We start from the raw sequence: 57454 nt of genomic DNA, 5'->3' as shown, positions 1-57454 counted from the left end.
ATAACAAATGATTGCATGATGGTGTAAACCCGACAGCTGTGGGTGGCAAAACAGCCATTTTTAACGTTTGCCAAATCAGGTTTACCTATATTTGCTAAAATTATAGCATAATGAAAACCCGGATTTTGGCTATAGCCTTATTTTTATGTACCCTTACTGCTTTTGCGCAAACCCAAAAGGAACTTGAAACGCGGCTGGCAGCATGGTGTAGTAATTCGGTTGCAGGAAACCATGAAGCCCTTGCCGAAATGTATTACCCAAAAATATTTGAGGTGGTGCCTAAAGATAAGCTTATTGAGAGCCTTAAGAGTATGGCTAACGGAAATGGCTACAGCCTGTTGTTTTTGCAAACCCCGCTTAATGCAGAATACAGCAAAATAAAAAATATTGATGGTGGCAACTATAGCCTTGTAAAATACGACAGCCAGATGAAAATGATTTTCACGTCTAAACTTACAAAGCAGGAGGGGAATGAAATGGTAGAAACCCTTAAAGCCGGTATGAATACACAGGATGTGATTTTTAATGAGGCAGACAGTTCTATAATCATTAAAAAAAAGGATGAAGTAATTGCGGTTGCAGACAGCCTTACCAATAACAAGTGGACGTTTTTAAGCCGTTCGGGCAGGCCGCTGCTGGTAAAAATATTTACAGAAAAGGTATTAAAAGGATTAGGGCTGTAATTGCATAATAATTTAAAAAAATCTCTCATAATTGAGGGATTTTCTATTTTTAGAAAGTTTAAATTGGGTTTTAAGGGCATTTTTTGATATATTTGTAGCTATACGCTTATAAAAATTATTCGTTCTTACGCCCATGGAATTATACTATTCTTTATCGGTACTCATAGTGCTGGCCAGTTTTTTTGCTTACCTCAATGTCCGTTTTTTAAAGTTGCCGTCTACAATAGGCATCATGGTGCTGGCCATGGCAGTTTCTATATTCCTGGTGGCATTTGGCAATATTTTCCCTAATACGCTGCTGCGTATTTCTACCCTTATACATGGTTTTGACTTTACCGAGCTCCTTATGGGGGCCATGCTAAACTTCCTGCTTTTTGCCGGGGCGGTGCACATTAACCTTAAAGACCTTCGCGAGCAGCGCGGCCCTATCATGACGTTTTCTACCGTAAGTGTGGTAATCTCTACCTTTGTGGTGGGTACGCTGGTGTATTTTATCCCCATAAAAGGCCTTGAAATTCCGTATATATACTGCCTGCTGTTTGGTGCGCTTATATCGCCAACCGACCCGGTAGCGGTGCTCAGTATTCTGAAACAGGCCAAGGTGCGAAAATCACTCGAAACCAAGATTGCAGGCGAATCGTTATTTAACGATGGTGTAGCTGTTGTGGTATTTGCGGTATTATTACAACTGGCACAGGGAGAATCGCAGGATATGAGTGCGCTTAACATAGGCTGGCTCTTTCTTAAAGAGGCCGGTGGCGGTTTTGTGCTGGGGGTAGCTTTAGGGCTAACGGCATCGCGTGCCATGCGCAAGATAGATGATTACAAGGTGTCAGTACTCATAACCCTTTCAGTAGTTATGGGCGGTTATTTAATAGCGCATTCGCTGCATATTTCGGGCCCGCTTACCATGGTTTTTGCAGGGATACTAATAGGCAACCTGCGCAAGCGCTATGCTATGTCTACCCTTACAAAAGACTACCTTGATAAGTTTTGGGAACTGAATGACGAGATACTCAACGCCATATTATTCCTGTTTATAGGCTTCCAGATGCTTATTGTTAAAAATATGGAAAACTACTGGCTGCCTGGCCTGGCCTGTGTGGTGCTGGTGCTTATGTCGCGCTACATATCCATCTGGCTGCCTACCAAGTTTATCCGCTTCCGCGAGAAGTTTAGCAAGGGTACCATTAAAATACTGGTATGGGGAGGCCTGCGCGGCGGTGTTAGTATTGCCCTGGCGCTGTCAATAAAAGACGGCCCGTATACCGATGTTATTGTGGCTATAACCTACTTTGTGGTGGTATTCTCAATAATTGTTCAGGGGCTTACCATTGGCAAATTTGCCACTAAAACCCTGGCGAAAGAAAGCCTTACCAATCAACCTTTATAAAGATAAAGCCTGCAATTTGCAGGCTTTATCTTTATAAATTATCCGGTAGTATCTTACCCGGGTTGAGAATATTATTCGGGTCAAAAAGCTGCTTTATGCCTTTCATAAGTTGCAGGTTGGCATCAGGAAAAGCAATATCCATGTAGTTTTTTTGTACGTAGCCAATGCCGTGCTCGCCACTAAGCGTGCCTTTTAGCGAAACCGTAAGCTCAAATATCTCACGGATGCCCTTGGGTACTTCCACCAGCCAGTTTTCATCGGTCATGTTGCCTTTTATAATGTTTACGTGCAGGTTGCCGTCGCCCGCATGGCCGTAGCACACCGACTGGAAACCATATTTGCTGCCAATACGTTTAATCCCGTCCAGCAGCGTAGGCAACTCATAGCGTGGCACCACAGTATCTTCTTCTTTATAAATTGAGTTTGATTTTACAGCCTCGGCAACCGTGCGACGCAGTTTCCAAAGGGCATTCTTCTGGTCTTCGGTATCGGCGAATAAAATTTCGTCAATTTCAAACTGCTCTACCACGCCCATAATTTTTTCAGCTTCGGCAAACAGTACATCTGGGTAATTACCGTCTACTTCTACCAGCAGGTGTGCCTGTACTTCGGGTTTAATATTCAGGCTGGTGTTGTCCAGGTATTTTAAGCCCCAGTCTATGGCATCGCGCTCCATAAACTCAAGCGCGCTGGGCACAATCCCGGCGCGGAAAATTTCGGCAACAGCCTCGCACGCCTGCCCGGCCTTAAAGAAAGGGATAAGCATGAGCACATTGTGGCTGGTTTTAGGGATTAGCTTCAGCACAATTTTAGTAATGATGCCCAGGGTACCCTCGCTGCCAACCATAAGCTGTGTAAGGTTGTACCCGGTAGAATTTTTAAGGGTGTTGGCTCCCGTCCAGATAATGTCGCCGTTAGGCAGCACCACCTCAAGGTTAAGTACATAATCTTTAGTAACGCCATATTTTACGGCACGTGCCCCGCCGCTGTTCTCGGCAATGTTACCGCCTATTGAGCAACTACCCTGGCTGCTGGGGTCTGGCGGGTAAAACAGGCCTTTCTCAAAGGCTGCCTCCCGAAGCACCTGTGTTATGACTGATGGTTCAGCTATTGCCTGCAGGTTTTTTTCGTCAATTTCCAGTTTGGTAAAACGCTCCATACTCAGGCCAATGCCACCGTATATGCTCAGTGCACCACCACTAAGCCCGGTCCGTGCACCTATGGGTACCACGGGAATTTTATATTCGTTAGCCAGCTGCATAATAGCAGAGATTTCCTGTGGCGTACCTGGTTTTACCACTACATTAGGTGGGAAGCTGAAATCTTCAGTCTCATCATGGCCGTAGCGGGTGCGGGTTTCATCATCGGTAAAAACAAAATCTGGGCCGGTTATGGCGTGGAGATGGGGTAATAATGCCGTTATATTGAAGTCGCTCATAGTGCTAAGTTATGGCCTCAAAAATACTATTTATATCCGGATTGCATTTTCTATATTTGAAATATGGCAAAAATGAAACCCAAAGTCATCAATAGTTTGCAGGATAACTGTGCAGATTTTACAAAATTAAAAGAAGCCACTGAGAGGTATTGGCTAAAAGCGGGATATACCAAGTGCTGGGGTGTTCAGGTTCAGGAAGGTTCTAAATGGAAGAAAGGGCTTACTGATGCCGAATTAGATGCTTTTGAAGCAGCCATGGGAATTACCTTTCCTGATGTGTTGCGTGGCTTTTATAAAACCATGAATGGGCTCGACAGGCCGGGCGTAGACTTTAAAGGTGATGTAAAGGCTGAACCAGGACTTAAGCCAGCGTTTTATTCTTATCCTGATGATTTGCCAAGCATTAACCAACAAATTGACCGGATATGCGAAGATAACAACATTACCCGCCAGGATATGCTTGCCGGTAAAGTTCCATTTATTATACCGGTTTACGGGCACCGATGCCTGGTGTTTGACGGTACAGGGCGTATGCTTTCTATGGTAGGCAGGGATATTATTATTTATGCAGATAATATAGCCCGGGCAATTGCAAAAGACGTTTTTGAATATGTAAGTAACGAGGTTATTCCCGCCAATTTGCAACCGGTGCCTTTTTGGCTGGAGAACCCTGACGGATACTAATAATACCCCCTCTTTTTATTCTTTTTGCCTATAAGCCCGTCTATAGAATATTTACCACCACCGGTAATAAGCAGCAGCACGTAAATTATAAGATACAGTCCGCCTACTTCTTTGTTGCCAAAAGGGTCGGCACTGTGCACTATAAATACGGCAACAATCATGGTTATAAGTAGTGGCACAACGGCTATTCTTGTAGCAAAGCCAATAATAAGCAGGGCAGAACACACCAGCTCGGCAAAAACAGCCAGCCATAATGAGGCCGATGAGCCAATGCCAATAGGGTCGGCAAATTCGCCTCCATCCATCAGCGTTTTGTATTTTGCAACACCGTGGGTTAGCATAAAGCATCCCACTACAATACGGAGCAGTAACAGCGCAAAGCTGTTCATTTTTTTATCTATCGAACTGTCAAAAATCCACATAAAATTAGGCGTTTAGGTAATAGTGGCCTAAAGTTAAGAAATTAATTACAGAAATCGTGTTAATTAGCCTTTGCTTTCTTTTTAAGATTTGGTAAAAACACGGCTATAACGCCTATAAGCGGCAGGTAGGCACATAGGGTGTATACATATTCAATACCCTCGTGGTCGGCCAGGTTGCCCAGTAATGCCGAGCCGAGCCCACCCATACCAAAGGCAAAGCCGTAGAACAACCCGCTTACCATACCCAGTTTTTTAGGGAGCAGTTCCTGTGCATAAACCAATATGGCAGGAAATGCCGAAGCCAGTAACAGGCCAATAATTACTGAAAGCACGCTTGTCCAGAACAGGTTGGCATAAGGCAGTAGCAACGCAAACGGCGCCACACCCAGCACACTAAGCCATATTACATACTTACGGCCGAATTTATCGCCCAGCGGCCCGCCAAGCAGTGTGCCCAGGGCTAATGCTGCAAGGAAAACAAACAGGTAAAACTGAGAATCTTCAACCGAAAGGCTAAATTTTGCCATAAGGTAAAACGTAAAGTAGCTGGTAAGGCTGGCAATGTAAAAGTATTTTGAGAAGATAAGCACGAGCAGTATTACTACTGAAATGGCCACACGTGCGGGTGATAAATCAGGCAGTACAATAACCGGTTTCTTTTTGGCACTAAGCGCCAGGTGGCTTTGGTACCATTGTGCAATGCGGAAAAGTACTCCCATAGCCACTATGGCAAACAATGTAAACCACATTATATTGCCCTGGCCGTGCGGCACTACAATCCACGCTATAAGTAGTGGGCCAAGAGCCGTACCGGTATTACCGCCAATCTGGAAGATGGACTGCGCCAGGCCGCGTTTTCCGCCTGATGCAAGGTAGGATACCCTTGATGATTCCGGGTGGAATATTGATGAACCTATACCTACCAATATAACCGAAAGGAGTATAAGCTCAAAATTATCGGCATAGCTTAAAAGGGCAATACCCACTATGGTAAATACCATACCTATAATTTGTGAATAAGGTTTGGGGTTCTTATCGGTATAAAAACCAACAAACGGCTGTAGCAATGATGCGGCCATCTGGTAGCTGAAGGTTATAAGCCCCACCTGGCTAAAAGTCAGGCCGTATTTGTCTTTCAGTATAGGGTATGCCGCGGGTATAACCGCCTGCAAAAGGTCGTTAAGCAGGTGGGCAAAAGCTATTGAGAAAAGTATAGAATAAACGGTTTTTTGCGTATTGTCGGTTTGCAGGGCAGTGTCTGTAGTTTGCATGTACAAAAATTAATGTTGCAAAAGTAAGCACTGAACGCCGAAAAGCAGGGATTTATCTTCTTAAAAAATGGTCAGGATATAATACCACGCTGCCAAACTGATGAATGATAGGGGGATGCCAATACCTATCATCATGCCGGCCAGCTTGGGTTTTAGCCCGTTTGCCGATGCTAAAATAGCGGCGGTTATCATGGGTGCCATGGCGGCTTCCATAACGCTTACGGTGGTTATAAGGGTTTTTTCGCCCAAAATAACGCGGTAGAGTATCAGGAAAAACAACGGCATGAGTACCAGTTTGTACAACAGCCCAAGCGAAAGGAAACCCCAATATTTGCTTTTTCGCTCAAATTTAAGTTGCAGGCCTACGGCTACCAATGCAATAGGGGTAACGGTACCACCCAGCCGTAGCAGCATTTTTTGCATGGCATCTGTAAAGTCGGTGCCAAAAACATTGAGTAGCAGTCCCACAATAAAGGCAATAAAAGGGGGGAAGAGGGCTATTTTTCGGGCAATATCGCGCGAACTCCCCGAGCCTTTTGAGTAAGCCACCGCCACCAGTACGCCTATGGTAGAAACGGCTACAAATGTGCCGGGCTGGTCTACAATTATGGCTATTTCAAGGCCGGCTTTGCCATACAGTGCTTCAATAACCGGGAAACCTATGAATGAGGTATTGGCAAAACCGCCTGTGATAATCAGGCAGCCTGTTAGCCGCCTGGGCCACCTGAGTGCCCTGCCCAGGCCCGCAAAAAATAACCATGACAAAAAAAAGCCTACCCAACCCATACCCAGGGCATATATAAGGCTTGCACTGATTTCTATTTTTGGGATGTAGTATAACGAAAGGGCAGGCAGCGATATGTAAATGGCAAACTGGTTGAGCGCCACATGGGCATTGGCCGGTACATTTTTAATAAAGCGCAGGCCAAAACCCGCCAGCAGGCATATAAAGATGAGTATGATGCTGTCCATCCTCGTAATGTTAATTTTTGTAAAGATAGGCAGCACCTGGCACAGATTATAAAGAAAATGCATCTAAAAATAAGTGCAGTTTAAAAAAACTTTTTAATTTCGTGCATTCTTTATTAGTATAATGATTTCAGGAAAGTTTGCCATTACATTACACATTCTCACGCTGATGACTAAATTCCCAGATGAATTTTTGTCATCTGAGTTTATTGCCGGCAGCCTGAACATAAACCCGGTGCTGGTGCGCAAAGAAATTGGCAACCTTAAAAAGCACGGTATTGTAGAGAGCCGCGAAGGTAAATTTGGCGGTACACGCCTTGCCAAACGCGCTGAAGAAATTACGCTGGAACATATTTTTAACCTTACGTTTGACTGTGTATCGTTAGGTTATGCCAAGAACGACCCTAACCCGGCGTGTCCTGTAGGCAAAAAGATAAACGAAGCGCTCGATGAGTTGTACCAGAACATTAATAAATGCATTTGTGGCGAGCTTAAGGATATTAACCTTGTAAGCTTTAGCGACAAGTTCTAAATTTTTTTACACAAAACTGTAACTTTTTTTATAACATATAAAATTTTAAAAGTATGAAAGTAGCAATTATAGGCGCCACCGGATTTTTAGGCACCTCACTGGTAAAAGAGTTCGCAAGCCGTGGCCACCAGGTAACGGCCATTTCGCGTAAAGCGGAAGGCGAAACTACAGAGAATGTAACCTACACTAAGGCTGACGTGCTTGATACAGATGGCCTTGCCGAAGTGCTTAAAGGCCATGATGCTGTGGTAAGCGCTTACAACAGCGGGTGGACGAATCCTAATATTTATGAAGACTTTATTGCGGGTTCTGTTGCCATTGTTGAAGCCGTGAAAAAAGCGGGTGTTAGCCGCTACATTACCATAGGTGGTGCGGGTAGCCTGTATATTGCGCCGGGGCTTCAGCTTATTGATACACCTGAATTTCCTGAAGAGTACAAGCCGGGTGCAGGTGCAGCGCGCGAGTTTCTTGAGGTTATCAAAAACGAAAAAGAGCTTGACTGGGTGTTTTTTAGCCCCGCTATAGAAATGCACCAGGGTATTACCACAGGCCGCACGGGCAAGTACCGCCTGGGCCTTGACAACCCTGTGTTTGACGAAAACAACCGCAGTTACATGAGCGGCGAAGACGTAGCCGTTGTACTGGCCGATGAGGTTGAAAACCCCAAGCACCACCAGCAAAGGTTTACGGCAGCTTACTAAGAGCGGGCAGTAATCAGATAGCAGATAGCAGTAGAGACGGATTGAATCCGTCTCTTTCATTTGTGATAATTTGTGAAATTCGTGGCTTATAAAATAAGTTAAATTCGCGCCTATACCGTAACTTTACCCTAAATACCACAACCTTTGGACAACCCAAAACCGCATAGCGCCCTTAGCGAAATACACGGTGTGCACCAGCCGGAAGCCATTAGCCCGCAGGCGATGGCCCACATTGCCCTGCGCAGGAAACAGCCTACGGCAGATGAACTTGTGTCGGCTATTCTTAAAGGAGATAAAACCGCGTTGAGCCGTGCTATTACGCTGATTGAAAGCACTAACCCCACGCACAGCCAAAAGGCGGCCGATGTTATTGCGCAGTGCCTGCCGCATGCTAACAGGTCGGTGCGGATAGGTATTACAGGTGTGCCGGGTGTGGGCAAGAGTACGTTTATTGAAGCGTTTGGTAAATACCTTACTGGCCTGGGTAAAAAGGTGGCGGTACTGGCGGTTGACCCCAGTAGTTCGTTGAGTCACGGCAGTATTTTGGGCGATAAGACCCGTATGGAAGAGCTGGTTAAGGATGAAAATGCCTATATACGCCCCTCGGCTTCCGGCGAGGCATTAGGGGGGGTAGCGCGCAAAAGCCGTGAGGCCATTATTTTGTGTGAGGCCTGCGGTTTTGATACCATTATAATCGAAACAGTAGGTGTAGGGCAAAGCGAAACTGCCGTTCACAGTATGGCCGATTTCTTTTTGCTGCTACAGATTGCCGGTGCGGGCGATGAACTCCAGGGCATTAAGCGTGGCATTATGGAAATGGCCGACCTGGTAGTAATTAACAAAGCCGATGGCGATAACATAAAACGTGCCCGCCTGGCTAAAACCGAGTACAACCGTGCATTGCATCTTTTTCCTGTAAAGGTATCAGGATGGCAACCCAAAGTGGCTACATGCAGTGCGTTGGAGAAAGAAGGTATTGCTGAGGTTTGGCAGGAAATAAGCAGTTATTTTGAAGCGGTAACAGCCAACGGATTTTTTGATGCCAAGCGCCATGAGCAAAATGCCTATTGGCTTACCGAAACCATCAACAGCCAGCTATTGGAACGTTTTTACAGCAACCCGGATATGGCATCCCTGTTAGAACAAACAAAAAATGCGGTGCAAAACAGCGAGTTGTCGCCATTTGCAGCCGCACAGGTTTTGTTGGGTCAATATTTCAAGTAGAAGCTACTGAGCTCCTTAGCTTCTAAGCCGCTTAGCGATTATAGTGATAAGCCCACCCCGGCTTCGCCACCCCTCCGAAGGAGGGGAATAGCTTCACTCATACCTTTTAAAAGCTAAAGAGTTGCTTAGTAGCTAAGTAGCTCAGCGGCTAAGAAGCTTTTTTACTCCTGCTCGTAGCGTTCCATTTCACGGTCGTAAAACTCGTTGGCCGCAACTATTAGCCCTTCCATTTCTTCGTTAAGTTCATTTTCATCAAGGTCTTCGGGCTCTTCCAGCATTTCTACCTCGTCGTCTTTCAGGTTAATGATAAAACGCGGGTAATCAAGGTGGATGATAAAGATATCTTCAGGAAAATCAGTATTATCGGCAAGTAAAAATTTTGGTAATTCCATTTCAGTCAAAAGTTTGAAAGTTGTAAAGTCTTAAAGTTCGCCATCCTTATGGATAAGTTTGTTTGTTAAATAATTAAAGCGAAGGTACAAAAATAATGCAGCGGCTGTTAGCCCTGCCAGCAATCCTATCCAGATGCCTATGGCGCCCAGCCCGGTATGTACCCCAAGGAAATAACACAGCGGGAAACCTACTACCCAGTAAGCGATAAAGGTAATAAGCGTTGGGATTTTTACATCCTGCAGGCCGCGTAGTGTGCCCAGTACCACTACCTGCAACCCGTCTGACAGCTGGAAAACGGCTGCGATAATCAGTAGTTTAGAAGCTATGGCAATTACCTCGCCGGTATCGGCTACGTGGGCTACGTTCTCGGCATTTATAAACAAGTAGGGCAAAACATTGTGCAGGGCCACAAACAGTAATGCAAAGACGGCTTCAACCACAATAGCCATTAGTATAATAGAACGTGCTATACGGCGTAGGTTAACGTAGTCTTTTAATCCTTTTTGGTTGCCAATGCGAATCATGGCCGTAACGCTTAATCCCATGGCAAACATAAAGGTAAGGCTGGCAAGGCTCAGGGCTATTTGGTTGGCAGCCTGGCTGGTTTTGCCTAAAAAACCACTTAGCCATACCGCGCTGGTAAACAGTGCCACTTCAAACAGCATTTGCATACTGCTTAGCACGCCAAGCCCTGCAATTTTTTTAAACATGGCCATTTTAAACTCCCCAAGGCTGAAACCTTTAAAGTAGGGTTTAAGTATTTTGTCGTTGGTCAGGGCAAAGTGCATATACAGCACCAGTGCAATGCGCGATATTACCGTACCCAGTGCGGCACCCATAATACCCAGTTTCGGCAATCCCCACACACCATAAATAAGCAGGTAGTTAAGGCCAATGTGTATTACGTTGCTAAAGATTACGGCATACATATCATACTTGGTCTGGCTCATGCCATCGGCAAACTGCTTGTATCCCTGGAATATCATGGCGGGCAGTATAGAAAAACCCACCCAGCCTATAAAAGGGCGTGCCATTTCAATAACCTCCCTTGGCTGGCCCATGGCATCCATAAGCGGTGTGGCAAAATATACTATGGTGAATAGAAATAAGCCTATAAGCGTGCACAGCAGCAACCCATGGTGCAGTGCGGCACGGATACCGGCGGTGTCTTTAGCGGCATCGCCCTGTGCTACTATAGGGGTAAGGGCTGTAGAAAACCCAATACCAGCCGACATGGCTATAAACACAAAGCTGTTGCCTAACGATACAGCAGCGAGCTCTGTTGTGCCCAGGCGGCCTACCATTATATTATCTACCAGGCCTATAAGTGTATGCCCCAGCATGCCCAGTATTACAGGGTATGCCAGGCGGAAATTTGCCGAAAACTCTTTGGTATAGGCCGATAGGTTCATAACAATCACAAAATAATTAAGCAGGCAAAGGTAGCAAGAAGGTTTGGTGGTATAAATGGAATTTCTTAAATAATTATCAATCAGCTAAATATCTATGTGTAATCTTAATTTTATTATTTCTTTGATAATATATTAACAGGAAATTACAAATATCCATAATCAGGTTGTAGTAATTTTACTTCACTAACTTAAATGGATGAAACTATGAAAAGGATGTTCAATTTAAAAAGCCTGCTGCTATCCGGCTTGATGCTGGCAGGTATAACGGCAACCGCACAGGAAACCGATGTTATAAGAAACGATGGTTATGACGGAGGCTTCCGCCTTGGTTTTGCAGTTAACGGTGGTGTTACTACCGGAGACTATTTTAACTGGGCACTGGGTGGCGATGTAAGGCTGCAATATGATATGACAAAGCGTACATCGTTAACGCTTACTACCGGTTTTACCAACCTTTTTGGAGATGGTGAAATTCGCGACCTTGGTTTTATTCCCGCCAAGGCAGGTTTTAAAGCCTTTGTTTGGGAAGACCAGTTCTACGTGCTGGGCGAAGTGGGTGCGGGTTTTGCCGTGACCAACGATTATGATGAAACCACGTTTTTATGGGCGCCGGGCATAGGTTATGCTACCGATGTTATTGATATAAGCGTGCGCTATGAGGGTATGAATGATTTTCATGCCGACCAGATTGCGCTGCGTATTGCCTATGGTTTCAAGCTGTAAGGAAACTCCTTCAATAGTATATACACCTAAATTTCAAAAAACTAACCTTGAAGAACCTGCGGCATTTTGTTGCAGGTTTTTTATTTTTGTAGAACCAACATCTGTTACTAAAATGAAATTATTTGTTATTGACTGGACCAAAGACAGCACCACCCCGCTGCTGGATGCCTGCACCACCTGTGGGCACGAGGTTGTGGGCCGTGAGCTTACTGATGGCGCTGAGGCCTACCGCAAAACCGGCACTACAAAGCCCGATGCCATTGTGGTAAACTATGCCGTAAAACCATCGCACGGGCGTATGACGGCGCAAAGCATACGCGGGCGCAAGGGCACTTCGCAAATACCGATTTATTTTATAGACGGTGAAGAAGACGAGAACGAAAAAGTAGCTAACATAGGGCTGTGCCTTTCCGGCGAGGAACTGCGCGACCTTTTAACAACAGAATTATAATGGCACACGTAAAAGTATACACAGGCAGCGAAATTTTTGCCAAAGCCGCCGCCGCAAAGCTGGAAGAGGCAAATATTGAATTTATAGAAAAAGACGTTACCAAGGGCGGTGCGGTTATAGGCTCGCTGGACAGTACGTTTGAAATTCACGTTGAAGAAGTAGACAAGGCAAGGGCCGAAGCTGTTTTGGCAGGGTTGGCTGAATAATGGAAAGCCGTAGTTTTACTATTTTTTACCCGATAAAGAAGTTTTACCTAACACCTGAAAAGGTGTATTATCTGTTATGGATTATATTTGGTATAACCGCAATAAGCATAGCAGTTTTTGACAAAGAAAACAGTGCAGTTTCGCGTTTTTGGGCGGCATATTTTATTGTTTTACTGGCTATTCATATAGTGTTTTTGCTAACCAGGTCAAAAAGGTATGTGGTGTTAAAAGGCAGGCTTGACGGTAAGATTGTTTTTTATGAAAACCGTATAGCCATTAATGGCGAAAGTATTTACCTTGATGAAATAGAGGGCCTTGATTTTGTATTTAATGATTATAAAGACAAACCTATTGAGGTTGATTATTCTAAAGAATCGGATTTGTTATATGATATAAAAGCAAAAAGGTTACAAGGGGTTGACAATTGTGTGGAGATTATACTAACGTCCGGTAAAAAGGTTGTATGCCTTTTTCAGCGGCATTACCCCAACGAAAAATACTTTATGGCAGATATTTTCAGGGCTTACTACCGCCAGGGTAAAATAGGTGCAGGGCTGGCAATGGAATTGTTAGGGCTTGAAAATGAGGGGGAACTAAAAGCGGTGTAAAGCAACGCTTTATTTTGCTACATTTATAGCATGCCGCAACTGCCACTACACATACCCATACTTTTTATTAGCACAGTGCTGCTAACGCTATATTTTTTCTACAGGGCGGCGTGGGGTAATAAATTCTTTCTCCCCATAGCCTGTATGTGGCTGCTGTTGCAGGCAGGACTTGCATACAGCGGTTTTTATGAGGCTGTAACGGCTATTCCACCTCGTTTTCCATTGCTTATTGTGCCGGTTTTATTGGGTATAATAGTGTTGTTTAGCCTTAAAACAGGCAGGCGGTTTATAGACGGGCTTAGCCTTACACAGCTTACACTATTGCATGTGGTGCGTATTCCGGTAGAGATAGTGCTGTACCTGCTGTTTGTGCATAAAGCCGTTCCGCAAATTATGACATTTGAGGGGCTTAACTTTGATGTCCTCAGCGGCATAACAGCACCGGTTGTGTTGTATATTTATCATAAGAAAATCATTGGCAACCAATTCCTGCTTGTGTGGAACATACTCTGCCTGCTGCTGCTTATAAATATTGTTGCCATAGCCATACTTAGTGCGCCTACGCCATTCCAAAAGTTTGGATTTGAACAGCCCAATGTGTCGGTAACGCATTTTCCTTATGTATGGCTGCCGTGCTGTGTGGTGCCGCTGGTACTACTGAGTCACCTTGCGGCCATTCGTCAACTAACCAAAACACATTCCTCATGAAACGTTTAGAATCAGAACGCCTGTATTACCGCGAATTTCAGCTTAAAGACGCTTTGCTTATCTTCGAGCTCGACTCTAACCCGCTTGTTCATCGTTATCTTGGCAACAAACCTTATACACAAATGAGCCAGGCGCAGGACTATGTTGCGTTTGTAATGCAACAATATGAGCAAAACGGTGTAGGGCGTATGGCAACTTTCCTTAAAGAAACAGACGAATTTATAGGATGGGCAGGCTTGAAGCTGGTGGAAAACCTGAATGGCCGCGACCGCTTTTATGATGTGGGCTACCGCCTGCTGCCACAGTTTTGGGGTAAGGGTTATGCAACGGAGTCAGCAAAATTTTTTGTGGATTACGGTTTTACAGTCCTGAACATTCCGGTAATAATAGGTATGGCAGATAGTGCTAATACAGCCTCACGCAGGGCATTGGAAAAAACAGGCCTGGTGCAAACCGAAACCTTTGATTATGATGGCGAAACCGTGTGGCTTGAAATAACCAATCCTGCAATATAACTTAAAATTTTCCTCATGAAACGATTAGAATCTGAAAATCTGTATTACCGCGAGTTCCAGCCTGAAGACGCATTGTTATTATTTCACCTGGACAGCGACCCAGATGTGCATACCTACCTGTATGACGGCGTAGTGCCCGATATGGAGCATAGCCGCCAAACGGTGGCTTATGTGCGCAAACAATATAAGGAAGTGGGTGTGGGGCGTATGGCGGCCTTTGTAAAAACCACGGGCGAGTTTATTGGCTGGGTGGGCCTAAAGATAGAGCACACCCCGGTAAACGGGCACAGCGGCTTTATAGACATAGGTTATCGCCTGCTGCAAGTACACTGGGGTAAGGGCTATGCCACTGAGGCTACCGAATTTTTCCTGGAGTATGCCTTTAAGGAGCTTAACGCCGAGAAAGTATGCGCCTATGCGTTTGAAAGCAATGCAGCATCGCGCCGTGTACTGGAAAAATGCGGGCTAAAGCATATAAAGACGTTTGAACATAATGGTATACAGTCGGTTTGGTATGAAATTGAGCGCTGATGAAAAAGGCTAAAAAAATTATTGTGCGGCTGGCTGTAATAGTATTGGCGCTTTATGCCTTGGTACTGGTACTGCTGTATTTTTACCAGGAAAAACTGTTGTTTCATCCGGAGGTAATAGGAAAAGATACAGCGTTGATGCTACCTAAAGGTGTGAGCGAAGAATACATAGCCATGGCCGACGGCGTAAAGCTAAACGGGCTGTTGTTGCGAAACAAAAATGCCAAAGGCTTGGTATTCTATCTGCATGGTAATGGTGGTAATGCTGCAGGGTGGGGTGAAAGTATTTTGTATGCCTTTCCGGAAGCGTATGACCTGTTTGTATTAGACTATCGTGGTTACGGAAAAAGCGAAGGCACTATACAAAGCGAGGCGCAGTTAATTATTGATGTTACCACGGCTTTTGATTATATAGTTAAGAAATATGACTATAAGAGTGTGGTAGTAGACGGCTATTCTATAGGAACCGGCCCGGCCACGCAACTCGCTGCCAAAAGAGATGTAAAAGCGCTTATATTACAAGCACCGTACTACTCGCTTAGCGAACTGATAGATACCAAAGTGCCGCTGGTGCCTGATTTTGTAAAGCGCTATAAGCTGGAAACCTGTAATTATATAACCAAAGTAAAAGCCCCTGTATACATTTTTCACGGTACCGAAGATAAACTGATACCCTACAGCAATTGCCAGCGGTTAAAACAAGCCGCACCGGATATAACGGTAATCCCCATACGAGGCGTTGGCCACAATGGTATTAACGAAAGCCAGGTATTCAGGGGGAAAGTAGAAGAGATACTGAGATAAGTTACAGTACCCTCATTTTAAAGTAATACACATCTTTTTCCTGTGGTTCGCCATTTACTTTGTTAAAGTTAGCTACCGTAACCGCCCTGAAAATAAGGGTGCGGTTGTCTACCCAATACACCTCAAGCGGAATCCATTCCTGCTGGTCTATTACCTTAATTTTAGATAGCGTGGCATTGCCGTTATTGTTGGCTACTTTCCAGATTTGTATGCCGTTTGGGTCGCCTTCCAGCCCGTAAGCGGGAGACAGGTTTACAATCAGGTTTTTATCAGGAGAAAATACCGGGTCTGACCACAGGGTATCTTTTTTACCGGTGTATTGGTTAATCATGTAGTAATCGTTCCATTCCCAAAAATCACCCTGAACAAGATAAAAAGCCGGGTTGTCAATACGTCCTTTGTAGTGGTATTGCTCAATGTTTTCGTCATATTTTGGCTGAAGGGAGTCCTTAAAAACAACCGGCGGCCTGTTACCTTTTATGGGTAGCGTTATTTCCCCGTTTATTTTAGATATGGTATGGGTGGTATCTATAGCTTCAACATATTCCTTTTTGGTCTTTAAAAATTCCTGCCGGGTCGTAGTTACGGGTACAAACAGGCCTGTAGTATCAACAGCTTTTGTGGTTGTAGGTTGTGCTTCCTGAACCGGTGCATTAGTTGGTTCTGTAGTTTTTTCCTTCCCGCAGGAAATGCAAAACGCCATTACGCCTATAGCGAGGAGTTTAAAATTCATAAGCCGGTTTTATGGTTTAGCCGTTTTCTTTTTCGTGCTTTTGCTTTTGCCTTTTTTGTCAAACAGGTAGCCTATTACAAGGCCCACCACAATCCATAACGGAATGCCCATCAATAATTTTTCGACAGAAAAATTTTCATGGTCAAACAGCGGAAAAAGCACCATGGTAATTACATATAATATGCCGGCCCACACAAGGCCGGAGCGTACCCATTTTTTCATGGCAGTAAAGTATTCATTATGTTCATTAAAGATACGTAATTTTTGGCAAAAAGGCAACATGGCTACCCGTTGTGCAATAGGCTAATTATCTTATCTTTGCGGCTCTTAAAAATAGCTGTAATGATTACTGTAGATGCCATTTCGGTACAATTTGGCGGTACCACGCTTTTTAGCGATGTTTCTTTTTCCATAAATGAGAATGATAAGATAGCCCTTATGGGTAAGAACGGGGCAGGAAAAAGTACGCTGCTTAAAATTATTGCCGGGGCCAGCAAGCCGTCTACCGGGGCAATATCGGCACCAAAAGGCACTGTGATTGCCTATCTGCCGCAGCACCTGCTTACCGAAGACAACGCTACTGTAATGGAAGAAACCAGCAAGGCGTTTGCAGGCATCTTTAAAATGAAGGCCGAGATTGACGACCTTAATGAGCAGCTTACCATTCGCACCGACTATGAAAGCGACGACTACTACAAGCTTATTGAGCGCGTTAGCGAACTGAGCGAGAAGTTTTATGCGATTGAAGAAATAAACTATGAGGCTGAGGTTGAGAAGGTACTGAAAGGTATGGGCTTTACCGCGGCTGATTTTAACCGCCCAACGTCTGAATTTAGCGGGGGGTGGAGGATGCGTATTGAGCTTGCCAAGATACTGCTTCAAAAACCGGACCTAATATTGCTGGATGAGCCTACCAACCACATGGATATTGAAAGTATACAGTGGCTGGAAGACTTTTTGGTAAACAGCGCCAAGGCCGTTATAGTAATTAGCCACGACCGTGCGTTTGTAGATAATATTACCACCCGTACCATAGAGGTTACCATGGGCCGTATTTATGACTATAAAGCCAAGTACTCGCATTACCTGGAGCTGCGCAAAGACCGCCGCGTACACCAGCAAAAGGCCTACGAAGAGCAGCAGAAATTTATTGCCGAAAACCAGGCATTTATTGAGCGTTTCAGGGGGACTTTCTCTAAAACCGAGCAGGTACAGTCGCGCGTACGCATGCTGGAGAAACTGGTTCCTGTTGAGGTTGATGAGGTAGATACTTCGGCGCTGAGGCTTAAGTTTCCGCCGTCGCCACGCTCAGGGCAATATCCTGTGGTGGTAAGCGAACTGGGTAAGAACTATGATAACCACGTGGTGTTTAAAGATGCATCGATGGTTATTGAGCGTGGCCAGAAAGTAGCATTCCTTGGTAAAAACGGCGAGGGTAAGTCTACCATGGTTAAAGCGCTAATGGACGAAATTAAAGCTGATAGCGGTAAGGTAGAGATAGGCCACAACGTTAAAATAGGCTACTTCGCCCAAAACCAGGCTGCCATGCTTGATGGTGAGCTTACTATATTTGAAACCATAGACCGCATTGCTGAGGGCGACATCCGCACGCAAATCAAGACTATACTGGGTGCGTTTATGTTTAGCGGCGATGATACTACCAAAAAGGTAAAAGTACTTTCTGGAGGGGAGAAGACCCGCCTTGCCATGATAAAGTTGCTGCTGGAGCCGGTTAACCTGCTTATTCTGGATGAGCCTACCAACCACCTTGATATGAAAACCAAGGATATTATTAAAGATGCCCTTAAGAGTTTTGACGGCACACTGATACTGGTGAGCCACGACAGGGATTTTCTTGATGGGCTGGCTGAGAAGGTGTTTGAGTTTGGCAACAAGCGCGTTAAAGAGCACTTTGAAGATATTAAAGGATTCCTGGAGCATAAAAAGATGGAAAACCTTCGTGAAATTGAGAAATAGATTATTCGATAGTTGGATTTTTGGATGGTTCGATAGTTCGATTTTTCGACTGAATGGATAGAGGCCCTGTTATGCAGGGCTTTTTTTGTGGATATAATTTATTAGAGGCTTTCGACAGGCTCAGGCTGACAACTAAAATCAATAGGATTATTAACCACCCCGCCTTCGGCACCCCTCCGGAGGAGGGGAATAGCTTCACTCATGCTTTTAATGCCATGATGTTGCAAACAAAAACCCCGTCCTGAAAAGAACGGGGTTTGTTTATTTGCATTCAGTCGAAAAATCGAATAATCCAAAAATCGAACTATCGAATAATCTATTTCGCAATGTTCACCGCCCTGGTTTCACGGATTACCGTGATTTTAACCTGGCCCGGGTAGGTCATTTCAGTTTGTATTTTGTGCGATATTTCAAACGAAAGGTTGGCTGCCATATCGTCGGTTACTTTTTCGCTTTCTACAATTACACGCAGCTCACGGCCTGCCTGTATGGCGTAGGCGCTCTTAACACCCTGGAAGCCGTATGCAATATCTTCAAGGTCTTTAAGCCTTTGTATGTAGCTGTCCAGCACCTGGCGGCGTGCACCCGGCCTTGCGCCGCTAATGGCGTCACACACCTGAACGATAGGCGCCAGCATGGTTTTCATTTCAATTTCGTCGTGGTGGGCACCAATGGCGTTGCACACCTCTTCTTTTTCACCGTATTTCTCAGCCCACTGCATACCCAGTAGCGCGTGTGGCAAGTCGCTCTCGGCATCGGGCACCTTACCTATATCGTGCAGTAGGCCGGCACGCTTGGCAAGTTTTACGTTAAGGCCAAGCTCAGCAGCCATAATACCACATAGTTTTGCAACTTCGCGGCTGTGCTGCAGCAGGTTTTGCCCGTAAGACGAACGGTATTTCATACGGCCTACCACCTTGATAAGCTCAGGGTGAAGCCCGTGTATGCCCAGGTCAATAACGGTACGTTTACCAACCTCTATAATTTCTTCTTCAATTTGTTTTGTAGTCTTAGCCACCACCTCTTCAATACGTGCCGGGTGAATACGCCCGTCCGTTACCAGTTTGTGTAGTGAAAGGCGTGCCACCTCACGGCGCACCGGGTCAAAACAGCTAAGTATAATAGCCTCCGGGGTATCGTCTACAATAATTTCAACGCCGGTTGCAGCTTCAATAGCACGTATGTTACGGCCCTCACGGCCAATGATACGGCCCTTAACATCATCGCTTTCAATGTTAAATACCGATACGCAGTTTTCAACCGCTTCTTCAGTACCCACACGCTGAATGGTGTTCAATATAATCTTTTTAGCCTCCTGCTGTGCAGTAAGCTTGGCTTCTTCAATAGTGTCCTGTATGTGGCTCATGGCAGTGGTTTTGGCCTCTGCCTTAAGGCTTTCCACAAGCTGGTCTTTGGCCTCTTCGGCGCTAAGCCCGCTTATAACCTCAAGCTGCTCTACCTGGCTTTTGTGCAGGCGCTCAATTTCGTGCTGCTTTTTGTCAAGGTATTCAATACGGGTGTTGTAGTCGGTAATTTTAGCATCGGCCTCATCGGCCGATTTTTTAGCGCGGGCAAGCTCGCTGCTCACCTGGCTTTCTTTATCGCGGGTACGCTTTTCTGCTTCGGCAATTTTTTTGTCTTTGCCTAAAATAACCTGCTCGTGCTCTGCTTTCAGCTCCAAGAATTTTTCCTTGGCCCTAAGCTCTTTTTCTTTTTTAAGGTTGTCGCCCTGTATGTTGGCTTCCTTTACAATATTAGCGGCTTCGCGCTTTGCATCGGCCAGGAGGCTGCCGGCGCTTTTCTTTTCGAACATCTTTGCAATGCCGAACCCGCCTGCCAAACCGGCTATAATGCCCACGATTATGTATACTATTTCCATGTGTGTTTTTTGTTGTTGTATGTATATAAAAAAAGCCTGCATCAGGAGTATTGTATAAACTCGTAAAGACAAGTTTTGGGCTAACCCGCTGTTCAAGGATCTGCGACGAGGCAGCGTGCTATAGAAGCGGCGATTCGCTCATTTTAAAGAATTGGCGTTGAGTTTATCAAATATGTGCTAATGCAGGCAGTATTTTGCGTATGTATAAGAACGTTTTTATATTAGAGGAGTTTACCCAGCTTTTCATCAAGCTGCTGCAATCTAATTACTGTTTCTTCGGCTTCGGCAGATGTTGTTATCTGCTTTTGCTCTGCCTGTGCTGCAAATTGCAATGCGCACATGGCCAGTACATCCTGCTTATCCCTTACGGCATAGTTTTCTTCAAACTGCTTTATCATGGCATCAATTTTTTTAGAAGCGGCGCGCAGGCCTTCTTCCTGAGACGGGTCTACCGTTAGCGGGTATACCCTGTCGGCAATTGATATCTTTATTTTCAGTTTATCCATGCGTCCTGTATATTAGTCGGCAAGTTGTGCTATGCAATAATCAATTTCGCGGATCAATGAATTTATTTTGAGCTTGGCCTCCCTCTTGTTATCATCACTGCCCAATAACGAATTTGCCATTCTAAGCGACTCATTTTGCTGTTTTAAATCAGCAATTTCCTGTGCCTGCCCGTTTATAGCCCCGGCCTGTTGCGCCACTCTTGCCCCCAGCTCCTGCTTTTCCTGCTCCAGGATGGCCATTTTTTGTGCCAATACCTGCAGCTTAGATTCAAGAGCATCAACAATTTCGGTGAGTGCGCCCATGTTTTCCGGTTTTCGTTACACGATTTTACAAAGTTAGCATTACTTTACATACTTACAATAGGTGTGCCCATTTTTTGCGGTATTTTTTCATTTTGGCGTAATATAATGGGTTCAAAATAGTTATAAGATTAAGCTAAAGAAGCGTGTATTTTTAAGTGTTTTTTTTATTTTAGCCCTATGAGATTTCACCTGCTAACCCTTTTCTTTACCGCATCGCTGCTGGCGCAAAGTCCTTACCCCAAGGATTACTTCCGTTCGCCTATGGATTTGCCCCTTAACACATCGGGCACGTTTGGCGAACTGCGCTCTAACCATTTTCATGCCGGGCTTGATTACCGCACTAACCAGCAGGAGGGTTTTCCTGTGTATGCTGCCGCAGATGGCTATATAAGCCGTATAAAAGTAAGCAGCTACGGTTATGGCACATCATTATACATAGACCACCCAAATGGGTTTACAACGCTCTACGGGCACCTTTCTGCCTATGGGCCGGGTATTGAAGAATATGTGCGCAAGCTGCAATATGAAAAGAAAAGCTTTGAGGTAGAAGTGTTCCCCAAACCGGGCGAACTGGTGGTTAAGCAGGGGCAAATTGTGGCCTATAGCGGCAACACGGGCGGCAGCGGTGGCCCGCACCTGCATTTTGAGTTTAGGGATACCAAGACCGAAATGATTATAAACCCCCTAAACTTTGGCCTGGATAAGAAAATGAAGGACACAAGTGTGCCTACAATATATGGTGTTATGGCCTATCCGCTGAGTGATGACGCAGTTGTAAACGGCAGCACGTCTCCCATACTCATACTCATAAAAAAACAGGCAGACGGCTCTTATACTGCCGGCAACATACAGGCTAAGGGCACCATTGGCTTTGGCCTTAATGCCACCGATAAGTCTACCGGGAGCACACCAAACAATGGTATTTATAAGGTAGAGACGTTTTTTGGCGGTAGCCCGTACTTTAGCTATACGTTTGACACCTTTGCGTTTGACGAAAGCCGTTACATCAACAATTTTATAGACTACCCGCGCTACTACAAAACAGGACAACGCTACCAGAAATTGTTTGTGCGCACGCCCTATGAGCTTTCGCTGCTAAAGCACAATAAAGGCAACGGTCAATATGCCGTTAAGGAGGGTAAAACCGAAGATTACCGCATTGTGGTGGCCGACTACCACGGCAATAACGTAACTATAAATGGCAACATTGCCTACAGTGATACCGCAGGAAAAGCAGCCGAGCCCAAGCATACTACACCTTACCTTGTTAAGGCGGCTAATGATAATAACTACACCAAGAACAACATATCGGTCTACATACCTGCGCATGCGTTTTATGAGGATTTTTACATGGATTTTGATGTAAAAGACTCGGTGCTGTACCTGCACGATGCCAGTATGCCGGTGCACAGCCCCATAACGGTGAGTTTTGATGTGAGCCACCTGGATAAGGCCACGCTGCAAAAAACGTTTATTGGCGGCAATACCGGCAACCATTTTAGTTATAACAGCAGTTTGTTAGAAGGCGGCCGGCTGAGTGCGAAAGTCAAGAACCTGGGTACTTTTAAGCTGATGCAGGACAACAACCCGCCAAAAATTTTTAGCCCCAGCTTTGCGGCAGGTAAATGGCTGAGTGCCAATAAAACCTTTAGCCTTAAGATAAGCGACGACATGAGTGGTATTGCCACCTATGATGCCTACCTTAACGGAAAATGGATTTTAATGCACTATGATTACAAAACCCGCGTTATATACCATAATTTTAGCGATGGGGTAGTGGCCGACGGCCGCAACGATTTAAAAGTTGTGGTAACCGATAATGTAGGAAATAGTACTACCTTTGAATCGCATTTTTTCAGAACACAAAATACAACCCCTGTTGAAAACAATAAATAAGCTCCTATTACTTACGGTTTTACTCTTTGGCATAACAACATACGCGCAGGCGCAGCAGGAACCGCCAATTATATATGGCGTAATGGTAGACGAAGATGTTAAGCCTATTGTGGGCGTAAGTATTTATTATGACTATAAAGGCAAACGCGAAACGGCTACCACCAATAAAAATGGCGTTTACCGTTTAGAACTTCCGGCTAATGAAGCTGTAGATGTTTATTTTGCGCACCATGATTTTAAATTATCGGTTATTGAGGGAGTACAACTTAAATATGGCGATAAATTCAGGTTTGACTCCCAGATGTTTAGTACGCTTGATGTGTTGGTTATAGATAATACAAACAAGCGTGAGGCAGAGGGACTTGTAGCCATACAGCCGGATATGGTAGCCCACATAGCTGCCGCGACCAATGATATCAGCGCGATTCTTAAGACTTTTGGTAGTACAAACAATAATAACGAGCTGAGTACCGGCTACAACGTGCGCGGGGGCAACTATGATGAAAACCTGGTGTATGTTAACGATATTGAGGTATACCGCCCGTTCCTTATACGCAGTGGGCAGCAGGAAGGGCTTAGCTTTACCAATACTGCCATGGTTAAAAACATAGCGTTTTCAGCGGGTGGTTTCCAGAGCCGTTTTGGCGATAAGCTGTCATCTGTACTTGATATTACCTACCGCAAGCCTACTGATTTTGGCGCAGCGCTTGAGGCTACGTTTCTCGGCGGAAGCCTTACCCTTGAGGGGGCCAGCAAAAACAAAAAATGGACCGGTATTGTGGGCGCGCGCTACCGCGATAACAGCCTGCTGGTAAACAGCCAGGATACCGAAACCAACTTTAAACCCACCTTTGCCGATATACAAAGCTATGTAACCTTTACCCCTAATGATAAGTGGGAGTTTAGCTTCCTTGGCAATGTATCGCAAAATAAATACCACTACCAGCCACTGTACCGCCAAACCAATTTTGGTACGGTAGACGACCCCCAGGCGCTGATTATTTATTATGACGGCCAGGAAAAAGACGAATACAAAACCTATTTTGGCGCACTAACATCTGAATACAAGGTGAGCCCTGATTTCAGGCTAAAGCTTATAGGCTCGCTGTACCACACGCAGGAGCAGGAACATTTTGATATACTGGGCCAGTACCTGCTGGGCGAGGTAGACAACAACCTGGGCAGCGAAACCGCCGGGCAGGTGCAGTTTCCGCGCGGGGTGGGCTCCCAGCTTAACCACGCCCGAAACAACCTTGATGCGCTGATTGCCAACGTTGAACTGAAAGGCTATTATGAAATTGCCAAAAACGCCTTTGAGGGCGGCATTAAATTTACCCGCGAAGACTTCCGCGACAGGCTGTATGAGTGGGAAGTGATCGATTCGGCCGGATTCTCTATCAACCCGCCGTTTATTGATGCGCCAAACGACCAGCCTTATTCGCCTTACAACGGCCCGCTTGTGCCTTTCCAAAATGTAAGGGCGCTTAACTATGTAACCATAAACCGCCTTTCGGGCTACCTGCAATGGAGCAGGAGGGATGCCCTTAGTAGCGGAGATACCTTATACTACAACCTGGGTGTGCGTGCCCACCAGTGGCAGGTACAGCAGGAAACCGGCCCTGACGGCAAGAGCCAGGTGGTGTTTAGCCCGCGTGCCCAGTTTGCCGTAAAACCCAACTGGAACAGTAATATGCTGTTTCGCCTTTCGGGAGGGTTTTACTACCAGCCGCCGTTTTACCGCGAACTGCGTGACCAGAATGGTGTGGTGCAGCCCGATGTTAAGGCACAGCGCTCTATACACCTTGTGGCAGCCCATGAATATGGCTTTACCCTTGGCGGCAATGAAAACGCAAACGGAAAGGTATCGCCAAGCAAAAAGTTTAAGCTGGTTACCGAGCTGTATTATAAAGATATGGACGACGTAAACACCTATACGCTCGAAAACGTGCGCATTCGCTACCGTGCCAATAACGATGCTACTGCCTATGCCTATGGCCTTGATATGCGCCTTAACGGGGAGTTTGTGCCGGGTACCGACTCGTGGATTAGCTTTGGCTACATGAAAACCGAGGAGAATATTAATAACCGCGGTTACATTGCCCGCCCTACCGACCAGAGGCTTAAATTTGGCCTGCTGTTCCAGGATTATATGCCGGCTATAGAAAACCTTAAAATGTACCTTAACCTGGTGTACAACACCGGCCTGCCGGGTGGTAGCCCATCGTATGCCGATAGCTATGCCTACCAGAGCCGCCTTAACGATTACCGCCGCGCCGATGCCGGCTTTAGCTATGTGTTTGCCGGGCCGCAGGTAACAAAATCAGATGCCAAATGGCTACAGCCGTTTAAGGAGCTATCGGTTGGCCTTGAGATATTTAACCTGTTTAACAACCTGAACTCGATTACCAATACCTGGGTGCGCGATGTGTACACCAAGAACCAGTATGGCATACCCAACTACCTTACCACCCGCGTTTTCAGTCTTAAGCTGTTAGCCAGGATTTAATAATGTAAAACTTTTTGCTTATTTTTGGTACTCTATCCAAGTAAGAATATGAAAAAAGCCACCCTTATAGCCCTTGCCTTTGCCGCGGTTTTTGCCGTGGGATGTAAAGATAAAGAGCAGCCCAAGCCTAAAGTAATCTATACCGATAACAAGGACAACAAAGGGCCTGAGCCTAAAAAGGACAGCACACAAATTAAGGTGGCCGACCTGCCGGTGCACATGCCGGGCACTAAATACCTTATGTATCCCGTGGGCGATATTCGTATTTATGATGACAGCAAGGCATCTTATGGCACCAGCCGCACCAGCGGGCAGGTAAGCTATGCCATTTCTAACTACGACCGTTTTGAAATTACAGGCTATTTTGAAAACCTTAAATTTCAGCATGTAGACAGCACGGCCATACGCCCGCTGAGCAATAAGCCTTTGCAGATACAAACGGCCACTTACCTGGGTACCTACCCTAAGCGTCAGGTTATTGTGTACACGCTTGTAGACAGCGATACCAACCAGGACAGCAAGATTGACAGCAACGACATTCGCTCGTTATACATTAGCGAAATGGGCGGCGCAGGCTTTAAAAAGCTAAGCGAAAACGTGCAGGAGCTGGTTGACTGGAACCTTATTGAGGCGCAGGGCAGGGTGTACTTCCGTACGCTTGAAGACTTCAACAAAAATGGCGCTTTTGATAAAGACGACCGTATGCACTACTACTATGTAGACCTTAACACAACTGATTGGACGGTTACGGCTTATGAGCCAGTAGCGCAGTAATCAGATGGCAGATAGCAGGTTGCAGGTGGCAGTTATGCAGAGTTTGTTGGCCACAGATTGAAATGATTTACACAGATTTTTTAACCGATACTGAAAGTGTGGGGGGATATACACACGGATATTTCACGGGTAATAAGTAAGATATGTTTAGTTTCCTCAGTTTTTTAATCTTTATGACTACTCCTCAAACAAAGTACAAGCTTGATTTTTACAGCTCGCATAACCAGTTTTATATTTTTGATAAAAATTGTAATTATGATACTGGATCTGCTGATTTTTGGACAGAAGAGGCATTTGTGCAGCAAATGGCTGTTTCACCTTGTGGTGTTGGTGTGGGTACATATAGCTATGGATATGTAAGAGGAGAAGTTGAACTCTTTAATGCAGCGCAACCAATACGCGATTTGGCCGGATTTGACCATGTGGTAGAGGCCGGCTTTACCATAACATCAGGAGCGTTAGAGGTTATGGGATGTATGAATTTTGACGATACGGTTTCTATTGAAATACCTAATAATACCTATCGTGTTAGGGTGTATGGCAGCAATTTTTCCAGCGTTATAGAAACCGACCTTGACCATAACACCGATAATGATTTTTACCGTGTTGAAATATGGCCGGATACTAATACAGAACGTAAGGTTTTTAAGCAACATGACGGCGGTTATTAACTCATAATTTATCCCACGGCGGTGCCGTGGGCTATGGAAGGTCTGACCCTTACAGGGTCTATAGCTGTGGCTTGATGCCTGGTAAAGATTACTTCGTCGTTCCTCCTCGTAATGACGGAACCTGAAAATTACAGTAAAATCCGTGGAAATCCGCTTAATCCGTGTCATCCGCGTTCCATTTTCCAAGACTGCAAACCGATATCTGCTGCCTGCTATCTAAATCAAAATATCACTCTCTAAATCTGATTTTTCAATCTCAAACGGAAAGCCCAGCTGTTCCATGAGCTGGAACACGAGGTTTTTGTACCAGTTTTCGCTCTTGGGGTGAATGTACACCTTTTCAATCAGGCGGTTAATGTCTACATTGGCCTTAACTCCCTCGTTAATGTTTACATGGTGGGGTGACAGGTCAGACACAATACGCACTTCACGCTCATACTGAAAGCTCTTGCGCTTAAACAGGAACGGGAAGAAATTGTTGTCAAACGGTATCTTTTCCTTCTTATAGTCAATATACTTTACTTCGCCAATGTGTTGCTCATAGCGGTTTTCGGGGCCCAGGGCCTGTTGCAGGCGGCCTATGGTGCTTTGTATGGCAAGCCCCTCGTTGTTTTTGGTAAAAATCTGCCACATGGCATAGCTCTCATATTCGTTTATATGCCAGCTGCTTATTACCACATTTTTGCGGTGCTGCTTGTACTTATCCAGAAACTCGGGGTTATCGCCCGATATTTTCTTGAGCTCCTCAAAAGTGGGTTCGCTAAAGGTGCCCTCATACTGGTCTTCAAACTTATCTGACCGCGACATAAACAATTGCTTACACAGCAGGAGGTCCAGAAATTTAGACAGGTCGAGGTATTTCCACACAATGGTGTCTTCTGCCGGAAGGGTTATGTCTTCGTTTTGAACAAACATCTGGTTGTTGGTTGTGGTTTATTGTTTAAGGTTACCACAAGGTAAATTAAAGTTACGCGAAATGATTGGTATATAATTTATATTTTCGTTATAAAATATGCTACAGCCTATGAACAGGGAGGTTACGTTTTTTGGGTACCGTTTTAGTTTGCTGCAATACCTGGGCATTTGCCTGGTGTGGACGTTTTTTATAGCCTTTATATGGCCCATGATAATTGGGTCGTACTGGTTTGTATCGGTATTTGCGTGTGCAGGGGCGGTGCTGCTAACGGCAGTGGTAACAGGCAAACTTATTTTAGGGCTGCTGGCGCTGTTTTTGGTAAACAAAAAGGCGGTTGTGGTGTACCAGTATGTAATGCTGCTGCTTAGCACGCTGCTGGTTACCTGGGTTATGGGCTTGTTTGTAGATATGGCCGATTTTAAGTTTATTGACCACCTGATGGTAAACGCCGTTACTGTATACCTGTACTACCGCCTGGTTTTAGAAACCGAACTCGACTAACCTAAACCTTGTACAATAGCGGCCAGCTGGCTGTAATGCTTAATGTGGTAAGTGGCCTCATTTGGGCTAAAGTTACCGGCAGGGTCATACAGCACGGTAGCGATGTTGAGGGCTTTGGCAGCGGCAATTTCGCTCTCAGGGTCGTCGCCAATTACCAGTACTTCGTTTGGTGCATAGCCATAGCGCTCTAAAATGCCAGCAAATACCTCTTTCTTGCTGCTTAGGGTGGGGTTTACCACATGGATTTCCTTAAACTCGCCCTCAATGCCCAGCTGGCGTATCTTGCTACGCTGCATTTTATCGAAACCTGTAGTAACAAGAAAACGCTCGCCCGGCAGGGAGTGGGTTAAGGGGTAGTCTTCAAACGGGGCAATGGGCTGGTGGTACTCCAGGGTTTCCTGCAGGTTGATGCCCGCCTGTGTCAGCTCTTGGCTAAAACCGTGGCGTTGCGCCACCAGGCGGAACGGCGTGCGCATAATGGCATACTTTATGGCCTCCATATCATGGTTGTGCTGCCCGGTTTGGGCAATGAGGTCAAAAACCGGCCCGAAAAGCACATTGCCAATAGCCGGCACGGGGAAGATGGTATTATCGAGGTCGTAAATTATGGCGCGAATCATTTTGTTGATTTTTGTTTCAGGTTTAAAGTTTCAGGTTCCAAGTTAACCTTGCGGATGTAATTTTCACGATATATCGTGAATTTTTTTTAAGGCCGTAATTCGAAATCTCAAAATAAGGTTGCTTTGGTCAATTTGTGAATTTAAAAATTATAGAGGAATCAAAAATGAAAATATAGTGATTTTTGAAGTTCATTCTAATTTCTAAAATCTGATTTCTGATTTTCAATTTCAAACTCCAAAAGTGAAGAATTAACCACTTTATGTAAAATAGAAGGCCGGATTTTTAACCCGGCCCTATCTAAAATTCTAACTATCTTATAATCGAACAATCTTACTCAAAAGACTGCATCATTACCAGTTTTTTGTAGGTGCCATCTTTTGCAATCAGTTCATCGTGAGTGCCTTGCTCTACAATACGGCCTTTTTGCATTACTACAATCTTATCGGCTTTTTGTATGGTGCTCAGCCTGTGGGCAATAACTACCGATGTGCGGTTTTGCATCATATTTTCAAGGGCTTCCTGTACAAGTCGCTCACTTTCAGTGTCTAACGCCGATGTAGCCTCGTCAAGAATCATGATTGGCGGGTTTTTAAGTACCGCACGGGCTATGCTAAGGCGCTGTTTCTGGCCACCTGACAACTTGTTACCGCTGTCGCCTATGTTGGTGTCAAGCCCTTCAGGCAGCCCCATTACAAACTCATAAGCATTAGCTATTTTAAGGGCTTCAATTACTTCATCTTCAGTAGCTTGTGGTTTTCCAAGCGACACGTTATTACGTACACTGTCGTTAAACAAGATGCTGTCCTGTGTTACAAGGCCCATCATGCCGCGTAGTGAATTCAGGGTTAAGTCCTTGATATCCAAACCATCTACCTTGATAGCGCCCTGCTGTACATCATAAAAACGGGTAAGCAGGTTGGCTATGGTACTCTTACCACTGCCCGACTGCCCCACAAGGGCTACAGTCTGGCCTTTGGGTATGGTTAACGAGAAGTCAGTCAGTACGTTATGGTCTTCATAGCGGAAGTTAACTGCTTCAATACTAATGCTTTGGTCAAAACTGTTTTTTACAATAGCACCCTGTTTACTTGTTATAGGGTTCTCCTGCTCAAGTACTTCCATAAGCCTGTCGGCAGCGGCATTACCCTTTTTGATATCATAAGATGATTTAGATATAGCCTTAGCCGGGGTAAGTATGTTGTAAGCAAATCCCATGTAACCTATGAAGGCTGAGCCAATTAAGGTTTTTTCAACCAATACCATGTGGCCGCCATACCACAATAAAATAGCAATAACCATAATGCCTAAAAATTCGCTTAGGGGCGATGCCAGGTTTTGACGGTTAAGTATTTTATTAGATATGAGGTAGTGCCTGTTGGTAGACAATTCAAATTTTTTAGTGAAGTAACCCTCTGATGTAAAGCTTTTTATGACTTTAAGCCCGCCTAATGTTTCTTCAATAATTGATAGGAACATGCCCTGTTCATTTTGCGCGCGCGATGAGCTCTTTCGTAATGACTTGCCCACTTTAGAGATAACAAATCCTGAAAGCGGAATAAACACAAATACAAAAGTTGTAAGTTTAACGCTTATTGTCAGCATTACTGCTATAGAGAATACTATTGTAAGTGGTTCTTTTACAATAAGTTCAAGTATTGATAGGTAAGAGCTTTGTACCTCGTTTACATCAGAAGAAATACGCGCCATCACATCGCCTTTCCTTTTTTCTGAATAAAATGACAGGGGCAAGTGTACTATCTTATCATACATGGCATTGCGCATATCTTTTAGCACACCATTTCTGATAAAGGTTGCAAAGTACAGTGCAAGGTAATTAAAAAGGTTTTTAAGCAGGAAAATGCTTATAATTACCACCACCATGGTACCAAGGGTAAATTCTACACCCTTGGTATCGTTAGTGGTTGTAACATAGTAATTTAAATAATCAGTTAAAAATGTTTTTATCTCAGCAAGGCCTTTATATTCAGGCTTAATCCTCACTTTTTCAGTGTCTCCGAAGATAACAGACAGCATAGGGATAAGAGCTAAAAACGACAGCGTGCTGAACAAAGCATACAATACATTGAAAAAAATGTTCAGGAACGCATATTTTTTGTAGGGTTTCGCAAAGCGAAGTATTTTCTTAAAATTGCTCATTTACTAATTGAGGCCCATCTCCTCTACAATATTCTTAATTTTCTGGTCGAGCCTTGTTTCAACTTCTTTAAAGTTTTTAACGTCGTCAAGTGGCTCATTTACACTAAAGTAAAACTTAATTTTCGGCTCTGTACCACTTGGGCGGGCGCATATTTTGCTACCGTCTTCAAGATAGTATATAAGCACGTCTCCTTTAGGGAAGTTTAGTTGCTCAACTTCGCCCGTAAGTATGTTCTTAGCGGTGCCTGCCTCATAATCTTCAAGCATTATAACACGCTGGCCGTTAATCTCTTTCAGAGGGTTTTCGCGGAAGTTATACATCATTTGCTTGATTTCTTCGGCACCTTCTTTACCCTTTTTGGTAAGTGAGATCAGGTACTCTTTGTAGAAACCGTATTTTACATACAGCTTAAGCAGTTCCTGGAATAGTGAGCTGGCATTTGCCTTAGCCTGGGCAGCTATCTCGCACAGCAGCAGGGTAGAGGTAACCGCATCTTTATCGCGCACGGCATCGCCCACCATGTAGCCAAAGCTTTCTTCGCCACCACCAATAAACTCCTGCTCAGGGAAGTCTACAATCATTTTTGCAATCCACTTAAAGCCTGTAAGGCCCACTTTGCACTCAATACCGTAAGCTTCAGCCAGTTCGTGCATCATTGGGGTAGATACAATGGTAGAACCTATAAACTGCTTACCGTTTATCTTGCCCTGTTTTTGCCATTCCTGTAACAAAAACTCAGTCATAAGTATCATGGTCTGATTGCCGTTAAGCAGCGTCATAACGCCATTTCCGTTGCGTACTGCCACACCCAGGCGGTCTGCATCAGGGTCAGTACCTACAACAATATCGGCATCTGTTTGGTTAGCAAGCTCAATGGCCATGCTAAGTGCTTCAGGTTCTTCAGGGTTTGGCGATTTTACAGTAGGGAAGTTACCGTTTGGTACTGCCTGTTCAGCCACAATTTGCATGTTGCTATAGCCTGCATTTTCAAGCAAATCAGGGATTAGTTTAACCGATGTGCCGTGTAGCGGGGTATATACAATTTTAAGGGCTTCCTTGGCCTCCGGTGCTGTGTTGAACGTAGCGTTAACTAAAGAAGACTGTATAAACGCCTTATCAAGCTCGGCACCAATATATTCTATAAGTTCCGGATTTGAATTGAAGTTAACAGCTTCATATTCAAGTGCCTCAATAACATTTATAAGGGCTTTGTCATGCGGCGGAACCAGCTGCCCGCCATCTTGCCAGTATACTTTATAACCGTTATATTCCGGTGGGTTGTGCGATGCTGTAAGTACTATACCACCCTGGCAGCCAAGGTGTTTTACGGCAAAAGACAATTCCGGCGTAGGGCGAAGCTCTTCAAAAAGGTATACTTTAATGCCGTTTGCCGAAAGTACATCGGCCACTACTTTAGCCAGAGTGTCGCTGTTATTGCGGCAGTCATAAGCTATAGCTACTTTTAGTTCCTCACCGGGAAATTGTTCTTTCAGGTAATTGCTAAGGCCTTGTGTAGCCTTGCCCAGCGTATATTTATTAATTCGGTTTGTGCCCGGGCCCATAACGCCCCTCATGCCGCCGGTACCAAACTCAAGGTTTCGGTAAAAGCTGTCTTCCAGGTCTTTAGGTGCATTTGCCTGCATATGCTTAATGGCATCCTGCGTTTCGGCATCAAAAACAGGGGTTAACCACACATTAACTTTGTCTAAAATTGTTTTGTCGATTTCCATGAGGACTCTGAGTTTTTTATGTTGTTGATAGCTAAGTTGATGGCTTAAATTTATAAAGTTTCGCTGATTTTGTAGCGCTCCTCATTGTTTTTTGTACGCAATATTATTTCGCCTAAAAAGCCTGCCAGGAACATTTGTGTGCCTATTATCATGGTGGCCAGGGCTATATAAAACCAAGGGTTATCGGTAACCAGCATGGCCTTTTCATGAGAGTACAGTTTGAAAAGCTTACTAATGCCTATGTATGCAGCTGATGCAAAGCCTATTAGAAACATTAATACGCCAAGTGCCCCAAAAAAGTGCATGGGCCTTTTGCCAAAACGCGACAGGAACCAAATGGTAATAAGGTCAAGCAGCCCGTTTATAAAGCGGCTCATACCAAATTTGCTGGTGCCATACTTGCGTGCCTGGTGTATAACCACCTTTTCGCCAATTTTTGAAAAGCCTGCATTTTTAGCCAAAACAGGTATATAGCGGTGCATTTCGCCCGAAACCTCTATGTTTTTAACTACTATGTTTTTATAGGCTTTCAGGCCGCAGTTAAAATCGTGCAGGGTAACACCCGATGTTTTTCGTGCAGCCCAGTTAAACAACTTGCTGGGTGTATTTTTAAATACTACCGAGTCATAACGTTTTTTCTTCCAGCCACTTACAAGGTCGAGGCCGCCGGTGGTAACCATTTCATATAGTTCAGGTATTTCGTCGGGGCTGTCCTGCAGGTCGGCATCCATGGTTATAATAACATCACCTTCGGCACGTGCAAAACCGGCATGCAACGCCTGGCTTTTGCCATAATTTCGCATAAAACGTATGCCCTTTACAGCCGGGTTTTGAGAGGCAAGCCCTTGTATTACAGCCCATGAGCTATCGGTACTGCCGTCATCTATAAAGATAACCTCATAGCTGTAGTTGTTTTGGGTCATTACCTTTACTATCCAGTTGTGCAGTTCGGGTAACGACTCAGCCTCATTAAGAAGCGGTATTATTATAGATAAGTTCATGTATTATTTGTAGGCCTCGTTGTTCTTTTTCATTGCAGCGGCTACTATAAGGCCTATTACTGTATAGGTAAGTAGTGACCAGATGTATCCAAAAAGCTGGTTTTTAATTGAATAACTGTCATTTTCTTTAATAGCATCTATTGTTTTCTTAATTTCTGATGCAGGGGCATTTGTCTTGGCCATCATGTTTGCACTAAAATCTATCAAGTGCTCTTTAATAGCTTCTGCCGCCGCAGGGTCAATAAAATTAAATAGTATTATGCTGAATATGGTTGTTATAGCTACGCCAATTGCAAATACAATAAAAAAAGTTGTAAATGCTTCTTTAAAAGAGATATAACCACCAAGATCTTTCTTTGTTTTAGCAACAGCAAAAATACCCACCCCCAGGTTTACTAAAAACAGTATTATACCTATCCAGAAATTAACAAACAGTTCAAGATCAACAATATAATAAAGTGTGTATATAAATATAGATAATAACCCTATTGCTATTCCAAAAGTAATTCCGTTCTTTTTTACAAGTGTGTTCATGGTGATTTTTTTCTTTGTTGTTTGTTTTAACAGGCAAATATACTAATTATGACTGTATGTGTCGTTAAAAAAGTGTTGTTGTTACAGGTAAAAAACTTTAAATTATCTTTGCAGATATAAAAAATATTGTACTTTTGCAGCCTGAAATAAAATAATTTAAACAAAAAGCCTTCAAGCGTTTACACCTTCTGCAAAAAGAAGCTTCAAAACAAATGGCGGCCAAACAATAAAAATTTATCAAGATGAAAAAAGGTGTTCACCCGGAAAATTACAGGTTAGTTGCTTTTAAAGATATGTCTAACGACGACGTATTTATCACTAAATCAACTGCAGATACTAAAGAAACAATCATTCACGAAGGTGTTGAGTACCCGGTTGTGAAAATGGAGATCTCTCGTACTTCTCACCCTTTCTACACTGGTAAATCTAAACTTATCGATACTGCTGGCCGTATTGACAAGTTCAAAAACAAATATGCCAAATTCCAAAAGTAATCTTTGGTTTTTGCAAACATACAAAGCCTCTCAGCAATGGGGGGCTTTTTCTTTTTTAGGTATTGAGATGCTTAGGTTCTGAGGTTTGTATTGCGAAAACTAAGTGCCTCAGAACCTCAGAACCTAAGCGCCTTTTTGCTAACTTTGACACTTTGCTACTTAGTAACTTTGCAACTCTCTAAGAAATGAACTACATATTGTTTGATGGCCCTGTGCGCACCGCACTGTTGCCGTTTACCTTTACCCGCCCCGTGGCCGATATCCGTATAGGCATACTTACAATCCGCGAAAAGTGGGAAAAATACCTGGGCTATACCACTACTACCATTACCGAGGAGTACCTTATGGACAAATTCCCCATGGTAGAGATGGAAGCTAACGTGCTGATTAATGCGGCCTACCTGCCCAACGAGGTGCTGGCCGAAATGGTAAGTGCACTTGAGGAGAACCAGGCTATTTTAGCGGGAGATGATATTGTGGCGTTTTATACCAAAGACACACAGGAAGAGGTTGATTTTGATAGCTATGAAATTATTGAATATACTGACGAGGTTATAAAAGTTGAGCACGTGTGGGATATCTTCCAAAAGAATGATATTGCCATTCGTGAGGATTTTGAACTGCTTACCGAAGGACGCAAATCATTACCCATACCTGCCAGCGTAAATACCATAGCACCCGAAAATATATTTATTGAAGAAGGGGCTAAGCTTGAGTTTGTTACGCTAAACGCTTCAACCGGACCTATTTATATTGGTAAAAATACCGAGATTATGGAAGGCTCTATAATCCGTGGGCCGTTTGCATTGTGCGAAGGCGCAGTGGTTAAGCTTGCCGCTAAGGTATATGGCGCTACTACTGTGGGGCCTGAGTGCCGTATAGGGGGTGAGGTAAGTAATTCGGTATTATTTGGCTATAGCAATAAGGGGCACGATGGTTTCCTGGGTAACTCAGTGCTTGGAGAATGGTGTAACCTTGGGGCTGATACTAACAACTCTAACCTAAAGAATAACTACGAAGAAGTAAAACTGTGGAGTTATGAAAAAGGTGGTTTTGTAAAGACCGGGCTTCAGTTTTGCGGCCTTATGATGGGCGACCACAGCAAAAGCGGCATCAACACCATGTTTAATACCGGTACAGTTGTAGGGGTTTGCGCCAATATTTTTGGCAGTGGTTTCCCTCGTAATTTTATACCGAGCTTTTCATGGGGTGGTGCAGCAGGCATGGTTACCTACGATGTTAAGAAGGCCTTTGAAACCGCCGGTATTGTTATGAGTCGCCGCAATGTGGCCTTTACCGAACAGGATGAAACCATACTTGCTGAAGTCTATCAACAAACCGAAAAGCTAAGGAACAGTAACTAATGGCGCGTTCCAAAAAAGGTAAATCAGGCGGGTTAGGTGTAATGGGTGTTTTTATACTGGTTGCACTTGTGGCCTTTTATAAGGTATACAAGCCCGGAGCGTCTGTTAGACCTACCGAATATGGCCAGCCACAGCCTAAAAGCCGGCCGGCTACTGAAATAACTAAGAAGAAAAAAGAGGTAAGGGCGCTTAAAACCTTTACCGGAAAGGTAACCGCTATTAAAGACGGTGATACGTTTGAAGTACTGTATGATGGTGAGCCAGAACGCGTGCGCCTTGCCGAGATTGACTGCCCGGAAAGTGCCCAGCCGTATGGCAAAAAGGCCAAACAGTTTGCATCTGACCTGTGTTTTGGTAAAACCGTAACCGTTGCCAGCGGCAGCAAGCGCGACCGCTACGGCAGGGTAGTGGGTACCGTTACCACAGAAGATGGTGTAAATGTAAACGAAGCCCTGGTAAAAGCGGGCTATGCCTGGCATTATAAAGACTACAGCGATAACGCCCAGATAGGAGTTTTTGAAGAAGAAGCCCGCCAAAAAGGTCTTGGCCTGTGGGCTGATAGTAAACCCACCCCGCCGTGGGAATGGCGCAAAAACAAGAGAAAGAAAAAATAGCTGTCAGCAATCAGCTGACAGCTATTAGCTTTAATCGTCTATCCTTAAAAATTTACCGGCGTTGTCAAACTCAAGTTCAATGTCATTGGTAAATTCTACTTTATAGCCCCAGTGTTTGTGTTCTATTTTCTCAACATTCTGGCCTTTATAGTTTTGGTCAACATAAGCGGCAACAGCCTTGGGTAAAACACTTTTAGGCATTATGCTGTGGTTGGCATCTACCTCTTTCCAGTTGCCTTTGCCGTCAAATTCTACTTCGGCACCACCGGTAAAGTGTACTACATATTCGGTTTCATGAATATCCTTATCTTCAATAATGTAAGATGTAGCCTGGTTAGGGAAGTTGGTTTTAATAAACTCCTGCGCTATTTTAGGCAGTTCGGTTACAGCTATATTCCTTTTTTGTGCATTGCAGCCCATAACGGTAAGCGCTGCCAGTGCAATAAACATTGTTTTCATAATCGTTTGATTTTTAATTATGATACAAGTGTATAACTGCAATCTGGAAACAATTAGGAATCTGAATTATTTTCCGGAAATGCCAGAGAAAAAATGTGATTGCCATTAAAAGAGTAGCCAAGTGTAATGTGGTTGCTGTCGGCAATTGATTTTACCAGTGCCAGCCCCAGCCCGGTAGACTGCTCATTACTCCCCTCACGGTAAAAACGCTTAAAAATCATCTCTTTATAAAGCGTTTTAGTGCTGCCGGTATTTTCTATGGTAAAAAGGCCTTTACTGCTATTAATACTTATTGTACCGCCCTCATAATTATGAATAATGGCATTTTTAATCAGGTTGCTAAGTAATGCAACGGCCAGCCCCTTGTTAATTTTATAGGCAATGTTGCCCTGTACCACCATACTGATTTTTATATTGCGGTGTTCGGCCAGGGGCTCAAAGTCTTCTAACAGCTGGCTGGTTAGTATGGTAATGTTTACTTCCTCGGTTTCGTCATACTGGTGGTTGTCTATTTTAGACAGCATTAGTAACGATTTGTTTAGCCGTACCAACCTGTGTAGGGTATCGCTTATTTTGCCCAGTTCGGCCATTTGTTCTTCCGGCAGGGTGTTGTTTTCGGCAAAAAGCTCCAGCTTATTAAGGCTTATGGCCAATGGGGTTTGTAGCTCATGGCTGGCATTTTCTATAAATTGTTTCTGGCTTTCAAAAGTAGCCTCGTTGCGCTGTAGCATTTCCCGTAGCTCGTTAGCTAATGTCTTAAATTCAGCTACTTTGCTGTCCGGATTTTCAAAAACCTGGCCCTTACCGGGTTTGTATAGGCGTAGCTTTTCAAGCAACCCATAGAAAGGCTTCCAGGCACGCTTAAGTACAACGCGGTTTAAGATGGCTATACTCATCACAAGCATTATGTAGAGGCCAATGAGCGCCAGTAGCAGGTCTTCCAAAAGCTCATCTTCCTCAATAAGGCTGGCGCGTATGGTAAGGCGGTGCGGGTTGCCCTGAGCATCGTTAAAAACGGTTTGCAGCAGGCGCACGGGCTCATCATCATCGTCATATTCCATAAACTCAAAGGTGCTTATAAACTTGTCTGAAAAGTCATAGCTGCCCTTGGGTAACGGTTCTATTTTGTATTGGTTAATACCATATTCAGGCGCGTTGAGCAGCTCAGGGTGTGCATAAGTTTCACGGATAATCAGCAGCTTAGAGTTCTTGAGTCCGTCGTCTATATTATCATATACCTCTTCGGTAATTACCGCATAAAAAAGGCCTGCCCAAATGGCTATAACCGGTAGCAGCGCCACCAGCAGGTAGCGCAATGTATAGTTTTGCAGCGATATGCCTTTTTTTTGCATAAACATAGTTCTTTCGTTGAGTGTGCTTTCCCCCTCTGGGGGTCAGGGGGCTTTTAGGGGGCTATCATTTTGTAGCCCATGCCATATACGGCCTGAATATCGGCCTCAGCCCCGGCATCTTTAAGCTTTTTGCGCAGGTTTTTAATTTGCGAATATACAAAATCAAGGCTGTCTGACTGGTCTATATAATCACCCCAGACCGATTCTGCCAGCGCGGGTTTGTTAACCAGCCGGTTGGGGTTTATCATAAAATAATACAGCAGGTCAAATTCTTTTCGGTTCAGTACCATTTCGTTATTGTTGATGGAAACCGTGCGCAGTTCGGGTGAAAGCCTTATGTTAGCCACTTCTACAAAACTATCGCCATTGTGGTTTTTGCGGCGTATGGCCGATTTAATTCGGGCATGCAGTTCTGCTAAATGAAAGGGTTTTGCCAGGTAATCATCGGCACCCAGGTCAAGGCCTTTAACCTTATCGTCTACGCTGTCTTTAGCTGAAATTATAATAATGGCCTCCTTTTTTTGCAGCGATTTAAGTTCTTCCAGAAGGGCAAGGCCACTACCACCGGGCAGCATAATGTCTATCAGTACACAATCATAATCATAGCTGCCTATTTTGTCGATGCCCGTGGGATAATCGTGGGCGGTTTCCACAATGTATTGTTCCTTTTCCAGTGATTCCTTAATCACCTCCCTTAACCCGGGTTCGTCTTCCACAACCAATATTTTCATGCCTTTTTTACTTAGCGGATATCAAATATACCAATTAACGCGGCAAGGTAAAATCCAATTTTGGAAAGATTTGGGAATGGTTGGCCACGAATTTCACGAATTCACACAAATTAATTCGGTGCAAAATCAATGTTTTTGCACCCGTTTCAATACCAACGCATTCAAAGGATTAATACCTAATCCTGTTACATTCTTCTGCGTAAACCGCGATGCCTTGTCATAAAACAGCGGTATAACCGGGGCTTCATCCATTACCAGGGCATCCATTTGTTTGTACAGTTCAAAACGTTTGGCATCATCCGTTTCAAGGAATGCGGCTTCATACAATTTGTCGAAAACGTCGCTCTTAAAGTGTGTATAATTGGGCCCTCCCGGCGAAAAGTTTTTGCTGTAGAAAAGCGACAGGTAATTTTCAGCATCGGGGTAATCGGCAATCCAGGTAGCCTTAAAAAATGCAGCTTTTCCTGTTGATATACTTTGGGTTAGGGTAGTGGGCGGGTTAACGTCAACTTCAACATTCAGGCCTATTTTCTGCCATTCGCGTTGAAGGTATTCGGCAATGTCAAGGTAGCTGGCCGTGGTGCTCATTTGTATTTTGGGGCTGTTGTTGCCCGTTTGCTTTTTATATTCAGCCACCAGCTCACGGGCGCGTTGCGGATTGTATGCATAGCCCTTGGCGCCATAGCCCCCTAATCCTTCAGGAATAATGCCGTGCACCGCACCCGTACCCATGCCGTTGCGCAGATACAGTATCATTTTATTGCGGTCAAAGCCATAGTTAAGCGCCTGCCTCAGCTTTTTATCCTTCAGCGCTTCGTTGTCTCCATCCATACGGAAACCCATGTATTCGGTATTCAGGTACGGGCCGGTAATCATGGTTACCCTGTCGCGGTACTTGGGTTGTAGTTCGCCTTTTGGGGTAAGTATCTCGTCTTTGTAGCTGGGGTCAAGTCCTGAAACAAAATCAAGCTTGCCCTGCACAAACTGTAGGAAGCCACTCTGCTTATCGGGTAAAAACGTAATGGCAACGGCCTCAAGGTAGGGCAGCTGCACGCCTTTGGCATCGTGCTCAAAGTATAGCGGGTTTTTGCGCAGTACAAGTTTTACATTCTCCTCCCATATTTTGAACTGGAACGGCCCGGTGCCAATGGGGTTCGACCTGAAGTCATAACCGGGCTTGTCGAAGGCCTCATGTGGCACTACCGATGCATAACGCATGGTAAGCAGCCCTAAAAATGCCGGGAAGGTCTTGGTGAGTTCTATCTGGAAAACCGAGTCGTTAACGGCCTTAAAATCCTTTACATTTTGCAAGATCCATCCGCCGGGCGCGGCAATTTTATCATCACGCAGGCGGTTAAGGCTGTAGGTAAAATCGTGTGCGGTAACGGTGCGGGTGCTGTCTTTACCAAACAACGCGCTTTTGTGGAAGTACACATCATTTCGCAGGGTAAACGTATAGGTAAGCCCATCTTCAGAAATGGTCCAGGATTTTGCAATATCCGGCTGTATGCGCAGGCTGTCGTCAAGCTGTACCAGGCCGTTATACAGCTGGTTACACACCCATATACTGGGGCGTATCTTGGCAAAAGCCGGGTCGAGCGAGTTTATTGCAGCGTTTTCGTTGTAACGGAACACAAGGTTGTCGCGGCTGTCATCGGCCTTTTTTGAGCACGATGCAAAAATTAACAAAAACGCGGTTGAGTACAGATATTTAAAAAATTGGCGCATCTAAAGTGGGTAATATAACGATTAGGGTGCTTTTGTGATTTTATTTTGATAATTATTTAAAACAATTCTGTTTTACGTGAATTTAATGTCGGTTTTACGGCTTTTTTATAATTAAGATGATGTGGTATTAACAAATAATATATAAAATTTTCATAATTTAACCGCCCCGTTTTTTAATAGGACACAGCGCCATAAAGATAGACGGATTTTGCATAATTACAGAGAGAAATGGATTTTTTAATGGAGAACGAACAAAAAGGGCTTTACCGCCCCGAGTATGAGCATGATGCCTGTGGTATTGGTTTTGTGGCCGATATAAGCGGCCGTAAATCGCACCAGCATATTAGCGATGCGCTTACCATACTGGAAAATTTAGAGCACCGTGGTGCCTGTGGCTGCGAAGACAACACCGGCGACGGCGCAGGTATATCTTTCCAGGTGCCGCACGCTTTTTTAATCAGCGAATGCGTAAAGCTGGGTATTAAACTGCCCGAAGCCGGCCACTATGGCGTGGGTATGGTGTTTTTCCCGAAAGGCCTTGTAGAAGATTGCAAGGTGCTTTTTGCCGAAGCCGCTTCACAACTTGGCCTTGACATTTTAGGCTACCGTAGTGTGCCCGTAAACCGTAACGGCATAGGCGACACTGCCCTGAGCGTAGAGCCCGAAATTGAGCAGGTGTTTATAAAACGCCCGGAAAACCTTACGGTTGATACCGACTTTGAGCGCAAGTTGTTTGTACTGCGCAACTATGCCTCGCACACCATAAACGGCACGATTCGCAAAAATGAGTCGGGTTTTTATATTGCCTCGCTTTCGGCGCAGACCATTATATACAAAGGCCAGCTGACCAGCAACCAGGTGCGCCGTTACTTCCCTGACCTGCAAAATAGCAGGCTTGTAAGCGCTTATGCGTTAGTGCACTCGCGTTTTGCAACTAATACATTCCCGTCCTGGGCGCTGGCACAGCCGTTTCGTTACATTGCCCACAACGGTGAGATAAACACATTGCAGGGTAACCTGAACTGGCTGCGTACCAATGAAAAAAACTTTGCATCGCCCTACTTCACACCTGAGGAGATAAATATGGTGCTGCCGCTGGTTCCGGGCAGGCAGAGCGACTCCGCCAGCCTTGACAACATGGTAGAGATGCTTATGCTTAGCGGACGTTCACTACCGCACGTACTCATGATGCTGATACCCGAAGCGTGGGACGAAAACGAAGCGCTCGACCCGGTACAGAAAGCCTTTTACGAATACCATTCATGCCTTATGGAACCGTGGGATGGCCCTGCCGCCGTGTGTTTTAGCGATGGCAAGATGATAGGCGCCACACTCGACCGCAACGGCCTGCGCCCAATCCGCTACAGCATTACCAAAGACGGCCGTATGATACTGGCTTCAGAAAGTGGTGTGCTTGGCCTGCACGCCAGCCAGGTGGTTAAAAAAGGCCGCCTGCGCCCCGGCAAGATGCTGGTGGTTGACCTTGAGAAAGGCGAGATTATTTTTAACGACCCGCTTAAAAAGAGCATCTGCGCGCAAAAGCCGTATGGCGAATGGCTTGAAAAATACAAGATTACCATGGGCAAAATTGCGGAGCCGCGTATTACGTTTACGCCCCTCGCGCATGCCCAGGTGTTTAAATACCAAAAGGCTTTTGGCTATACTACCGAAGCCATTGAAGACCTTATTGTGCCCATGGCGCTTACCGGCAAAGAACCCGTGGGCTCTATGGGTACCGATACTCCGCTTGCCGTACTGAGCAAAGAACCCCAGCACCTGGCTAACTACTTTAAGCAGCTGTTTGCACAGGTTACCAACCCGCCTATCGACCCTATTCGTGAGAAGTTGGTAATGTCTTTGGCGAGTTTTGCGGGTACAAGTGGCAATATACTAGCGGAAGACCCACTGGCGGCGCACAGCATCATCCTGCGCCACCCGATATTGGATAATTACTATTTGGAGAAAATCCGCAGTATTGATACCGGAACATTCCAGAGCAAGACCATACAGGGCTATTTCCGCGCAGATGGCAGCCCCGGCGAACTTAAAAAAGCGCTCGACCGCGTGTGCCGCTATGCCGTTGATGCTGTTGAAGACGGTTACCGCATGATCATACTCCAGGACAGGGCCATTGACAGTCGCCACGCACCCATACCGTCGCTGCTGCTGGTTTCGGCGGTGCACCACCACCTTATCCGTAAAGGCATAAGGGGCGAAGTGGGCATTATTGTCGAAGCGGGCGATGTTTGGGAAGTGCACCACGCTGCATGCCTTATTGCTTTTGGCGCTACGGCAATCAACCCCTATATGGCCTTTGCAAGCATCCGCGACAGGCAGGCTGAGGGGTTGATGGATACTGCTTTATCTTTCGAAGAGCTGAAAAACAACTACATAGAAGCCCTTAAAGGCGGTTTGCTGAAAGTGTTCTCTAAAATGGGAATCTCAACATTCCAGTCGTACCAGGGAGCGCAGATATTTGAAATCCTGGGCCTAAGCCGCGATGTGGTAGATACGTATTTTACGGGTTCGGTGTCTAATATTGAAGGGCTTCAGCTGGACGATATTGCCGAAGAAGCGCTAATAAAACACCGTTTTGCCTTTACTAACCGCCAGATCCCTGCCGACAGGCTGCCTGTGGGTGGCGAACTGCAATGGAAGCGTAAGGGTGAATTTCACCTCTTTAACCCGCAAACCATTCACCTGCTGCAGTTAAGCACACGGTCGGGCGATTACAACCTGTTTAAGAAATACTCCAAGCTGGTTAACGAGCAGGGCGAAAAAGCCTGTACGCTCCGCAGCCTGATGGCGTTTAACAAGCAACGCAAGTCCATCTCCATAGACGAGGTAGAACCTGCCGAGAACATTTACAAACGCTTCTCAACCGGGGCCATGAGCTTTGGCTCCATTTCGTGGGAAGCCCATACTACACTGGCTTTAGCCATGAACCAGCTGGGCGCGCGTAGCAACACCGGCGAGGGCGGAGAAGACGAAGCCCGTTATGACCCGCTTACAGATGGCGGCAGTATGCGTTCGTCTATCAAGCAGGTAGCCAGCGGGCGTTTTGGCGTTACCAGCCGCTACCTTACCGAGGCCGATGAGCTACAGATAAAGATGGCACAGGGCGCAAAACCCGGCGAAGGCGGGCAGCTGCCGGGCGAAAAAGTAGACGAATGGATAGGCCGCACACGCCATGCCACACCGGGGGTGGGATTGATTTCGCCTCCACCGCACCACGATATTTATTCAATAGAAGACCTTGCGCAATTGATATTCGACCTTAAGAATGCCAACCGTGCCGCCCGCATCAGCGTAAAGCTGGTAAGCAAGGCCGGGGTGGGTACCATAGCGTCGGGCGTTACAAAGGCCAAGGCTGATGTGGTGCTGGTTTCAGGGTTTGACGGGGGCACGGGAGCATCGCCGTTGAGTTCCATTAAGCATGCCGGGCTTCCGTGGGAGCTTGGTCTCGCCGAAACCCATCAGACACTGATTAAGAACAAGCTGCGCGCGCGCGTTACCGTTCAGGCAGACGGCCAGATGAAAACCGGCCGTGATATTGCCATTGCCGCCCTGCTGGGTGCCGAAGAATGGGGTGTTGCCACCGCTGCCCTTGTGGTAGAAGGCTGTGTGCTGATGCGCAAATGCCACCTCAATACCTGTCCTGTAGGCGTTGCCACGCAAGATAAGGAACTGCGCAGCCGCTTTAGCGGGGAGGTGGAGCACGTAGTAAACCTGTTTAAATTTATTACCGAAGAACTGCGCGAAATCATGGCAGAGCTGGGTTTCCGTACGGTTAATGAAATGATAGGCCAGGTGGATAACCTGAAACAACGTGAGGAAATTGACTACTGGAAGCACAGGAATATAGACCTATCGCGTATACTGTATAAAGAACCAAACCCCGATAACATCAGCCTTTACAAGACGGAAGAGCAAGATCATGGACTGAGTGAAATACTCGACTGGCAACTGCTGGAAACCGCACAGCCTGCATTGGCTAAAGCCGAAAAAGTTACCGGCGACTTCAAAATCAAAAATACCGACAGGGCTGTCGGTACGGTGCTGAGCAATGAGATTACTAAAGTCTACAAAAGCGAAGGCCTGCCCGAAGATACCATCAGCTACAAGTTTTATGGCGCTGCGGGCCAGAGTTTTGGCGCGTTTGCCGCCAAGGGCCTGACCCTGCAAATAGAGGGTGATGCCAACGATTATTTTGGCAAGGGCCTCAGCGGCGCGAAGCTTATTATCGCTCCGCCTAAAGATGCCGGCTTTAAACCCGAGGCCAACAGCGTGGTGGGCAACGTGGTGCTGTATGGCGCTACAAGCGGTGAGGCCTATATTTATGGCCGTGCGGGTGAGCGTTTTGGTGTGCGAAATAGTGGCGCTACCGTTGTGGTAGAGGGCATTGGCGACCACGGCTGCGAATACATGACCGGTGGCAGGGTAGTGGTGCTGGGCAAGATAGGCCGCAACTTTGGCGCTGGTATGAGCGGCGGTATTGCCTATATATATGACACCAGGAAAGATTTTGCCGAACGCTGTAACCCCGAAATGATAGACCTTGAGCAATGCAACGATGCCGACCGCGAGGAACTGTTCGGGTTGCTGCAAAAACACTATGATTATACGGGCAGTGCCACGGCCAATTTTATACTGAAAGATTTTGATAACCAGGCCGCAAGCTTTGTAAAGGTGTTCCCTAAAGAGTACAAAAGGGCGCTGCAAAAACAGGCTGAGGCCAAGGCAATTAAATAGAGAAAGACGATGAAGCAGGAAAAAGCAACAGGATTTAAAGAATACCACCGCGAACTGCCACAGGCTGAGCCTGTAGCAAAGCGTATAAAGCATTACAAAGAATTTACGGCTACCTATAATTCGGAACAGCTGAAACAGCAATCGTCGCGCTGTATGGACTGTGGCGTGCCGTTTTGCCACAGTGGCTGCCCGCTGGGTAACGTGATTCCTGAGTTTAACGATGCCGTGTATAACGAGCAGTGGCAGGAGGCCTATGAGATCCTGGCTTCCACCAATAACTTCCCGGAGTTTACCGGCAGGATATGCCCCGCACCGTGCGAATCGTCGTGCGTGCTGAACATCAACCGCCCGGCAGTAGCTATTGAGGCCATTGAAAAGCACATTATAGAGATTGCCTTTGCCCGCGGACTGGTGAAGCCGTTTTTACCCGAGAGCCGCAGCGGTAAAAGGGTGGCGGTTATAGGCAGCGGCCCGGCAGGAATGGCTGCCGCTGAGCAGCTTAACGCGGCTGGGCACAGCGTAACTATTTACGAAAAAGACGATGCAGCAGGTGGCCTTTTACGCTACGGCATCCCTGATTTTAAGTTGGAAAAGAACGTTATAGACCGCCGCGTGACCCTTATGGAGCAGGCCGGTATTACCTTTAAATACCATGCCCATGTGGGGGTAAACGTATTCCTGTCTGACATTTTGCATGAGTATGAAGCTGTGGTTATGGCCGGAGGCGCTATGGTTCCGCGTAAGCTGGACATCCCCGGAAGGGAACTGAACGGCATCCATTACGCCATGGAATTCCTGAAACAGCAAAACAAGCGTGTGGCAGGTAAAGACCCGTTGGCGCATGCCGAAACGGAAAGCAATATTGTTGATGTTGAGTTAAATGCTAAAGGAAAGCATGTGGTAATCATTGGTAGTGGCGATACAGGCAGCGACTGTGTAGGCACGAGCATCCGCCAGGGGGCTAAGAGCGTTACACAGTTGGCGTTGATGCATCAGCCGGGAACCGACAGGCCATTGTACACCCCATGGCCGGAATATCCGGATGTGTACCGCACGTCATCATCGCAGGAAGAAGGCTGTGAGAGGCTTTTCGCTACGGTGAGCAAAGAGTTTATTGGCGATGAAGACGGCAACATTACAGGGCTTAAGGTGGCTGATTTACACTGGGTTTTCTCGCCGGATGGCAAGAGGCTGAGGTCGGTAGAGAAAGAGGGAACCGAACGTATCATTCCGTGTGATATGGCGCTGATATCGATTGGTTTCACCGGACCGGAACAACTGCTCATTGACCGATATGATATAGCTAAAGATGCCCGCGGTAACATTGTGGCCGATGAGGTAACCTATAAAACGTCTTATCCCAAAGTATTTGCCTGCGGCGATATTCGCCGTGGGCAAAGCCTTGTGGTGTGGGCCATTAGCGAGGGCCGTGAGTGCGCCCGCAGTGTAGATGAGTTTTTGACTAAAGAAACATCGGTGCTGGAAAGTAAAGATATTAGCCTTGAAACACAGGCTTTTGGAAAATAAAAAACCGCTGCTTCCCCCAAGGAGCAGCGGTTTTTCTTAACTAAAAAACAAAACTTTATCTTAATACGGATAACCGTTTTCGTCAACAATTTTAGCCGCAATAGTTTCGCGTAGTGCTACCACATTGGGCAGGTTGGCATACTTGGTAAAGCGTTTAAGGCCCATAAGCATCATGCGCTGCTCATCACCTTCGGCAAAAGAGGCAATACCTTCTTTACCCTTAGTGTTTACAAGGTCTACCGCGTGGTACAGGTACAGCTGCGCCATGGCAATCTGTTCTTTAACAGCATCAGCACCTTTAGATTTAGCCAGTTTCTCGGTACGTAAAATAACCGATTCGGCCATGTAAATCTCAATCAGTATATCGGCGGCTGCCATAAGCAGTTGCTGGTGTTCGTCAAGCGCAGGGCCATATTTTTGAACGGCGCTGCCTGCCACCATCAGGAATGCTTTCTTAAGCTTGCCTATGATTTCCTTTTCTTCTGCGAAAAGTTCGCTGTAATCAGGCGTATCGAAAGACGGAATGCCCATCAGTTCCTCAGCCACTTTCATGGCAGGGCCCAGCAGGTCAACGTGGCCTTTCATGGCTTTTTTAATCAGCATACCTACAGATAGCATGCGGTTTATCTCGTTGGTGCCTTCGTAAATACGTGCAATACGTGCATCCCTCCAGGCGCTTTCCATAGGGGTATCTTCGCTAAAGCCCATACCGCCAAATATCTGAATGCCCTCGTCACTACAATTCTGGATGTCCTCGCTCACGGCTACCTTAAGGATAGAACATTCTATGGCAAATTCCTCAACGCCTTTCAGCTCGGCATCCTGGTGGCTTTCGCCCGCGGCCACGCGTGCATTAATACGGTCTTCAATGCTTTTAGCGGCCCTGTAAGCGGCGCTTTCACCGGCGTAGCAGCTTGCAGCCATCTCAGCCAGTTTGGCCCTTATAGCGCCAAAATTTGCGATTGGGGTTTTAAACTGTACGCGCTCGTTGGCATACTTAACAGCACCGGATATCGTGCGGCGCTGTGCGTCAAGGCAGGCAGCGGCCAACTTGATACGGCCCACGTTAAGGGCGTTCATGGCAATCTTAAAGCCGTTGCCGCGCTCGCTCAGCATGTTTTCTACCGGAACTTTGGTCTCGTTAAAGAACACCTGGCGGGTAGATGAGGCGCGGATGCCCAGTTTGTGTTCTTCCTCGCCAAGGGTAATGCCGTTATCAGCATGGTTTTCAACGATGAAGCCGGTAATATTTTTATCATCTTCAATACGGGCAAATACAATGAATACACTACAGAATCCTGCATTAGATATCCACATTTTCTGCCCGGTAATCTTGTAATGCGTACCGTCTTCGCTCAGTACCGCCTTGGTTTTACCGGAGTTGGCATCGCTGCCCGCGCCCGGTTCGGTAAGGCAGTAGGCGCCAAACCACTCGCCTGAGGCCAGTTTGGGTACGTATTTTAGCTTTTGCTCTTCGGTTCCGTAAAGGGTAATCGGCATAGTGCCAATACCTGTATGTGCACCAAAAGCTGTTGAAAACGAGCCTGTTGCCCCGCTGATGTAGTCGCAAACCAACATGGTGCTCACAAAGCCCATACCCAGCCCGCCGTATTCTTCAGGCACGGCCACACCAAGGAAACCAAGCTCCCCGGCCTTGCGCATGCTTTCTTCAGTAAAAGCATAGTCTTTCTTTTCAAAGCGGTCTTTATTAGGCCATATCTCACGGTCAATGAACTCTTTAACCGAGTCGCGCATCATTTCCTGTTCTTCCGAAAAGTCTTCGGGAGTAAAAATATCGTCAGATTTGGTTTCTTTTATTAAGAATTGCCCTCCACGAACTATTTCTTTTTCAGTTACTTCAGACATAATAAGCCCCCTAACCCCCAAAGGGGGAATGCCTATCAGGGGTCAATAGGTGTTTGGTTATACTTCTAATAATTTCAATACTTACGTTGTCGTCAAACTCCCCCTTCGGGGGTTGGGGGGCTTTATAGAATTTCGAATACGCCTGCGGCGCCCTGGCCCGTACCCACACACATGGTTACCATACCATACTTATTGCCACGGCGTTTGGCTTCATCAAAAAGCTGAACCGACAGCTTAGCGCCCGTACAACCCAGCGGGTGGCCCAGTGCAATAGCGCCGCCGTTTACGTTTACAATATCTTTGTTAAGGCCCAACTCACGTATCACGGCAAGCGACTGCGATGCAAAGGCTTCGTTAAGCTCAATTAGCTCAATATCTTCCAGTTCCAGCCCCGCCATTTTAACGGCTTTCGGGATGGCTTTTACAGGGCCAATACCCATAATGCGGGGTTCTACACCGGCTGCGGCATAGCTTACCAGGCGGGCAATAGGCTCAAGACCAAGCTCATTCACCATGTCTTCGCTCATCACCATTACAAAGGCGGCACCGTCGCTCATTTGCGATGACGTACCTGCCGTAACACTACCATCGGCTGCAAAAACGGGCTTCAGCCTGCCCAATGCCTCAACAGATGTATCGGCACGCGGGCCTTCGTCTTTGGTTACCGTATAGTTACGGATGGCCTTCTTGCCGTTGCCGTCAACGTACACTTCTTCAACGGTTATGGGTACAATCTGGCGGTCAAATTTGCCTTCAGCCTGGGCTTTAAGGGCTTTTTGGTGCGACAGGTAACCAAACTCATCCTGGTCTTCGCGGCTTACTTTAAACTGTTTAGCAACAGCTTCGGCGGTGAGCCCCATGCCCCAGTAATAGTCTTCATGGCCGGCTTTGGCATATTTATAATCCGGCACCGGCTTGTAACCGCCCATGGGTATGTAGCTCATACTTTCAGAACCGCCGGCTATAATGCATTTGGCCATACCGCTCTGTATCTTGGCGGTTGCCATGGCAATGGTTTCTAACCCGCTGGCACAGTAACGGTTAACGGTAACGCCCGGAACATCGTCTACACTAAGCCCCATAAGCGATATGAGGCGTGCAAAGTTGAGCCCCTGCTCGGCTTCGGGCATGGCGTTGCCCACCATAACGTCGTCTATACGCGTTTTGTCAAATTCAGGTAGCTCATTCATCATGAACTGTATGGTTTCGGCGGCCAGCTCGTCAGGTCGCTTAAACCTAAAGACTCCCTTGGGAGCTTTTCCTACCGCAGTGCGGTAAGCCTTAACTATATATGCGGTTTTCATTTCAGATTTCAGATTTTAGATTGAAGATTCCACGCAAACCCTTAATTTCTAAGTGGTTTTCCTTTCGTTAACATGAATTGAATCCTTTCGAGGGTTTTACGTTCTCCGGTTAATGAAAGGAATGCTTCCCTCTCTAAATCAAGTAAGTACTGCTCGCTAACCAGCGTTGCCTCACTCAAATCGCCACCGGCCATAACATAGGCCAGCTTGTTGGCAATCTTCTTGTCGTGCTCGCTAATGTAGTGGCCGGCCTCCATACTGTCTGTCCCTACAAGGAACATACCCAGCGCCTGCTTGCCCAGTACTTTAACGTCCTTACGGCGAATAGGTGCTGTATAGCCCGCTTCGGCCAGTAGTTTGGCGTGCTTTTTGGCTTCGGCAATCTGGCGGTCTTTGTTAACCACCACCACGTCTTTACCTTTTTGCAGGATGCCCAAATCATACGCCTCATAGGCTGAGGTTGAGACTTTTGCAGTACCAATGGTAAGGAAGTATTCGCGCAATACGTTCAGCTCCACGTCGTCTTTATGCCAAAGGTCAGAGGCCCTGAGAGCCATCTCTTTAGAGCCGCCGCCGCCGGGGATGACGCCTACGCCAAATTCCACAAGGCCAATGTAGGTTTCTGCGGCAGCCACCACTTTATCGGCGTGCATACTCATTTCGCAGCCACCGCCCAGGGTCATGCCGTGCGGTGCAACTACCACAGGAATAGACGAGTAGCGCACGCGCATCATGGTGTCTTGGAACAGTTTGATGGCCATGTTAAGCTCATCATATTCCTGCTCTACGGCCATCATGAAGATCATGCCTATGTTAGCGCCCACCGAGAAGTTAGCTGCCTGGTTACCAATAACAAGGCCGTCATATTCTTTCTCGGCAAGGTCTATGGCCTTGTTAATGCCCTGAAGCACATCGCCGCCTATGGTGTTCATTTTACTCTGGAACTCAAGGTTGATGATGCCATCGCCCAGGTCCTGGATTATAGCACCGCTGTTGCTCCATATTTTCTTGCTTTCGCGGATGTTGTTCAGTATAATGAAGGCATCCTGTCCCGGCACCTTTTTGTGCGATTTCGAGGCCAAATCGTAGTAATAGGTAGCGCCTTCTTTAATGGTGTAAAAGCTTTTTACACCACTGGCTATCATGTCGTTAACCCACTGTGCCGCTTCAAGTCCTTCGGCTTTTATAAGCTCAAGCCCTTTTTCAACGCCCACGGCATCCCATATTTCAAAGGGGCCGTTTTCCCAGCCGAAACCGGCTTTCATGGCATCGTCTATCTTGTACAGGTCGTCGGTAATCTCCGGTACTCTGTGACTTACATAAGCAAAGGTGCCTGCAAAGTTCTTGCGGTAAAACTCGCCGGCCTTGTCCTGCCCGCCAACCAGTACTTTAAACCTATCTATCGGTTTATCAATGGTTTTGGTAAGTTCAAGGGTGGCGAATGATGCTTTTTTCTGCGCACGGTATTCAAGTGTATCAAGGTCTAAGGCCAGTATGTCTTTGTCTACTTTTTTATAGAAACCTTGTCCGCTTTTGCTGCCCAACCACTTGTTTTCCATCATCTTATTGATGAAATCCGGTAGTTTAAACAGTTCGTGCTGCTCATCCTCAGGGCAGTTTTCATAAATACCGTTAGCTACGTGTACCAGGGTATCAAGGCCCACCACATCTACCGTGCGGAAGGTGGCACTCTTAGGCCTGCCTATAACCGGTCCGGTAAGCTTGTCTACCTCTTCTATGGTCAGGTTCAGTTCTTTAACCTGGTGGAACAGGCTCATAATGCCGTAAATGCCTATACGGTTGCCTATAAACGCCGGGGTGTCTTTTGCCACTACCGATGTCTTGCCAAGGAACTGCTCGCCGTAATTGTTCAGGAAATCAAGTACTTCCATGCTTGTTTGCGGGCCGGGAATGATTTCGAAAAGCTTTAAATAACGGGGAGGGTTAAAGAAGTGCGTGCCGCAAAAGTGCTTCTGGAAGTCTTCACTGCGGCCTTCGCTCATAAATTTGATGGGGATACCCGAGGTGTTTGAGGTAATCAGGGTGCCCGGTTTGCGGTATTTTTCTACCTGTTCAAACACTTTCTGCTTGATATCCAGGCGTTCAACTACCACTTCTATTATCCAGTCGGCCTCTGCAATTTTGTGCATATCGTCTTCGGTATTGCCTGTAGATATGCGGCTGGCAAACTTTTTATGGTAAATAGGGGAAGGGCTGCTCTTTAGCGAATTGGCCAGGTGGTCGTTCACTATACGGTTTCTAACTGCCTTATCTGTAAGTGATAAGCCTTTTTTTTGTTCTGCTTCGGTAAGTTCCCTTGGGGGGATGTCCAGCAGCAGGACTTCTACGCCAATATTGGCAAAATGGGCCGCAATGGCGCTGCCCATAACGCCGGAGCCTATAACGGCCGCCTTTTTAATGGTGCGTTTCATGCTTTATGTTTAGAAGTTTGTGGTTTATAGTTTGTTGTTATTTGCTGTCGCCGTCGTTTGTAAATATCTGCCGGTCAGCTATTAACTCGTTTATTTTTTCGGCTACTTCAATAAAGGCATCCAGCTTTTCCTGCGGTATGTGCTGTTTTATTACCTCATTGAACGTCAGTACCCTGTCTTTGCTCAGGTCGCGTTTTTCCTTGCCCAGCTTGGTAAGGTTTATCAGCACACCGCGGCCGTCTACCGGGTTTTTCTTCTTGACAATCAGTCCTTTATCTTCCATGCTTTTCAGCGTACGTGTAAGGCTTGTGGCCTCCATGCCCATTTGCGGGCCAAGGGCTGTGCTGGGTATACCCTGCTCTTTATCAATACTTAAGAGGGCAAAACCTACTGACATGCTTGCGCCATACTTGGCGGCTTCCTCATTATACATGCGCGATACTGCCTGCCATGTAGCCCTCAGTATATAATCTATTGTCTTCTCCTTCATACAGGTTAGTTATTTCAAATATAGTAAAAAATAGTATGCACGCATATTAAATTTAGAAGTATTTTATGTTAAGCAAAAAAATGCTATGCCTGCATACGTAAATATAAGTAATTTTATTGTAAAAATATTTAGGATTTTTCTTTCAGGCAGGTGTAAATAGGGCTTAATATTTCACTTTTGGAGTTTGAGATTCGATTTTTGGATGGTTCGATTTTTAGAATTTTCGATAGCCTGAATTAAAATCCTCGGGTAAAGTTTCAGGTTTTGTAACCCGAACCCAAATTATAATTTGCCCCCGGCTTTAGTCAGGGGTATCAGAATCATCCGGCGCTCTAAAAATTCACGATATATCGTGAATTTTTTTTCAGGACTGAAAAAAGAACCTGCACCTAAAAAGTTTACGTTGTTCCAAATGTTGCTTCAAAAAAATTCACGATATATCGAGAAAATGACCTGTGCAACTTTTTTGGTTTAAAAAATCAGCTTATTTTCTTGCCCACCCGCCATTCGTGCTCTATGTTTTTCATAAGTAGGGCGTTGTCAAAGGTAACCGACCCTTTCGGGAAGATTGTTTCATCATCAAAATAAGACGATTGCAGCGTTTCAACATCAAGGGGCTGCACCTGCCAGCTGTAGGTATGCAGGGTAAGGCCATCAAAACCGCCTGCGCCCGGTGTGTAGCCCTGGCAGCCGTTTTTAAAGAAGGCCGAGGCCATATCAAGGTTGCTACCAAACACGGGGCTGTTAAACGTATTGGTTTCTGTAGCTTTAACCGAGAGGGTAGTGGCATCGCTACTGGTAAAGCCCACGTTGTAATGCCCGTTTTGCTCGGTTACCTTAAAGTTGGCCTTGTAGTGCTTCCCGGGAAAAATCCTGCCGCCTGCCAGCGCGTTAAGCCTGCTTGAGGTATCGCGGCGCGGAATGTACACGCCCTGTTTGGTCACCCCGTTTTCATCCCATTCCACGGCAAAGCGGTGGGCGCCGTTTTCGCTGGCTATACCGGGCAAAAAAGGCATTGCCTTGGGCTTTATTCCCGTCAGGCGGATGAGGCAAATACCGCCTATAGCGCTGCCGTTGTGCAGCAGCGGCCTGAAGGATGCCGGTAGCTGGCTTTGTGCTACAACGGGGTCTATGGCATAGTTAATCAGCATGCGCCGTTCTATAATGCCGTGTATGGTGGGGATTTTTATCATAAACCCAAATATTCAGCCGGTACGCTATCGGTTAACCAAACCCCGTTCTCCGACTCATAAAACGCAAAACCGTCTTTATGCATAGTGCCCGATTGTACTGTAAGCACCAACGGGCTACCGTGCCTGCTGCCTACCTGCCTGGCCGTATCAATATTAGTGCTGAGGTGCACGTGGTGGCGTGAGCCCTTTTTAAGCCCCTCTGTAAGAATAACATCACGGTTGTGGGCTGCCGTGCCATGAAACAGTATTTCGGGCGGCTGCTGTGCTGTATAGCCCAGGTCGATGGTTACCGAATGCCCCTGGCTTGCACGAATTTTACTGCCGGTTTCATCAAACGCAAAACGCTTCTTTTCGTTAGTGGCTACAAGGTGGTTTAGTATGTCTTTATCAATGGTATTACCTGCCGCCTGCATTTTTGCAATAAGGGTGTCTACAGGCGCCCAGCCGTTTGCATCGAGCTCAAGGCCTATGGTTTCGGGCTTGTGGCGCAGCACCAGGCTCATAAATTTGCTCAGGTGCTTCAGCTCTTTTTCAGGCAGCATTAGTATGTAAAAATGTATGAGTCTGTAATGCGGTCTTCTGCGGCATCAATATTAAGTGCCTTAAACTCATACAGGCTCTTGTCAAAGTTAATGCCACTAAACACCTTTTTAACCTCGGCCTTAACCAGGTCATACTCCTTGCTAAGGGCAGCCAGGTTGCTAACCGGGGTCTTGGTTTCATAGCTAATAGCGTAGTGGAATTTACCACCCTCGCGTGGCTGCGTAAAAATGCCTGTCAGTACCGGTTTTCCGGGCACATTTTCCAGCGTATACGGAAAATCAATCAGCTGGTTTTCAATATTCTTTTTAAACAGGATGATTTTCCGGGCATTATCAGGCTCAAAGCCGGTATTTTTATAGGTTTCTATCATTTGCGCGGCATTGGCCGCATAATATACACATTCATAAGTGTTGCCTGCTTTCTCGGCTTTCTTGCCTTCCTCATACAGTTCAATAGCCGTTTTTCCGTCTGCGGTAAGCATAAAGGCATCAAGGCGGTCCAGTTTCCACTGATTGTCAACAAGGGCATACATGGCGGCTACGGCGCCGGTGTCTTTGCCCATTTCAAGTTCCATAATGCACACAAAGCTGGTTGCAGCCCCGGCGGTATAGCTGTAGGTGTAACGTTTCTTTTCGTTGGGGATGTGCACCAGGTCAAACGCTTTTTTACCGCTAACCTCATACTGGTCATATACCTTATAGCCGTCAAGGCGGCGCAGGGCCCTGTACAGGTTTTTGGTTTGCACCTGAATATTATTCATAAAATACTCAGTAGCAATGTTTTTAAAAATACGCTGGCTGCCTGTTTTAAGGCCCAGCATAATACTGTCGTTCTTTTGCTTTATAATGTTGCGCGTTTTGGCATCAATAGCATCGTTGGCGATAATGGTTTCGTTATTGCAGGCGGTAAGGCACAGGGCAATGAAGAGTAGGGGTAAAAGGCGTTTCATTTATTGGTGATTTGTAGCGAAAGTAAAAATTATAGCGCCGGGACACAACTATTTTTGGTCAATTATCTGTTTTACCCTGTCCATCTTATTTAAAAGGCCCCATTTCATATGGGCCGTAGGCGGGTAGGAGTAGGTCTGGCCTAAAAGGTCTATGGTGGTTACACCTATACATTTATCGGCATTATCATGAAAAGTAAAATAGTAGTGCACCTCTGGTGTGCCCAGTTCGCCCCAGTCATAAGAAGCGCTGTCGTTAAGCAGCGTAAGCAGTTCCTCCATCTGGGTGGCTGCAAGCCTTTTGCCGGGTGAAAAATAATTCTGGCTGTGCAGTAGTGCATAGGCTGCCTTGCCTGGGTAACGTATACCCCGCTTGTCTTCCTCTGCACATTGACCGGCATAGTCCTTTGTATTGGGAGTAAAAATAATGAAGCTTTTATTGCTAACGGCCTCCCGCTCGTAGTTTTTAAGGGCGGTTTCGGTAAAAATATTACCAGGCATGGCACCATACAGATATATGCCCGCAAACGGAATAAGCACTATAGCGGCTATGGTTAAAAAACGTTTCATAAATCACTGGTTTGTTACGCTAAATATAGTGTTTTAATGCTCATTCCTTTTCTTTCCGGGTGGTAATGTGTAAAATTATTGAGGGCGGGTTGTGTGTAACGCCCTTAGTATTATCTAAAACCGAAACACTTTTTATACAGCTTGTTTCTATAAGGTATTCCTCCGGTTTTTCTATATAGCTGTCGTCTACCAAAAATTTTACGTGTACAGAATCTTTTACATACACAGTGCTGAGTTTTGTTAACGGGGAAGGCACCTTGCGGCTAATATACACGGCTTTTGGCGCACCCTGAATACTGTCCTGGCTTGCAACACCAAACGATATAGATTGTATATTATCAGGGTCAAGAAACGTTTTGTTGATGTCAATCGCAACGCTGTCAAGGTATACCGTGCCGCTAAAAAGCACATTGTTGCCACTCACGGTATTGTTAGGGCCAATTTGTGCCAGGAGGCTAAAGGGTACAAGCAGTAAGAGGAGTAACCATTTCATATCTGTGTTTTATAACACCTATTATCACGCCAAAGTTGCCGTCTGTTTGTTCCCATTTTTCAGATGGAGCATAGGTGCGGCTTACATAACCATCTAAATATAAGGCATTTTTACATCCTTTGTTTTTAAAATATTGAGCAAAGTCATAAAAATTGACTTTCTCTTTGCTCATGCACAACAGTATGCTGCCATCGGGCAGTATGCCCACCCCGTTGCGGATGTT

The 57454-nt window shown here is 45.7% G+C and carries 56 protein-coding genes and 1 other RNA gene (1 of these 57 only partly in view); 25 read left to right on the top strand and 32 right to left on the bottom strand.

Annotated features, from left to right (window positions below):
• Positions 1 to 110: 110 nt before the first annotated feature.
• The gene (locus AM279_RS09440; RefSeq protein ID WP_054407722.1) at positions 111 to 683 is read left to right on the top strand and encodes a hypothetical protein; all 573 of its coding nucleotides are present in this window, start codon (positions 111 to 113) and stop codon (positions 681 to 683) included.
• Positions 684 to 816: 133 nt separating this feature from the next.
• Positions 817 to 2076, top strand: coding sequence for a cation:proton antiporter (locus AM279_RS09435; protein ID WP_054407721.1), 1260 nt, complete (start codon positions 817 to 819; stop codon positions 2074 to 2076).
• 31 nt (positions 2077 to 2107) lie between these two features.
• Here AM279_RS09435 and AM279_RS09430 read toward each other — a convergent pair whose 3' ends face one another.
• Positions 2108 to 3514 carry an FAD-binding oxidoreductase gene (locus AM279_RS09430; RefSeq protein WP_054407720.1) on the bottom strand — a complete coding sequence of 469 codons (1407 nt, stop codon included), beginning with the start codon at positions 3512 to 3514 and terminating at the stop codon, positions 2108 to 2110.
• Between the two features lie 72 nt (positions 3515 to 3586).
• On the opposite strand from AM279_RS09430, the gene AM279_RS09425 reads away from it, so the two are divergent.
• Positions 3587 to 4198 carry an SMI1/KNR4 family protein gene (locus AM279_RS09425; RefSeq protein ID WP_160316440.1) on the top strand — a complete coding sequence of 204 codons (612 nt, stop codon included), beginning with the start codon at positions 3587 to 3589 and terminating at the stop codon, positions 4196 to 4198.
• Here the strand turns inward: AM279_RS09425 and AM279_RS09420 are convergent.
• Genes AM279_RS09420 through AM279_RS09410 form a run of 3 tightly spaced genes read right to left on the bottom strand, consistent with a single transcriptional unit; the run spans position 4195 to position 6863 of the window.
• Positions 4195 to 4620, bottom strand: a complete 426-nt coding sequence (locus AM279_RS09420) for a DoxX family protein (protein WP_054407718.1) — start codon at positions 4618 to 4620, stop codon at positions 4195 to 4197. The two genes, AM279_RS09425 and AM279_RS09420, sit on opposite strands and share 4 nt — an antisense overlap.
• A gap of 59 nt (positions 4621 to 4679) precedes the next feature.
• Entirely contained in the window at positions 4680 to 5891 is a 1212-nt protein-coding gene (locus tag AM279_RS09415) for an MFS transporter (protein ID WP_054407717.1), read from the bottom strand.
• A 60-nt stretch (positions 5892 to 5951) separates the two neighbouring features.
• Positions 5952 to 6863 (bottom strand): AEC family transporter, encoded by a 912-nt coding sequence (locus AM279_RS09410; protein ID WP_054407716.1) that lies wholly within the window; start codon positions 6861 to 6863, stop codon positions 5952 to 5954.
• Between the two features lie 121 nt (positions 6864 to 6984).
• Here AM279_RS09410 and AM279_RS09405 point away from each other — a divergent pair, with 121 nt between their 5' ends.
• The 3 genes from AM279_RS09405 (at position 6985) to meaB (ending at position 9317) form a co-directional block, all read left to right on the top strand.
• Positions 6985 to 7392 carry an Rrf2 family transcriptional regulator gene (locus tag AM279_RS09405; protein ID WP_054407715.1) on the top strand — a complete coding sequence of 136 codons (408 nt, stop codon included), beginning with the start codon at positions 6985 to 6987 and terminating at the stop codon, positions 7390 to 7392.
• A 53-nt stretch (positions 7393 to 7445) separates the two neighbouring features.
• Entirely contained in the window at positions 7446 to 8093 is a 648-nt protein-coding gene (locus AM279_RS09400; protein ID WP_054407714.1) for an NAD(P)-dependent oxidoreductase, read from the top strand.
• A gap of 144 nt (positions 8094 to 8237) precedes the next feature.
• Positions 8238 to 9317 (top strand): methylmalonyl Co-A mutase-associated GTPase MeaB, encoded by a 1080-nt coding sequence (meaB, locus tag AM279_RS09395; RefSeq protein ID WP_054407713.1) that lies wholly within the window; start codon positions 8238 to 8240, stop codon positions 9315 to 9317.
• 161 nt (positions 9318 to 9478) lie between these two features.
• On the opposite strand, the gene AM279_RS09390 is transcribed toward meaB, so the two are convergent.
• Entirely contained in the window at positions 9479 to 9709 is a 231-nt protein-coding gene (locus tag AM279_RS09390; RefSeq protein WP_054407712.1) for a hypothetical protein, read from the bottom strand.
• Positions 9710 to 9739: 30 nt separating this feature from the next.
• Positions 9740 to 11122 carry an MATE family efflux transporter gene (locus tag AM279_RS09385; RefSeq protein ID WP_054407711.1) on the bottom strand — a complete coding sequence of 461 codons (1383 nt, stop codon included), beginning with the start codon at positions 11120 to 11122 and terminating at the stop codon, positions 9740 to 9742.
• Positions 11123 to 11326: 204 nt separating this feature from the next.
• On the opposite strand from AM279_RS09385, the gene AM279_RS09380 reads away from it, so the two are divergent.
• The 8 genes from AM279_RS09380 (at position 11327) to AM279_RS09345 (ending at position 15667) form a co-directional block, all read left to right on the top strand.
• Entirely contained in the window at positions 11327 to 11845 is a 519-nt protein-coding gene (locus AM279_RS09380) for a hypothetical protein (RefSeq protein ID WP_054410246.1), read from the top strand.
• Between the two features lie 112 nt (positions 11846 to 11957).
• Positions 11958 to 12296 carry a PleD family two-component system response regulator gene (locus tag AM279_RS09375; RefSeq protein ID WP_143090426.1) on the top strand — a complete coding sequence of 113 codons (339 nt, stop codon included), beginning with the start codon at positions 11958 to 11960 and terminating at the stop codon, positions 12294 to 12296.
• Positions 12296 to 12502, top strand: a complete 207-nt coding sequence (locus tag AM279_RS09370) for a putative signal transducing protein (RefSeq protein ID WP_054407709.1) — start codon at positions 12296 to 12298, stop codon at positions 12500 to 12502. Before AM279_RS09375 ends, AM279_RS09370 begins: the two co-directional genes overlap by 1 nt.
• A 62-nt stretch (positions 12503 to 12564) precedes the next feature.
• Complete coding sequence (locus AM279_RS09365) at positions 12565 to 13110, top strand: hypothetical protein (protein WP_143090425.1); 546 nt, start codon at positions 12565 to 12567, stop codon at positions 13108 to 13110.
• Between the two features lie 30 nt (positions 13111 to 13140).
• Positions 13141 to 13818 (top strand): hypothetical protein, encoded by a 678-nt coding sequence (locus AM279_RS09360; protein ID WP_054407707.1) that lies wholly within the window; start codon positions 13141 to 13143, stop codon positions 13816 to 13818.
• Positions 13815 to 14333 carry a GNAT family N-acetyltransferase gene (locus AM279_RS09355; protein ID WP_054407706.1) on the top strand — a complete coding sequence of 173 codons (519 nt, stop codon included), beginning with the start codon at positions 13815 to 13817 and terminating at the stop codon, positions 14331 to 14333. Before AM279_RS09360 ends, AM279_RS09355 begins: the two co-directional genes overlap by 4 nt.
• Positions 14334 to 14348: 15 nt before the next feature.
• Complete coding sequence (locus tag AM279_RS09350) at positions 14349 to 14864, top strand: GNAT family N-acetyltransferase (protein ID WP_054407705.1); 516 nt, start codon at positions 14349 to 14351, stop codon at positions 14862 to 14864.
• Positions 14864 to 15667 carry an alpha/beta hydrolase gene (locus AM279_RS09345; RefSeq protein ID WP_054407704.1) on the top strand — a complete coding sequence of 268 codons (804 nt, stop codon included), beginning with the start codon at positions 14864 to 14866 and terminating at the stop codon, positions 15665 to 15667. Before AM279_RS09350 ends, AM279_RS09345 begins: the two co-directional genes overlap by 1 nt.
• A 1-nt stretch (position 15668) precedes the next feature.
• Here the strand turns inward: AM279_RS09345 and AM279_RS09340 are convergent, their stop codons facing one another.
• Together AM279_RS09340 and AM279_RS09335 are read right to left on the bottom strand one after the other, a co-directional pair.
• Complete coding sequence (locus tag AM279_RS09340; RefSeq protein ID WP_143090424.1) at positions 15669 to 16400, bottom strand: hypothetical protein; 732 nt, start codon at positions 16398 to 16400, stop codon at positions 15669 to 15671.
• A gap of 9 nt (positions 16401 to 16409) precedes the next feature.
• Positions 16410 to 16622, bottom strand: a complete 213-nt coding sequence (locus AM279_RS09335) for a hypothetical protein (RefSeq protein WP_074961641.1) — start codon at positions 16620 to 16622, stop codon at positions 16410 to 16412.
• 120 nt (positions 16623 to 16742) lie between these two features.
• On the opposite strand from AM279_RS09335, the gene AM279_RS09330 reads away from it, so the two are divergent.
• Complete coding sequence (locus AM279_RS09330; protein WP_054407701.1) at positions 16743 to 18377, top strand: ABC-F family ATP-binding cassette domain-containing protein; 1635 nt, start codon at positions 16743 to 16745, stop codon at positions 18375 to 18377.
• A gap of 316 nt (positions 18378 to 18693) precedes the next feature.
• On the opposite strand, the gene rny is transcribed toward AM279_RS09330, so the two are convergent.
• From rny to AM279_RS09305, 4 genes are all read right to left on the bottom strand, one after another.
• The gene (rny, locus tag AM279_RS09320) at positions 18694 to 20256 is read right to left on the bottom strand and encodes a ribonuclease Y (protein ID WP_054410244.1); all 1563 of its coding nucleotides are present in this window, start codon (positions 20254 to 20256) and stop codon (positions 18694 to 18696) included.
• Positions 20257 to 20312: 56 nt separating this feature from the next.
• Positions 20313 to 20419, bottom strand: a non-coding RNA gene (gene ssrS / locus AM279_RS09315) — 6S RNA.
• A 58-nt stretch (positions 20420 to 20477) separates the two neighbouring features.
• Positions 20478 to 20762, bottom strand: a complete 285-nt coding sequence (locus AM279_RS09310) for a cell division protein ZapA (protein ID WP_054407699.1) — start codon at positions 20760 to 20762, stop codon at positions 20478 to 20480.
• Positions 20763 to 20774: 12 nt separating this feature from the next.
• Positions 20775 to 21065 (bottom strand): hypothetical protein, encoded by a 291-nt coding sequence (locus AM279_RS09305; protein ID WP_054407698.1) that lies wholly within the window; start codon positions 21063 to 21065, stop codon positions 20775 to 20777.
• Positions 21066 to 21242: 177 nt separating this feature from the next.
• Between AM279_RS09305 and AM279_RS09300 the strand changes: the two genes are divergently transcribed.
• From AM279_RS09300 to AM279_RS09285, 4 genes are all read left to right on the top strand, one after another.
• Positions 21243 to 22961 (top strand): M23 family metallopeptidase, encoded by a 1719-nt coding sequence (locus tag AM279_RS09300; RefSeq protein WP_054407697.1) that lies wholly within the window; start codon positions 21243 to 21245, stop codon positions 22959 to 22961.
• Complete coding sequence (locus AM279_RS09295) at positions 22945 to 25467, top strand: TonB-dependent receptor plug domain-containing protein (RefSeq protein ID WP_082344209.1); 2523 nt, start codon at positions 22945 to 22947, stop codon at positions 25465 to 25467. The genes AM279_RS09300 and AM279_RS09295 overlap by 17 nt, the downstream gene beginning before the upstream one ends.
• A gap of 48 nt (positions 25468 to 25515) precedes the next feature.
• Complete coding sequence (locus AM279_RS09290; RefSeq protein WP_054407696.1) at positions 25516 to 26241, top strand: hypothetical protein; 726 nt, start codon at positions 25516 to 25518, stop codon at positions 26239 to 26241.
• A 173-nt stretch (positions 26242 to 26414) separates the two neighbouring features.
• A complete protein-coding gene (locus tag AM279_RS09285) occupies positions 26415 to 26912 on the top strand; it encodes a hypothetical protein (RefSeq protein WP_054407695.1) in 498 nt (165 codons plus the stop codon).
• Positions 26913 to 27128: 216 nt separating this feature from the next.
• Here the strand turns inward: AM279_RS09285 and AM279_RS09280 are convergent, their stop codons facing one another.
• A complete protein-coding gene (locus AM279_RS09280; RefSeq protein ID WP_054407694.1) occupies positions 27129 to 27827 on the bottom strand; it encodes a DUF2971 domain-containing protein in 699 nt (232 codons plus the stop codon).
• 97 nt (positions 27828 to 27924) lie between these two features.
• On the opposite strand from AM279_RS09280, the gene AM279_RS09275 reads away from it, so the two are divergent.
• Complete coding sequence (locus AM279_RS09275; RefSeq protein ID WP_143090423.1) at positions 27925 to 28329, top strand: hypothetical protein; 405 nt, start codon at positions 27925 to 27927, stop codon at positions 28327 to 28329.
• On the opposite strand, the gene AM279_RS09270 is transcribed toward AM279_RS09275, so the two are convergent.
• The 5 genes from AM279_RS09270 to AM279_RS09250 all read right to left on the bottom strand — a co-directional run bounded on the left by AM279_RS09270 (position 28326) and on the right by AM279_RS09250 (position 34373).
• Positions 28326 to 28949, bottom strand: a complete 624-nt coding sequence (locus AM279_RS09270) for an HAD family hydrolase (RefSeq protein ID WP_054407692.1) — start codon at positions 28947 to 28949, stop codon at positions 28326 to 28328. The two genes, AM279_RS09275 and AM279_RS09270, sit on opposite strands and share 4 nt — an antisense overlap.
• Before the next feature lie 331 nt (positions 28950 to 29280).
• Positions 29281 to 31107, bottom strand: a complete 1827-nt coding sequence (locus AM279_RS09265) for an ABC transporter ATP-binding protein (protein WP_054407691.1) — start codon at positions 31105 to 31107, stop codon at positions 29281 to 29283.
• A gap of 3 nt (positions 31108 to 31110) precedes the next feature.
• On the bottom strand, positions 31111 to 32838 hold the full coding sequence (locus AM279_RS09260) for a phospho-sugar mutase (RefSeq protein WP_054407690.1): 1728 nt from the start codon (positions 32836 to 32838) through the stop codon (positions 31111 to 31113).
• Positions 32839 to 32888: 50 nt separating this feature from the next.
• Entirely contained in the window at positions 32889 to 33839 is a 951-nt protein-coding gene (locus AM279_RS09255; protein ID WP_054407689.1) for a glycosyltransferase family 2 protein, read from the bottom strand.
• Positions 33840 to 33842: 3 nt separating this feature from the next.
• Complete coding sequence (locus AM279_RS09250) at positions 33843 to 34373, bottom strand: DUF4199 domain-containing protein (protein ID WP_054407688.1); 531 nt, start codon at positions 34371 to 34373, stop codon at positions 33843 to 33845.
• 242 nt (positions 34374 to 34615) lie between these two features.
• Between AM279_RS09250 and AM279_RS09245 the strand changes: the two genes are divergently transcribed.
• The 3 genes from AM279_RS09245 to AM279_RS09235 all read left to right on the top strand — a co-directional run bounded on the left by AM279_RS09245 (position 34616) and on the right by AM279_RS09235 (position 36845).
• Entirely contained in the window at positions 34616 to 34867 is a 252-nt protein-coding gene (locus AM279_RS09245) for a type B 50S ribosomal protein L31 (protein WP_054407687.1), read from the top strand.
• A 185-nt stretch (positions 34868 to 35052) separates the two neighbouring features.
• A complete protein-coding gene (locus tag AM279_RS09240) occupies positions 35053 to 36231 on the top strand; it encodes a GlmU family protein (protein WP_054407686.1) in 1179 nt (392 codons plus the stop codon).
• Entirely contained in the window at positions 36231 to 36845 is a 615-nt protein-coding gene (locus AM279_RS09235) for a thermonuclease family protein (RefSeq protein WP_082344208.1), read from the top strand. The genes AM279_RS09240 and AM279_RS09235 overlap by 1 nt, the downstream gene beginning before the upstream one ends.
• Positions 36846 to 36875: 30 nt before the next feature.
• Here the strand turns inward: AM279_RS09235 and AM279_RS09230 are convergent, their stop codons facing one another.
• From AM279_RS09230 to AM279_RS09215, 4 genes are all read right to left on the bottom strand, one after another.
• Positions 36876 to 37304 (bottom strand): PepSY-like domain-containing protein, encoded by a 429-nt coding sequence (locus AM279_RS09230; RefSeq protein ID WP_054407685.1) that lies wholly within the window; start codon positions 37302 to 37304, stop codon positions 36876 to 36878.
• Positions 37305 to 37357: 53 nt separating this feature from the next.
• On the bottom strand, positions 37358 to 38662 hold the full coding sequence (locus AM279_RS09225) for a sensor histidine kinase (protein WP_082344207.1): 1305 nt from the start codon (positions 38660 to 38662) through the stop codon (positions 37358 to 37360).
• 47 nt (positions 38663 to 38709) lie between these two features.
• Positions 38710 to 39387, bottom strand: a complete 678-nt coding sequence (locus AM279_RS09220) for a response regulator transcription factor (RefSeq protein ID WP_054407683.1) — start codon at positions 39385 to 39387, stop codon at positions 38710 to 38712.
• A gap of 126 nt (positions 39388 to 39513) precedes the next feature.
• On the bottom strand, positions 39514 to 41115 hold the full coding sequence (locus AM279_RS09215; RefSeq protein WP_054407682.1) for an ABC transporter substrate-binding protein: 1602 nt from the start codon (positions 41113 to 41115) through the stop codon (positions 39514 to 39516).
• Positions 41116 to 41355: 240 nt separating this feature from the next.
• Here AM279_RS09215 and gltB point away from each other — a divergent pair, with 240 nt between their 5' ends.
• Together gltB and AM279_RS09205 are read left to right on the top strand one after the other, a co-directional pair.
• On the top strand, positions 41356 to 45867 hold the full coding sequence (gene gltB, locus AM279_RS09210; protein WP_236688512.1) for a glutamate synthase large subunit: 4512 nt from the start codon (positions 41356 to 41358) through the stop codon (positions 45865 to 45867).
• Between the two features lie 9 nt (positions 45868 to 45876).
• Entirely contained in the window at positions 45877 to 47394 is a 1518-nt protein-coding gene (locus tag AM279_RS09205; protein ID WP_054407680.1) for a glutamate synthase subunit beta, read from the top strand.
• A gap of 60 nt (positions 47395 to 47454) precedes the next feature.
• Here the strand turns inward: AM279_RS09205 and AM279_RS09200 are convergent, their stop codons facing one another.
• The 10 genes from AM279_RS09200 to AM279_RS09155 form a co-directional block, all read right to left on the bottom strand.
• Complete coding sequence (locus AM279_RS09200) at positions 47455 to 49260, bottom strand: acyl-CoA dehydrogenase family protein (protein WP_054407679.1); 1806 nt, start codon at positions 49258 to 49260, stop codon at positions 47455 to 47457.
• Between the two features lie 122 nt (positions 49261 to 49382).
• Positions 49383 to 50564, bottom strand: a complete 1182-nt coding sequence (locus AM279_RS09195; protein WP_054407678.1) for an acetyl-CoA C-acyltransferase — start codon at positions 50562 to 50564, stop codon at positions 49383 to 49385.
• A gap of 41 nt (positions 50565 to 50605) precedes the next feature.
• Positions 50606 to 52996, bottom strand: coding sequence for a 3-hydroxyacyl-CoA dehydrogenase/enoyl-CoA hydratase family protein (locus tag AM279_RS09190; RefSeq protein ID WP_054407677.1), 2391 nt, complete (start codon positions 52994 to 52996; stop codon positions 50606 to 50608).
• A 37-nt stretch (positions 52997 to 53033) separates the two neighbouring features.
• Positions 53034 to 53486: a MarR family winged helix-turn-helix transcriptional regulator gene (locus AM279_RS09185; RefSeq protein ID WP_054407676.1), complete on the bottom strand. Its 453-nt coding sequence runs from the start codon at positions 53484 to 53486 to the stop codon at positions 53034 to 53036.
• A gap of 479 nt (positions 53487 to 53965) precedes the next feature.
• Positions 53966 to 54679 (bottom strand): DUF2071 domain-containing protein, encoded by a 714-nt coding sequence (locus AM279_RS09180; RefSeq protein ID WP_236688511.1) that lies wholly within the window; start codon positions 54677 to 54679, stop codon positions 53966 to 53968.
• Positions 54676 to 55221 carry an RNA 2'-phosphotransferase gene (locus AM279_RS09175; protein WP_082344206.1) on the bottom strand — a complete coding sequence of 182 codons (546 nt, stop codon included), beginning with the start codon at positions 55219 to 55221 and terminating at the stop codon, positions 54676 to 54678. Before AM279_RS09175 ends, AM279_RS09180 begins: the two co-directional genes overlap by 4 nt.
• A complete protein-coding gene (locus AM279_RS09170; RefSeq protein WP_054407675.1) occupies positions 55221 to 56171 on the bottom strand; it encodes a hypothetical protein in 951 nt (316 codons plus the stop codon). The genes AM279_RS09175 and AM279_RS09170 overlap by 1 nt, the downstream gene beginning before the upstream one ends.
• A gap of 48 nt (positions 56172 to 56219) precedes the next feature.
• Positions 56220 to 56738, bottom strand: coding sequence for a hypothetical protein (locus AM279_RS09165; protein WP_054407674.1), 519 nt, complete (start codon positions 56736 to 56738; stop codon positions 56220 to 56222).
• A 40-nt stretch (positions 56739 to 56778) separates the two neighbouring features.
• The gene (locus tag AM279_RS09160) at positions 56779 to 57231 is read right to left on the bottom strand and encodes a hypothetical protein (protein ID WP_054407673.1); all 453 of its coding nucleotides are present in this window, start codon (positions 57229 to 57231) and stop codon (positions 56779 to 56781) included.
• A protein-coding gene (locus AM279_RS09155) for a phosphodiester glycosidase family protein (RefSeq protein WP_054407672.1) crosses the window boundary here: on the bottom strand, positions 57194 to 57454 show its 3' end. It continues 492 nt past the right edge of the window; only the last 261 of its 753 coding nucleotides appear in the window; its start codon lies off the right edge, out of view; its stop codon occupies positions 57194 to 57196. Before AM279_RS09155 ends, AM279_RS09160 begins: the two co-directional genes overlap by 38 nt.

This window comes from Flavobacterium akiainvivens (assembly GCF_001278115.1).
Classification (GTDB): Bacteria; Bacteroidota; Bacteroidia; order Flavobacteriales; family Flavobacteriaceae; genus Flavobacterium; species Flavobacterium akiainvivens.
This window is presented reverse-complemented; position numbering and strand designations above follow the sequence as displayed.

Coding starts and splice junctions, on each gene's coding strand:
- AM279_RS09440 (WP_054407722.1), top strand. CDS start 111: ATGAAAACCCGGATTTTGGCTATAGCCTTATTTTTATGTACCCTTACT.
- AM279_RS09435 (WP_054407721.1), top strand. CDS start 817: ATGGAATTATACTATTCTTTATCGGTACTCATAGTGCTGGCCAGTTTT.
- AM279_RS09430 (WP_054407720.1), bottom strand. CDS start 3,514: ATGAGCGACTTCAATATAACGGCATTATTACCCCATCTCCACGCCATA.
- AM279_RS09425 (WP_160316440.1), top strand. CDS start 3,587: ATGAAACCCAAAGTCATCAATAGTTTGCAGGATAACTGTGCAGATTTT.
- AM279_RS09420 (WP_054407718.1), bottom strand. CDS start 4,620: ATGTGGATTTTTGACAGTTCGATAGATAAAAAAATGAACAGCTTTGCG.
- AM279_RS09415 (WP_054407717.1), bottom strand. CDS start 5,891: ATGCAAACTACAGACACTGCCCTGCAAACCGACAATACGCAAAAAACC.
- AM279_RS09410 (WP_054407716.1), bottom strand. CDS start 6,863: ATGGACAGCATCATACTCATCTTTATATGCCTGCTGGCGGGTTTTGGC.
- AM279_RS09405 (WP_054407715.1), top strand. CDS start 6,985: ATGATTTCAGGAAAGTTTGCCATTACATTACACATTCTCACGCTGATG.
- AM279_RS09400 (WP_054407714.1), top strand. CDS start 7,446: ATGAAAGTAGCAATTATAGGCGCCACCGGATTTTTAGGCACCTCACTG.
- AM279_RS09390 (WP_054407712.1), bottom strand. CDS start 9,709: ATGGAATTACCAAAATTTTTACTTGCCGATAATACTGATTTTCCTGAA.
- AM279_RS09385 (WP_054407711.1), bottom strand. CDS start 11,122: ATGAACCTATCGGCCTATACCAAAGAGTTTTCGGCAAATTTCCGCCTG.
- AM279_RS09380 (WP_054410246.1), top strand. CDS start 11,327: ATGAAAAGGATGTTCAATTTAAAAAGCCTGCTGCTATCCGGCTTGATG.
- AM279_RS09375 (WP_143090426.1), top strand. CDS start 11,958: ATGAAATTATTTGTTATTGACTGGACCAAAGACAGCACCACCCCGCTG.
- AM279_RS09370 (WP_054407709.1), top strand. CDS start 12,296: ATGGCACACGTAAAAGTATACACAGGCAGCGAAATTTTTGCCAAAGCC.
- AM279_RS09360 (WP_054407707.1), top strand. CDS start 13,141: ATGCCGCAACTGCCACTACACATACCCATACTTTTTATTAGCACAGTG.
- AM279_RS09355 (WP_054407706.1), top strand. CDS start 13,815: ATGAAACGTTTAGAATCAGAACGCCTGTATTACCGCGAATTTCAGCTT.
- AM279_RS09350 (WP_054407705.1), top strand. CDS start 14,349: ATGAAACGATTAGAATCTGAAAATCTGTATTACCGCGAGTTCCAGCCT.
- AM279_RS09345 (WP_054407704.1), top strand. CDS start 14,864: ATGAAAAAGGCTAAAAAAATTATTGTGCGGCTGGCTGTAATAGTATTG.
- AM279_RS09340 (WP_143090424.1), bottom strand. CDS start 16,400: ATGAATTTTAAACTCCTCGCTATAGGCGTAATGGCGTTTTGCATTTCC.
- AM279_RS09335 (WP_074961641.1), bottom strand. CDS start 16,622: ATGAAAAAATGGGTACGCTCCGGCCTTGTGTGGGCCGGCATATTATAT.
- AM279_RS09330 (WP_054407701.1), top strand. CDS start 16,743: ATGATTACTGTAGATGCCATTTCGGTACAATTTGGCGGTACCACGCTT.
- rny (WP_054410244.1), bottom strand. CDS start 20,256: ATGGAAATAGTATACATAATCGTGGGCATTATAGCCGGTTTGGCAGGC.
- AM279_RS09310 (WP_054407699.1), bottom strand. CDS start 20,762: ATGGATAAACTGAAAATAAAGATATCAATTGCCGACAGGGTATACCCG.
- AM279_RS09305 (WP_054407698.1), bottom strand. CDS start 21,065: ATGGGCGCACTCACCGAAATTGTTGATGCTCTTGAATCTAAGCTGCAG.
- AM279_RS09300 (WP_054407697.1), top strand. CDS start 21,243: ATGAGATTTCACCTGCTAACCCTTTTCTTTACCGCATCGCTGCTGGCG.
- AM279_RS09290 (WP_054407696.1), top strand. CDS start 25,516: ATGAAAAAAGCCACCCTTATAGCCCTTGCCTTTGCCGCGGTTTTTGCC.
- AM279_RS09285 (WP_054407695.1), top strand. CDS start 26,415: ATGACTACTCCTCAAACAAAGTACAAGCTTGATTTTTACAGCTCGCAT.
- AM279_RS09280 (WP_054407694.1), bottom strand. CDS start 27,827: ATGTTTGTTCAAAACGAAGACATAACCCTTCCGGCAGAAGACACCATT.
- AM279_RS09275 (WP_143090423.1), top strand. CDS start 27,925: ATGCTACAGCCTATGAACAGGGAGGTTACGTTTTTTGGGTACCGTTTT.
- AM279_RS09270 (WP_054407692.1), bottom strand. CDS start 28,949: ATGATTCGCGCCATAATTTACGACCTCGATAATACCATCTTCCCCGTG.
- AM279_RS09265 (WP_054407691.1), bottom strand. CDS start 31,107: ATGAGCAATTTTAAGAAAATACTTCGCTTTGCGAAACCCTACAAAAAA.
- AM279_RS09260 (WP_054407690.1), bottom strand. CDS start 32,838: ATGGAAATCGACAAAACAATTTTAGACAAAGTTAATGTGTGGTTAACC.
- AM279_RS09255 (WP_054407689.1), bottom strand. CDS start 33,839: ATGAACTTATCTATAATAATACCGCTTCTTAATGAGGCTGAGTCGTTA.
- AM279_RS09250 (WP_054407688.1), bottom strand. CDS start 34,373: ATGAACACACTTGTAAAAAAGAACGGAATTACTTTTGGAATAGCAATA.
- AM279_RS09245 (WP_054407687.1), top strand. CDS start 34,616: ATGAAAAAAGGTGTTCACCCGGAAAATTACAGGTTAGTTGCTTTTAAA.
- AM279_RS09240 (WP_054407686.1), top strand. CDS start 35,053: ATGAACTACATATTGTTTGATGGCCCTGTGCGCACCGCACTGTTGCCG.
- AM279_RS09235 (WP_082344208.1), top strand. CDS start 36,231: ATGGCGCGTTCCAAAAAAGGTAAATCAGGCGGGTTAGGTGTAATGGGT.
- AM279_RS09230 (WP_054407685.1), bottom strand. CDS start 37,304: ATGAAAACAATGTTTATTGCACTGGCAGCGCTTACCGTTATGGGCTGC.
- AM279_RS09225 (WP_082344207.1), bottom strand. CDS start 38,662: ATGTTTATGCAAAAAAAAGGCATATCGCTGCAAAACTATACATTGCGC.
- AM279_RS09220 (WP_054407683.1), bottom strand. CDS start 39,387: ATGAAAATATTGGTTGTGGAAGACGAACCCGGGTTAAGGGAGGTGATT.
- AM279_RS09215 (WP_054407682.1), bottom strand. CDS start 41,115: ATGCGCCAATTTTTTAAATATCTGTACTCAACCGCGTTTTTGTTAATT.
- gltB (WP_236688512.1), top strand. CDS start 41,356: ATGGAGAACGAACAAAAAGGGCTTTACCGCCCCGAGTATGAGCATGAT.
- AM279_RS09205 (WP_054407680.1), top strand. CDS start 45,877: ATGAAGCAGGAAAAAGCAACAGGATTTAAAGAATACCACCGCGAACTG.
- AM279_RS09200 (WP_054407679.1), bottom strand. CDS start 49,260: ATGTCTGAAGTAACTGAAAAAGAAATAGTTCGTGGAGGGCAATTCTTA.
- AM279_RS09195 (WP_054407678.1), bottom strand. CDS start 50,564: ATGAAAACCGCATATATAGTTAAGGCTTACCGCACTGCGGTAGGAAAA.
- AM279_RS09190 (WP_054407677.1), bottom strand. CDS start 52,996: ATGAAACGCACCATTAAAAAGGCGGCCGTTATAGGCTCCGGCGTTATG.
- AM279_RS09185 (WP_054407676.1), bottom strand. CDS start 53,486: ATGAAGGAGAAGACAATAGATTATATACTGAGGGCTACATGGCAGGCA.
- AM279_RS09180 (WP_236688511.1), bottom strand. CDS start 54,679: ATGATAAAAATCCCCACCATACACGGCATTATAGAACGGCGCATGCTG.
- AM279_RS09175 (WP_082344206.1), bottom strand. CDS start 55,221: ATGCTGCCTGAAAAAGAGCTGAAGCACCTGAGCAAATTTATGAGCCTG.
- AM279_RS09170 (WP_054407675.1), bottom strand. CDS start 56,171: ATGAAACGCCTTTTACCCCTACTCTTCATTGCCCTGTGCCTTACCGCC.
- AM279_RS09165 (WP_054407674.1), bottom strand. CDS start 56,738: ATGAAACGTTTTTTAACCATAGCCGCTATAGTGCTTATTCCGTTTGCG.
- AM279_RS09160 (WP_054407673.1), bottom strand. CDS start 57,231: ATGAAATGGTTACTCCTCTTACTGCTTGTACCCTTTAGCCTCCTGGCA.